Genomic DNA, 42,900 nt, shown 5'->3' on the forward strand with positions numbered 1-42,900 from the left:
AACGCTTCCTCACCATCGGCCTGAAATATCGCGTGATCGGTGGCCTGCGGTTTTATGAGCGCCGCGAAATCCGCGATGCCATCGCCTATATCCGCGTGCTGATGCAGCCAGACGACGACCTGGCCTTCGAGCGGATCGTGAACCTGCCCAAGCGCGGGCTGGGCGACACGACGATGCAGGTCATCCATCGCCTGGCGCGGCAGGCCGGCGGCTCGCTGGTGGCCACGCTGATCAACCTGCTGGATACGGATGAGATCAAGCCCAAGCCGCGCGCCACCTTGAAGGCGCTGTTGGCGGATTTCGCGCGCTGGCGCGGCTTGCTGGAAACTTTGCCACATACCGAAGTGGCGCAGATCATGCTGGAAGAATCCGGCTATACCGGCATGTGGCAAACCGACAAATCGCCTGAAGCCGCCGGGCGGCTGGAAAACCTGCGCGAATTGATCGGCGCGCTGGGCGAGTTCGAGAATTTTCAGGGCTTTCTGGATCACGTGGCCTTGGTGATGGATACCGAGGCAACCGACGGCCAGCCGATGGTGAGCATCATGACTCTGCATGCCGCCAAGGGCCTGGAATTCGACTATGTATTCCTGCCCGGCTGGGAGGAAGACCTGTTCCCCAGCCGCCGCTCGCTTGAAGGAAACGGAGTTTCCGGCCTGGAGGAAGAACGCCGCCTGGCCTATGTGGGCCTCACCCGCGCCCGCATCCGTGCCCTTATCAGCTTTGCCGCCAACCGCCGCATCTTCAATCAATGGGCCAGCGCGATGCCCTCGCGCTTCATCGATGAATTGCCAGCCGCGCATATCGAACAGCGCGCTCAGCCCGGGCTTTACGGCGGCGGTGCCAAGGCGCCGAGCTTCGGTGGTTTCGGCGGCCGGATGAGCGAACCGAAAACCGGTTATGGCGGCCATAGCTGGCAATTGGGCCGCGACGCAAGCCGGGGCGGCACGATCATCCAGGGCAAGGCGAAACGCATCGATGACGAGGCCGGGCCGTCGCGCGGACCGAGGCATTTCGAAATCGGCGAGCGGGTGTTCCACGAAAAATTCGGCTATGGCCGCATCCGCGCCGTGGATGGCGACAAATTGCTGGTGGCTTTCGAGAAAGCCGGTGAAAAAAAGGTGATCGACCGGTTCGTGCAATCGGCGTGACACCCAATCGGCGTGACAGGAGATTCTGTGTGATGGCGGAATTCTGGTTCGTGGAAATCGAGATGGGTTTCCCGCAACTTGCGCCCTTCGAAGAACTGCTTGGCGAAACCGAGGACAGCGTTGCAGTCTCTTCCTACGAAGTGGCACCGATGCCCAATCCGGATGACGCACATTGGCGCCTGCAGATCCTGTTCGATGCACCGCCCGACATGAAGGCCTGGAAACAGCGGCTGGCCGGCATCGCCAAGAGCATGGGGCTGAAGGATGCGCCGATCAGCGGCGGCCACCTGCCGGATCAGGATTGGGTGCGCCATACCAATATCGTGAATGCGCCGATCCATGCCGGCCGGTTCTATCTCTATGGTGCCCATGATGCCGGCTCCACGCCGCCGGGTGCCAAACCGCTGCTGCTGGATGCCGGCCTGGCTTTCGGTACCGGCCGGGCGCCTTCCACCTATGGCTGCCTGCAAGCCATCGATATGCTGGCAAAGCACAAGGCATTCCGTAGCACGCTGGATTTCGGCTGCGGCTCGGGCGTGTTGGCCATGGCGGCAGCGCGCTGCATGCCGGCCGATGCGCTGCTGCTGGCCGCCGATATCGATCCGGTAGCGGTGGAGGTGGCAAAAAACAATGCGCGGCTGAATGGCCTGGGCGCCCGCATCCAATGCCTGATCGCAAATCGGCCCGACGCTCCGCTTTTGCGGAAGGCCGGGCCGTTTGATCTTGTGCTGGCGAACATCCTGGCCGGTCCGTTACGCCGTATGGCCCGCGACCTTTCCCGCCGTGTCGCGCCCGGCGGGTATCTGGTTCTATCGGGCCTGCTGGCGCATGAAGACGCTGCCGTCTTCGCCGCCTATCGCAGCCAGGGTTTGCTGCTGCAGAAGCGCATCGCCCGCGAGGGCTGGCACACGCTGGTCCTGCAGCGCCGGCACTAAGCTGGCCGATCAGGCGACGACGCGCTCGCCGACAGTTTCCTTGACCTGCTTGGCAACCACGGCGCCGGCATTCTCGTTGGCGGCCGGATCGGCCTTGGCAACAGCCGTAACCGGATGCACCGGGCGATAAACCTGGCCATCAACAGCGGCCGGAATGTCGCCACGGCACAGGCCCATATCCTTCAGGTCGCGGTCGGGCATGCCGTAAAGCTCGGCCATCGCAGCCTGGCGCGGCGAACCATATTGCAGCCAGGCAAACAGCTTGCGCGCACCAGTGCCGATCAGATGGCTGATCTGGTAGATCACTTCCGCAATCGCTTCGGCGCGCTGGAAGCGCACATCGGCCTCGATCTCGGCAAAGCTGAGCGGGCGCTCCCAAGGCTGTTCCTCAACCGCCGGCTTGGCAGCCAAGGCCTGCTTCAGGGCGGCAAAACCGGCCCTGGCCAGATCGGCAATCGCCTGGGCACGCAGGCGGCGCGCATAGGCCTCAATCTCGATGGTGCTGGGGTGGCGATGATCTGCAAGCTGCTCAAGCAGCGAAGCGGTGGGGTTGGCGGGCTGGTTAGCCTGGGGGCGGGTCATCTGGTTCATGGCATACTCCTGGTCTGGCGCGACACGGATGCCTGATCTCGTAACGATTCCTACCCAACACTTGAGACATATATTGCAGTGCAACATGAGGTTTTTCAAGAGAGAAAATATGTGATTTTCGTGAAAAATTTTTTGTGCATGTGCGAAATGCACAATAGTTAAAATTTAATCGGCATCGCTTAAAATTATATCAAAAGTATTCGGAAAGAATTCGTTCCAATAAAAATAAAAGCCGGGCCGGTACAGTTTCGGGAAAACCCGATCCGTACCTGACCCGGCGTAGGGAGGAACTTAAACTTTACTGACGCTACTCTACTCGGTCACTGCAATCAAACTCACTGTACTGTTACCAACTCTACTCTACGCTACTGAGACTTAAACTTACGCACTTTGCGAGACGGTACTGGTACGGAAATCAGGCAGCCTGACGCGGCACGAGGCGGACAACCTCGGCGCTCTTGACGGTGGCATTTTCGTTGGAAGCATCGGCCTGCACCACCTTGGCGGCGCGCGGGCGATACACCTTGCCGGCTACGGCGGCATCAATTTCGGCGCGGTTCAGGCCGATATCGCGCAGCATGGCATCATCGAGACCACGCAGCTCGGCTACGGCACGCTGATGGTCGCGCCAAGCCTTGAGGCGGGCAAATACCGACTTAGCGAACTTGGCCACCGCCTCGGCACGCAAGCGGCGCGCCTGGGCTTCCACCTCAACGGCGCTCAGCGTAGCAGCCTGGGTAAAAGCATCGAACTGGGAACGGGCGGCAAACATTTTCATCTCCATCTTCGACCGGGGTTGTTGTCGGTCACGGGACTGATATTGCACTGCACCCATGAAACAACAATGGCTTAGTTTAGAGTGCTGCAATGCAAAAAATGCATAGGTCGCGTTTTCCGCGCATATAATCCGCATAAGGATTGTTGTGATATCAAATTGATTGGATTGGCTTTTCAGCCCGGAAGGCTCAGCCCTCGATCAGGGCCAGCCATTCATCCTCGGTCAAAACCTTAACGCCGTGTTTATGCGCCTCGGCCAGCTTGGAACCCGCGCCGGGCCCAGCCACCAGAAAATCGGTCTTCTTGGAGACCGAGCCGGCCACTTTGGCGCCCAGTGCCAGGGCCCGGGCCTTGGCCTCGTCGCGGGTGAATTTCTCCAGGCTTCCGGTGAACACCACGGTCTTGCCCGCCACAGCGGAATCCTGGCTGGGCTTTTCCACCGGCTCCACGGTGATTTCTGTCAGCAAGTTGTCGATCACCGCCCGGCTCTGCGCCCGGGTGCAGAAACCGACAATGGCTTTGGCAACAACCTCGCCCATGCGGTCGATGCTGTTCAGATCGCCCCAGGCTTCGTTCTGGGCTGCAGCTTCATTTGCCTTGGCGGCATCCATGGCTGCCAGCCATGCATCCGGCGCGCCGTAATGCATGGCCACCAGGCGCGCGCGCTCCTGCCCCACATGGCGGATGCCCAGGGCATAGATGAAACGGTCGAAACCGATGGAGCGACGCTGTTCGATGGCGCGCAGCAGATTGCCCACGGATAATTCGCCGTAACCTTCTTTTTTCATCAATGCATCGGCATGGCGTTGCAGCTTGAAGATATCGGCCGGCTGCTTCAGCCAGCCCCATTCATAGAAAGCGGCGATCTGTTTTTCGCCCAACCCTTCGATATCGAAGGCCTGGCGCGACACGAAATGCCGCAAGCCTTCCGTGGCCTGAGCCGCGCAGCTCACGCCGCCAGTGCAGCGCCGCCGTGCATCGGCCTCGCCGGCTTCGTCCACCTCGCGTTCGGCCGGCGCCCCGCAAACCGGGCAGCGGGTGGGGAATGCGAAGGGCAAGGCATGCTTGGGCCTATGCTCCAGCACCACGCCCACGATCTGCGGAATGACATCGCCGGCGCGTTGCACGATCACGGTATCGCCCACCCGCACATCCTTGCGGGCGATCTCGTCTTCGTTATGCAGCGTGGCATTGGATACCAACACACCGCCCACATTGATCGGCTTCAGTTTGGCCACCGGGGTAAGCGTGCCGGTACGGCCCACCTGGATGTCGATATCCTCCAGCAGGGTCTGGGCCTGTTCGGCGGGAAATTTATGGGCAATCGCCCAGCGCGGGCTGCGCGATACGAAACCCAGCCGCTCCTGCCAGTCCAGCCGGTTCACCTTGTAAACCACGCCATCGATATCGAAGGCCAGGCTGGCGCGGCGCGCGGCAATATCGGCGTAATAAGCCATCAGATCCGCCACCGAATGGCAAAGCAATGTATGCGGATTCAGTGTAAAGCCCCAGCTTTCCAGCTTGTGGCGTGCCCCGGTCATGGTATCGGCCAGCGGCGCCGACACATCGCCCCAGTAATAGCCGAAGAAGCGCAAGGGCCGTTGCGCGGTTATGTCGGGGTTCAACTGACGCAGCGAGCCGGCCGCGGCATTGCGCGGATTGACCGGAATGCGGATGCCGGCAGCCGAAAGCCCCTTGGCTTCGCGTTCACGCGCCAATTCCTCCTGGCGTTCCCGGAAAGCCAGAAAGTCGCCGCGCTCCATATACACTTCGCCGCGCACCTCCAGCACATCGGGCCAGCCGCTGCCCTTCAACTGATGCGGCACCCCATGCTTGAGCGTCTTGATATTGGCGGTGATATCCTCGCCTTCCTGGCCATCCCCACGGGTGGCTGCGCGCACCAGCACGCCCTGTTCGTAGCGTAACGAGGCAGACAGGCCATCGATTTTCGGCTCGGCCAGAAAAGCCAAGGCAGCATCTTCCGGCAAATTCAGGAAGCGCCGGATGCGCCCGACGAAATCCGCCACCTCGCCTTCGCTGAAAGCATTGTCGAGCGACAGCATGGGTTTGACATGGCGCACTTTGGAAAAGCCAACAGATGGCGCCGCCCCCACACGCGACGACACCCCCAGCGGATCGGAGAGTTCTGGAAACTTCGTCTCGATTTCCAGCAGGCGGCGCTTCAGCGCATCGTATTCGGCATCGGAAATGCTGGGCGCATCCTCGGCATGATAGCGCTTGTCATGCTCGGCGACTTCTTCCGACAGCCGCTTATGCTCAAGCTTGGCCAGCCGGGGCGTGAGTTCATCCACCGGCTTTGCGCGTTGCCGGCTCATCCCGCCTGGGCCAGCAGATCGTCGGCGGCCGCGCGGGCCGCATCGGTGATGGTGGCACCGGCCAACATACGGGCGATTTCCTCGCGGCGCTGGTCGGCATCCAGCGGCGACACATCGGTAAGCGTGGTGCGCGCCTTGGCCGGCCCGGTCTCGCGCTTGGCGATGCGCCAATGAAGGATGCCCTTGGCCGCCACTTGCGGCGAATGGGTAACCACCAGCACCTGTACGCCGCCCGCCAACTTGGCCAAACGTTCGCCCACGGCAGCGGCCGTAGCGCCGCCTACGCCGCGATCCACCTCGTCGAAGATCAACGTGCCGGCATCGCCGCGCCCGGCCAGCACCACGCGCAGCGCCAGCATGAAGCGGCTGAGTTCGCCGCCCGAAGCGATCTTGGCCAGCGAACCTGGTGCGCCGCCCTGGTTGGTGGCTGCCAGGAAGGTAACGCGATCGGCGCCATCGGGGCCCCATTGTGCCTCGGGCAGAGTATCCACTGCCGTGGTGAATTTCGCCGCACCCAGTTTCAGCGGTGCCAGTTCGGCAGCCACTGCCTTGTCTAGCTTCGCTGCGGCCTTGCGGCGTGCCGCGCTCAACGCCTCGGCGCGGGCATGATAGGCAGCGCGCGCCTGCTCGGTGGCCGCTTTCAAGCGCGAAAGATCGGCGGATTGGTTTTCCAGCGCGCGAATGCGGGCATGGAAATCCTCCGCCAGAGCAGGCAGCGCGGCCACGGCCACATTATGCTTGCGGGCGGCGGCGCGCAGGGCGAACAACCGCTCTTCCACACGTTCCAGCTTTTGCGGATCGAGTTCCAGGGCACGCGCGGTCTCTTCCAGGCGCGACGACAATTCAGCGGCCTGATCCAGCGCAGCGGAGGCTGCGGCTAGTGCTGCATCGAACTGCCCCGATGCCTTGTCGGCCACGCGCTCCAGGGCCCGCATGCAGGCACGCAGGCGCTGTTCCACACCGCCGGATCCCGAACCGCCATGCAGGGCTGCCTCGGCCTCCTGCATCGCCGCTGCCAGCTTCTCACCGGCCTGCAACAGGCCGCGCTTGGCCGCCAGTTCCTCTTCCTCGCCTTCCTGCGGCGCCAACTCGTCTAGCTCGGCAGCCACATGGCGCAGGTAATCTTCGTCGCGCCGCGCCTGCTCGGCCTGGGCCTCTGCCTCGCGCCAGGCGGACTCAGCCTCGCGGAAAGCCCGATGCAGGCCTTTCAGTGCCGCCGCATCCTTGGCCAGGCCGGCATAATCATCCAGCAATGCACGGTGGATGCTGCTGTCGGTCAGCCCCTGCTCGTCATTCTGGCCATGGATTTCCACCAGCGTATCGCCAAGCCGGCGCAACAGCGCCACGCTCACCGGCTGGTCATTGGCGAAGGCGCGGCTTTTGCCATCGGCGGTTACCACTCGCCGCAGCACGATACCGTCTTCGCCAGCCTCCAGGCCCTGTTCGTCCAGGATCGCATTGGCGGGGTGTTTGGCATCTACCTCGAAGCGGGCGCTCACGCTGCCCTGGGCTGCACCATTGCGCACCAGGCCGGCATCGGCGCGGCGGCCCAAAGCCAGGCCCAAGGCATCGAGCAGGATGGATTTGCCCGCGCCGGTTTCACCCGTCAGCACGCCAAGGCCGGGGCCGGATTGCAATTCCAGCCGCTCGATCAGAACGATATCGCGGATGCTCAGATTGGTCAGCATCGCCTGGGCTCTGCCTGCATAGGGCTCTGGATCAGAAAATGCGGCTGAGCCAGGAGCCTTCCTTGGCCTCGGGTTTCATGTTCTTGCCGGTCAGCATGGCATATGTGTCCACATACCATTCGCTGCCGGGAAAATTATAGCCCAGCACGGCAGCAGCATTCTGCGCCTCATCCACCACGCCTAGCGCCAGATAGCATTCGGTGATGCGATGCAGGGCTTCCGGCACATGGGTGGTGGTCTGGAATTTCTCGATCACGGTCTTGAAGCGGTTGATCGCCGCGATGTACTGGCCCTGGCGCAAATAATAGCGGCCGATATTCATTTCCTTGCCCGCAAGATGATCGCGGGTGAGATCGATCTTCAGCCGTGCATCGCGCGCATATTCAGAGGTGGGGAAACGCTGCACCACCTGATTCAGCGCTTCCAATGCGCGTTCGGTGGTCTGTTGGTCGCGCGCCACGTCGGCAATCTGCTCGTAATAACTGATTGCCTTCAGATAATAGGCATAGGGCGCATCCTTGTGGCCGGGATGCAGCTGGATGAAGCGGTCGGCGGCCGAAATCGCTTCGTCATAGGCATTGTTCTGATAGAAGGCATAAGCGGCCATCAACTGGGCCTTGGTGGCCCAGGTGGAATAGGGATGCTGGCGCTCAACTTCGTCGAAGGCCTCGGCAGCCTTGCTCCATTGCCCCGTGCCGGCCAGATCGGCAGCCCGATTGTAAAGCCGGTCCACCGGCTCCTCCACATAGGGCTTTTCATCGGCGGAACAGCCAGCCAAAACCAGCGCAAGCAGGCAGCCTGCGGCCAGGTGTCGCCAGTTCTCGGGAATCGAACGCAGTATCGGCTTCAGCATCGCGCAATCTGTGTCATGCCGCCCCCTTAAAATCAAGCTGGGCCCACAACTTGCGCCAAAAGACCGCCACGTGGAACGAGCAGATAGAACAACCGGTAAGTGAGACGATTATTTTCCGCCTGAGCCCGAAAAATCCTGATAGTACAGCTTACTAGATAATTATGACAAATTTTGACACAATTAGTAGCTGCACGTCATATACTTACGAACGATTTTCCAGGGTGTGGAATTGGCCTACAACTTGATTCGTCCAGTGGTTGGCTAAAAAAATGATCGGGGCCAAAGCTGGGTAGTCTGGGTTTCGCTGGCGATGCTCCGCGATACGGCCGGGCGGCAGACCGGGCAGGTGGCAAAAAATGCCAGATGCCCGAGGAGATTCATGAGGATACTTTAAATGGGCAAGATCGCCACACGGGTAGACGAATATGTTGGTGAACGCATCCGCGCTCGCCGCACCGAGTTGGGCCTGACCCAGGAAGAGCTGGCGAACGCACTCAAGATTTCCTACCAGCAGGTGCAAAAATACGAAACCGGGGCCAATCGCGTCAGCGCCGGCCGCCTGTTTGAAATCGCGCAGCGCTTGCAAGTCGAGATGGCCTATTTCTTCGAAGGCCTCGAGCAAAAGCTCGAAAGCCGCCCGATGGAACATGGCGGCAAGAACCGCTCCACCATCGAATTGGTGCGCAATTTCTCCGAGATCGAGGATAACAGCATCCGCTCTGCGGTGGCCGGCCTGATCAAGAGCATCGCGCAGCGCAATAAGGATGAGGAAGACATCATCCCCCTGATCAATCGCTGAATGCAGGCGCGTTGAGCGAAGGCTCACGTGCCAGGCATTAGGCTGCTGATCGCCTCCCCTCGCCTGCCAGAATAGCAGAGACGAAAAAAAGCCGCCGGATAACCGGCGGCTTTTTTGTTGGCATCACGATCCGGCTGCGCGCCGGGTGATTGGCCGTGGGAAGGATTACAGCGCAGCTTCCGCAGCAGCACGCGGACGGGCGCCGAATTCCATGGTGCGGAAACCAGCAGCGGCATCGCGCGGCTTGCCATGGGTGGTCCAGGCAAAAGCCGACTTGTCGGCGAACAAGGCCTTCAGCAGGCGGTTGTTCAGCGCGTGGCCGGAACGGCAGCCCTCATAACGGCCGATGATCGGGCCGCCGGCGAGATACAAATCGCCCAGCGCGTCCAGCGCCTTGTGGCGCACGAATTCGTCGTCATAACGCAGGCCATCGTCGTTCAGGATACGATCGGCACCCACCACCACGGCATTTTCCAGCGAGCCGCCACGGGCCAGGCCCATGGAACGCATCTGCTCCAGTTCCTGCAGCAGGCCGAAAGTGCGGGCGCGGGCCAGATCGCTCTTGAAACGACCGGCCTCGAGGCGGAACTCGGCCACCTGACGGCCGATCACCGCATTGGCGAATTCGATTTCGAAACCGAGCGAAAAACCTTCATCGGGCAGCAGGGCCGCACTAGCAGCGCCTTCGCGCACTTCCACCGGCTTCAGCACCTTCAAGTAACGGCGCGGCGCCACCTGGTCGATCAGATCGGCGCATTCGATCAGGAACACGAAGGGGGCGGACGAGCCATCCATCACCGGCACTTCCGGGCCGTCGATATCCACCAGCACGTTATCCACACCCAAGCCGGCGAAAGCCGCCATCAAATGCTCGATGGTGCCCACGCTCACGCCCTCGCCCGCACTCACAGAGGTGCAGAGGCGCAGGTCGGAAACCTGGTCGAAACGGGCCCGCACCAGCGGCTGGCCGGGCAGATCGATACGGCGGAACACGATACCGGTATCAGGCGCGGCCGGATTGAGCGTCATGCTCACGGCAGCGCCGGAATGCAAACCAATGCCAGAGCATTTGATGCGGTTCTTGAGTGTCTTCTGCGCGGTCTTTCCGGACGTGAGCACTCGGAAGCCTCCTGGCCTTGTACTTGGCGCCATCCCCCCAAACGAATCGGACCGGGCGCCAGACATGATTACGGGGATGGTTGTAGCAACCATCCCCGTCAGCAACAAATCACTCTGTGTTTCCAATTGTTACGCCAAACCCTCGCGTAAGGCTTTGGCGCAGCAGCGTTTTTTACGACACCTCAATTCGCCTGACGGCGCAGGAAGGCCGGAATGTCGAGCAGGTCTTCCTGCTGCGCCCGGGGCGCCGGCTGACCAAGACCACCAGCCGCCGGTTGAGCGCCCAGCTGGGCGGACGGCTGCATCGCGGCGGCTGGCTGAGCGGCTTCCACGGGGGCAACCACCGATTCCGGCTGAGCAGCCGTCATCGGCCGGGTCGGCGCGGTCATCTGCGGCAGGGTGAATTGCGGCTCACGCTGGGGCACCGGCTGCTGCGGCTGGGCCGGCGCTGCGGCCGGCGCCGCGCGGCCAAACATGCGGCCGATGATGCTGATCGCCTTGCGACCCTCGCTGGGCTTGATCACCTCGGCGTCATTGAACAGGCCATTCTGGGGCGCCAAGCCTTGCGGAGCCGGGGCTTGCGGAGCCTGAACCGTCTGGGCCTGGGCTACGACGGGAGCCTGGGCAGGAGGCGCGAACACCATGGCAGCCGGCGCGGCCTGAACCGGCGCTTCAGCCATCACCGGCTGAGCCAACGGCGCGACGGCTTCAACAGCCGGCGCAGCTTCGGTCAGCGTGGCGGGATCAAGCACCGGGGCGGCGGCAACCACATCACGGGCCTGAGCCAGTTCGGGCGACACGGCAACGGCCGGAGCAGGCTGCACAACCGGTGCCGCAACAGCCTGGGCAACCGGAGCCTGGGCAACAGCCACCGCAGGAGCAGCAGCCGGAGCAGCAGCCTTGGGCGCCAACGCGGCAGAAGCGATCAACGGCTGCACGGCCGGGCGCGGCTGGGCTGCGGTGGCCGGGGTGATCAGACGCAGCTTCGGCTCGGGATTGATCTGCTGGGCGGCATCGATGCCGGTAGCCACCACAGAAACCCGCATGCGGCCATCCATGTTCGGATCCAAGGTGGAACCGACAATGATATTGGCCTCGGGGTCCACTTCCTCGCGGATGCGGTTGGCGGCCTCGTCCACCTCGAACAGCGTAAGGTCGCTGCCGCCGGTGATGTTGATCAGCACGCCGCGCGCGCCCTTCATGGAGATGTCGTCGAGCAGCGGATTGGCGATGGCGCGCTCGGCGGCCTCGATGGCGCGATGATCGCCATCGGCCTCGCCAGTGCCCATCATGGCCTTGCCCATCTCGCTCATCACCGCGCGCACGTCGGCGAAATCGAGGTTGATCAGGCCGGGCATCACCATCAGATCGGTGATGCCGCGCACGCCCGATTGCAGCACGTTGTCGGCCATCTTGAAGGCATCGGCGAAGGTGGTCTTTTCATTCGCGATGCGGAACAGATTCTGGTTCGGGATGATGATCAGCGTATCCACATACTGCTGCAACTCGCGGATGCCGGCATCGGCCAGCTTCATGCGCTGGCTGCCCTCAAACGAAAACGGCTTGGTCACCACGCCTACGGTGAGGATGCCCAACTCCTTGGCGGCGCGGGCGATCACCGGGGCGGCGCCGGTGCCGGTGCCGCCACCCATGCCGGCAGCCACGAAAGCCATATGGCAACCCTGCAGATGCTCGGCGATCAGCTCCATCGACTCTTCAGCTGCGCCGCGGCCGATATCGGGCTTGGCGCCGCAACCCAGACCCTGGGTGAGCGCCACGCCGAGCTGGATGCGCCGCTCGGTGAGCGACATGTTCAGTGCCTGGGCATCGGTATTGGCGGCGACGAATTCCACGCCGCCCAGTTGCGAGGCGATCATGTTGTTGACGGCATTGCCGCCTGCGCCGCCCACCCCGAAGACCACGATACGGGGCTTCAGTTCCTTGGTGGCCGGCATGCTGAGATTGATACCCATCGTATTGTCCTCCAGGGTTACAAGTTGGATTGACCGAGAATGCAGCGTCGCGCAAGCGACTTGCATTCAGGCGCATGGATGTTGGTTTTTTCGATACCGCTCATTTCCATGCCCTCAAAAATTTGCCTTCAGCCAGCGGCCGATTCGCGCCATCGCACCGGCCGGCGCAGGGTCCGGCTCGCTCAGGTGATAGACGCGCTGGACCTGCTCCTGCAGGGCATAGGTGAGTAGACCGGCACAGGCCGAGAAGGCTGGCCCGCCGGTCGCCTCGGCCAGACCGCCGACTCGTATCGGACGCCCCAGCCGGACCTGTTTGTCGAGAATGCGGGCGGCCAGTTCGCGCACGCCCTGCAACTGGCTGGCGCCGCCGGTGAGCACCACACGGCGGCCGGCCAGCCTTTCGAAACCCGATTGCGCCAGGCGCTCGCGCACCTGCTCAAGCGTTTCCTCCACGCGCGGCTTCACAATGCCCGTAAGAATCGAGCGCGGCACCGGGTTCTGCGCGTGTTCGTCGATTTCGCCCACCTGCGGCACGTCGATCATCTCGTTTTCGTCGGCCTGGCTGGGCAGAACGGTGCCATACAGGGTCTTCAGCCGCTCGGCATGGGCCAGCGGCGTGGACAGCCCGCGCGCGATATCGTTGGTGACATGAGCACCGCCCAGCGGCACCACATCGGCATGCACCAGCTGGCCATCGTAGAACACCGCCAGGCTGGTGGTGCCGCCGCCCATGTCGATCAGGGTGCAGCCCAGATCCATCTCGTCTTCCACCAGGCAGGCCAGGCCGGCGGCAAACGGCGCCACCACCCGGCCCGAGATGCGCAGATGGCCGCGCGCCACGCAGGTGGCCAGGTTACGCAGCGGGCCGGTGGCCGCCGTGATCACATGCATGTTCACGCCCAACCGCGAGCAGGCCATGCCGCGCGGCTCCTTGATGCCGCGCGAACCGTCGATGGTGTAGCCCACCGGGATGGAATGCAGGATCTCGCGGTCGCCCGGCTGATCCATGCGGCGGCCTTGATCCAGCACATGCGCCACATCGGCGTCGGTGACCTCATGGCCGTCGATGGCCAGTTCCACGCCCATGGTGTGGCTTTGCGGGTTGCCGGCGCTGACCGAGACGAACACGTCGCGGATGGTTTCGCCGCACATCCGCTCGGCGGTTTCCACCGCGGCGCGGATCGAGGCCTCCGCCGCGTCCATGTCGATCACATTGCCCGAACGCAGGCCGCGCGAGAGCTGGTGCCCGATGCCGATCACCCGCAGCGTGCCGCCATCGGCGCGGGCTATGAAGCAGCAGACCTTGGACGAACCTACATCCAGGCCGGCGATCAATCCGTTACGCGATACCGCCATGTCCTACGTCCTTCCCCCATCAAGTGCGTTTGGCCGCGGGCTTTTTTGCCCCCGGGCCAGCCGCAGGCGGTTCCGCCTCCGGCGCCAGTTTCACGATCAGCCGGTCATCCAGCCGCAGGTCGATGCTTTCCAGATCGCGGCGCAGCAGCCCGAAGCGGCGCTCCAGATCGAGCAACCGGGCCCAGGCGGTTTCCGGATTATTCTCCGGCAGCTTCACGATCACGCCATTGTCGAATTCGATATCCCAGCGCCGCTCGCGCACGCGGATGGCATTCACCACGCGCTTGCCCAGCACCGGATCGGTTTCCAGCATGCTGATCAGCGCCGCCGCCTTGTCGGAAGCTCCGGGCCCCACCAGACGCAGCAGGCTTGCGAAATCGGCGCGGTCGTCGTCGTCCAGCACACGGCCGCTGCGATCGATCAGGCGCACTTGATGATCGATCTGCCAGCGCGCGAACGGCTCGCGTTCCTCGATCTCGATGAACAGTGTATCGGGCAATTGCCGCCACACCGTGGCGTATTTCACCCAGCCCAGCGCCTCCACACGCTTGCGCAGCGCATCCAGGTCGATGGACAGGATCGGGTCACCGCGTTCCACTTCGATGGCAGCCTGCAATGCTTCCACCGGCGTATGCTGGCGGCCGCTCAACGCGATCTCGCCCACCCGCATATCCACCAGAGCGCCGGCCATGCCAATCAGCGCCTGGGCCTCGGCGCGGGCGCGCTGCAGCCAATCGGTTTTCAGCCACAGATAGCCGACCGCACCGCCGGCACTCAGCAGCGCCACGAAAGCAACGCCCAACCGCATGCGCCGCCACAGCACGCTGCGCGGCTTGCGGCGTGCCGGCGGTAAGGGCCGGCAATAGCCCTTGGGTCGCGCGCCCATATGCATTCCAGGCGGCGGCACCGGATCGGCCGGCGCGCAGGGGCGATCACCAGGCAGGATCACTAGCGGCCGCATGAGGCATCCTCCACCATCCAGCGCACCAGTTGACCGAACGAGATACCATTATGCGCGGCGATCTCGGGCACCAACGAAAGCGGCGTCATGCCCGGCTGGGTGTTGATCTCCAGCAGATAGAAACGCCCAGGCTCGCCTTCGGTATCGTCGTAGCGCCAATCGGAGCGCGTCACGCCGCGGCAGCCAAGCGCCAGATGCGCTTCCAGCGCCAGAGCGCATACCTGTTCATAGGCATCCTTGTGGATCGGTGCCGGCATCAGATGCGTGGCCTTGCCATCGGTGTATTTCGCTTCGTAATCGTAGAAGCGGCCATGGGCACGGATCTCGATGGCACCCAGCACCTGCGCGCCCATTACCGCCACCTGGATTTCGCGGCCGGGAATATAGCGTTCTACCAGCACGGTTTCGCCGAAGCGCCAGGCCGCATCGTCCTGCGGCTGGTAATTGTCGCCCGCCATCACGATATGCACGCCCACCGACGAGCCCTCGTTCAGCGGCTTGATCACATAGGGATGGGCAATCACCGGCCCGGCGGCGAAAGCCGAACGATGCACCACCTTGCCTTCCGCCATCGGCAATCCATGGCCGGCCCAGACCGCCTTGGCCATCGGCTTGCTCATCGCCAGCGCCGAGGCTAGCACGCCGGAATGGGTATAGGGGATGCCAAGCATTTCCAGCAGGCCCTGCACGCAGCCATCCTCGCCGTAAGGACCATGCAGCGCATTGAAGGCCACATCGGGCTTCAGCGCCGACAATTGTTCGGCCAGATCGCGCCCCACATCGATAGGCGTGACCTTGTAGCCCTCTTCCGCCAGTGCCTTGGCACAGGCACGGCCCGATGTAAGCGACACCTCACGCTCGGAAGACCAGCCGCCCATCAGCACCGCAACATGCAGCTTGCTCATTGCGGCACCTCCAAATTCTCATTGCTAACAGCAGGCACGCCGATGCGGCGGATTTCCCAATGCAGGTCTATCCCGCTGGCCTCGAACACACGGCGGCGCACGGTCTCGCCCAGATTTTCCAGATCGGCGGCGCTGGCATTGCCGCGATTGATCAGGAAGTTGCAATGCTGCTCGCTCACCTGAGCATCGCCAATCACCAGACCGCGGCAGCCGGCGGCATCGATCAATTCCCAAGCCTTGCGGCCCGGCGGATTGGCGAAAGTGGAGCCGCCGGTTGCGCTCTTGATCGGCTGCGTGGTTTCGCGCGAGGCCTGAATCTCGGCCATGCGTGCGGCAATCGCGCCGGCATCGCCGGGCCGCGCCTTCAGCCGGGCGCCGGTGAAAATCCAATCGGCCGGGATGCTGCAATGGCGATAGCCGAAGCCCATATCCTCAAGGCTCAGTTGATGCAGCTGGCCTTCGCCATCCAGCGCCTCAGCCGCGATCAATACGTCGCGCATCTCGCTGCCATAAGCGCCGGCATTCATGCGCAGGCCGCCGCCGATGGTGCCGGGAATGCCACGCAGGAATTCCAGCCCCGCCAGGCCGGCGCGCTGCGCCGCCAGCGCCACCGCCACATCGGAGGCTCCGCCGCCGGCCTTGATGCTTTCGCCATCCACAGCGATGCTGCCAAAACCCTTGCCCAGCCGGATGGTGACGCCCGGAATGCCGCCATCGCGCACCAGCAGATTCGAGCCCACGCCGATCACGGTGAGCGGCAGATCGCGCGGGCGCTCGCGCAGGAAATGCGCCAGGTCTTCCACATCCACCGGCTTGAACAGAACTTCCGCCGGCCCACCGACGCGAAACCAGGTAAGATCGGCAAGCGACACGCCTGCGCTATAGCCGCCGCGCGTTGCTGGCAGTTGCGCGATCAGATCGTGGCTATGGCGCCGGGCCGTCATCATGCGGCCTCCATGCGCTTGCGCAGTTCGGCCGGCAGGGCATTGGCCCAGTTGGTGATGGTGCCGGCGCCCAGGCAAACCACGATATCGCCGGACACGGCTTCGTTCAGCACCAGCGCCGGCAGATCTTCAGGCGCTTCCATGCCCAACACGCGACGATGCCCGCGCGCGCGCAAGCCTTCCACCAAAGCTTCGCGGCTGACGCCGATGATCGGCGCTTCGCCTGCGGCATACACATCGGCCACGATTACCGTGTCGGCATCGTTGAAACAGGCGCAAAAATCCTCGAACAGATCACGCAGGCGGGTATAGCGATGCGGCTGCACCACGGCGATCACCTTGCCGCCGCCTTTACCGTCTCCCGGCCCAATCGCCTGGCGCGCGGCGGCCAGCACGGCGGAGATTTCCACCGGATGATGGCCGTAATCGTCGATCACCGCGATGCCGCCCGCTTCGCCCGTGCGGGTGAACCGGCGCTTCACGCCCTTGAACTCGCCCAGAGCGCGGCGCAGCACATCGGCCTCGAAACCCATTTCGCGCGCGATAGCGGCAGCCACCAGCGAATTCTGCACATTATGCCGGCCATACATCGGCAGATGCACATCGGTGATGACATTGGTATCGCCGGCCAATCGGTCGGCATAATGCACGTCGAAATGCGCGCCCTTGTTATCGAAGCGCAGGTTCACCGCGCGCACATCGGCCTGCGGCGAAAAGCCGTAAGAGATGATGCGGCGATCCGTCACCCGGCCGATCAGCGCCTGCACCTCGGGATGATCGATGCACAAAGCCGCGAAGCCGTAGAACGGAATCGATTCCACGAATTGCTTGAAGCCTTCGCGCACCTTGTCGAACGAGCCGTAATGATCCAGATGCTCGGGATCGATATTGGTGACGGCGGCTATGGTGGCCGGCAGCTTCAGGAAGGTGCCGTCGCTTTCATCGGCCTCCACCACCATCCATTCGCCCGAGCCGAGCCGGGCATTGGTGCCGTATGCATTGATAATGCCGCCATTGATCACCGTGGGGTCTAGGGCTGCGGCTTCCAGCAGGGCCGCCACCATCGAAGTGGTGGTGGTTTTGCCATGGGTGCCGGCAATGGCAATCGACCATTTCAGCCGCATCAACTCGCCCAGCATTTCGGCGCGGCGCACCACCGGGATCAAACGAGCGCGGGCCGCCTTCACTTCCGGATTGTCGGGCTTTACGGCGGATGAGATCACCAGCACTTCGGCGGCATCCACATTCTCCGTACGATGGCCCTCGAATACCCGAATGCCCAGATCGCGCAGGCGCTTTACATTGGCATTGGCGGCGATATCCGAGCCCTGCACGGTATAGCCGAGATTATGCATCACCTCGGCGATGCCCGACATGCCGATACCGCCGATGCCGACGAAATGGATGATGCCGATATCCAGCGGCAGCGCCCTCATGCCAAACCCCTCATCGCAACACTGTTCGCTTGCGGCGCGGCCTGGCGCACCCGCATGGTTTTTTCCACCAGATCGGCCAGCGCCTGCGCTGCATCGATCCGGCTCAATTCACGCGCGGCCTGCGCCATCGCCGCCAGCTTCGCCGGCGCCGCCAGCAAAGCCGCAATCTCGCTGGCCACGCGCTCGGCAGTAAATTCCGCCTGCGGCACCAGAACCGCCGCACCAGCCCGCACCAATGCTTGCGCATTGGCGGTCTGATGATCGTCTGTGGCATGGGCATAAGGCACCAGCAGCGAGGGCCTGCCGATCGCGGCGATTTCAGACGTGGTGGATGCACCGGCACGGCTGATGAGCAGATGCGCCCGCGTCATCCGCGCGGCCACGTCGGAAAAGAAGCTGGCGGTTTCGGCAGCTATACCGCCGGCCGCATAGGCCGCGCGCACGCGCTCCAGATCTTCCGGCCGGCATTGCTGTGTCACGCGCAGGCGGCCGCGCAGATCGGCGGGCAAGCCCACTAGAGCAGCCGGTACGGCATCGCTCAGCACCCGCGCGCCCTGGCTGCCGCCCAGGACAAGCAGATTGATTTCCTCCAGCGGCGCGGCATAGCTGGCCCCTGCGGCTGCCTGCAGAATGGCCGCCCGCACCGGATTGCCGGTCAACGTGGCATCGGCACCAGCAGGCAGAAAACGGGTTTCGGCAAAGCTGAGCGCAATCGCATTCACACGTTTGGCCAGCAGACGATTGACGCGGCCGAGCACGGCGTTCTGTTCATGGATCAGGCTGGGCAGACGCAGTTGCGTCGCAGCCAACATCAGTGGCAGCGCGGGATAGCCGCCAAAGCCGATGGCAGCCGCCGGCTTCAGGCGCTTGAGCAAACGCCAACCGGCCAGAATACCGCGCAGGATATCGGTGCCGGCCAGCAGCTTGCCGGCAAAATTGCGGCCTGTGGGCGTGCCGGCCGGAATGCGATACAGCGGCACATCCTGGATGCCGCCGCCAAAGCCCTTGCCGCGCGGATCGGTAACGAAAGCCACCGCATGGCCACGCGCTGCCAATTCCGCCGCCAATGCTTCGGCCGGGAAGACATGGCCGCCGGTGCCGCCGGCCGCAAGCAGGATCGGTCCGGTCTGGGGCTTCATCGCAGCACCCCATGTTCGGGCCGCCAGCGGGTGAGCGCCAGCAGCATGCCCATGGCAAAGGCCAGTGCCAGCAGCGACGAACCGCCATAGGAGATGAAGGGCAGCGTCATGCCCTTGGTGGGCAGCAGATGCAGGTTCACGCCGATATTGATCACGGCCTGCAAACCGAATTGCACGGTGAGGCCGGCGCCGGCCAGCAGCACGAACAGGTTATTCTCGGTGAGCAACCGGCCCATGCAACGCAGCACCACGAAGGCAAACAGCCCGAGAATGAACAAACAGGCGAACAGGCCGAATTCCTCGCCCGCCACCGCGAAGATGAAATCGGTATGGGCATCGGGCAGCACATTCTTCACACTGCCCTCGCCGGGGCCGCGACCGAGCAGGCCGCCCGCGGTGAAAGCCTCCATGGCGCGCTCGATCTGATAATTCTCCTTGCCCGAAGGATCGAGGAATTTGTCGATACGCGCGGTGACATGGGGCAGAAAGGTGTAAGCGCCGAAAATGCCGGCCAGGCCCAGGCCACCCAGCACCAGCACCAGCAGCATCGGCAGGCCGGCGATGAAGAATTGCGCGCTCCACACCGCAGCCACCACGATGGCCATGCCAAGATCGGGCTGCATGGCCAGCACGCCCAGCACCAGGGCGCAGAGCGCGGCACTGATCGCCCAGCCTGGAAAGCCATTGCCGCGCCGCCATTCGGCAAACAGCCAGGCCGCCACCACCGCGAAGCTGGGCTTTACGAATTCGGAAGGCTGCAACGAAATGCCGCCGAACTGGATCCAGCGATGCGCGCCCTTCACTTCCGGGCCAAGTACGAAGGTGAGCAACATGCCGGCAAAAGCGCCCATGAACACGATCACCGCCACGCGCCGCACCCAGACCGGAGAGAGCAACGAGGTGCCGAGCATCACCAGGATGGCCGGCGCCAGGAAGATCAACTGTCGGGTGACGAAATGGAAACTGCCATAGCCGATGCGGTTGGCCACCGCCGGGCTGGCTGCCAGGGTAAGCACCGCGCCGACCGCGATCAGCGTGCCGATGGCGATCAGCAGCCAGCGATCCACGGTCCACCACCAGCGGCCGACAATAGAGGTATCGGTGCGCGACAGCGTGATCATGCCGCAGCCTCCTCGATCAGCTTGATGAACACGTCGCCGCGATGCTCGAAACTCTTGAACTGGTCATAAGACGCGCAGGCGGGCGACAGCAGCACGACAGCGCCGGGCCGCTTTTCGCTTTTGGCCAGAGCCAGCGCATCATGCACCGCGCGATCCAGCGTGCCACTCACGCTATGCGGCACGCTCGCCCCCAAAGTGGCTGCGAATTCGTTGGCGGCATGGCCGATCAGGAAGGCATGGCGGATGCGCGGAAAATACGGCGCCAGCATCTTGATGCCGCCATCTTTCGCCTTGCCGCCGGCGATCCAGTAGATCGTGTCGAAACAGGCCAGGGCCTTTTCGGTGGCCTCGGCATTGGTGGCCTTGCTGTCGTTGATGCAGGGAATGCCGGCAATCTCGGCCACTTTCTGCAGGCGATGGCGCAGGCCGGGAAAAGTGGCAATCGCCGCCAGGATGTCGGCGCGCTCAAGGCCCGCGGCCTTGGCAGCGGCATAAACCATCGCAATATTCTGGCCGTTATGCTTGCCCGGCAGAGCCGGAAAGCGCGACAGGTTTTCCACCCGCACGCCGTTTTCATACAGCACGCCATCCACCGCCGAGATGCCATCGGGCAGGATGCGCTCCACCGATACCGGCACGATGGCGCGGCCAGTCTTTTCGGCTTGCAGTGCCGCATGAATGGCCCGGCAATATTCGTCGTCCACACCGATCACGGCGGTATCGCCGGCCTTCTGGCCATTGAAAATCCGCCGCTTGATGGCGGCATAATTCTCCATGCTGCCATGGCGATCGAGATGATCGGGAGTGATATTCAGCAGCACGGCGATGCGCGCCTGCCAACCCGGCGTGAGATCGATCTGGAAAGACGACATCTCCAGCACGAAGGTATCGGCCGCATCCTGCTCCAGCACCGGCAGGCCGATATTGCCGCCCAGGGTGATCGAGCGGTTGGCCGCACGCAGCACATGGGCCAGCAAGGCCGTGGTGGTGGATTTGCCGTTGGTGCCGGTGATGCCATACACCACCGGATGGCGCTCGCGCAGAGCCAGTTCGATATCGCCGATCACCGGCACGCCCACGCGCGCGGCAGCCGTCACGCTTTCATGGGGCACCGGATGGGTGAGCGGCACGCCCGGCGCCAGCAGCAAGGCCGCACAACCGGTCAGCGTGGCGTCGTTCAACGGCACCGGTTTGAAGCCGGCCTGCTCGGCGGCCTGGCGCGAGGCTTCCGAATCATCCCATAACCGCACCTCGGCACCGCCGGCCACCAGCGCGCGCGCGGCTGCCAGGCCGCTGCGGCCGAGGCCGAACACGGCATAGGTTTGTCCCTTGGCGTGGCCGAGTGCGATCATCGCGCGGCTACCTCAGCTTCAGAGTGGAAAGCCCGGCCAAGGCCAGGATCACGGCGATGATCCAGAAGCGAATCACCACAGTGGGTTCTTTCCACCCCTTCTTCTCGAAATGGTGATGCAGCGGCGCCATGCGGAACACACGCTTGCCGGTGAGCTTGAAGGAGGCCACCTGCACCATCACCGAAACGGTTTCCAGCACGAACAGGCCGCCGATGATCGCCAGCACCAGTTCATGCTTGGTGATCACGCTGACAGTGCCCAGCGCGCCGCCTAGGCTGAGCGAACCGGTATCGCCCATGAACACCATGGCCGGCGGGGCGTTGAACCACAGAAAGCCGATGCCCGCCCCCACCAGCGCGCCGCAAAACACCGCCAGTTCGCCGGAGCCGGCCACGTTGTGGATCTGCAGGTAATTGGCGAATACCGTGTTGCCTACCAGATAGGCGATCAGACCGAAGCTGGCCGCTGCGATCATCACCGGCACGATGGCCAGGCCATCCAGCCCATCGGTGAGGTTGACCGCATTGGAGGCGCCAACGATCACGAATACCGAGAACGGCACCACGAACCAGCCGAGATTGAGCAGCACATCCTTGAAGAACGGCACCGCCAGGCTGGTATTCAGCGGCGGCGCCATGATCGACACGATCCAGATCGAAACCCCCAGGCTGATGACAATGGTGGCCAGCAGTTTCAGCTTGCCGGGAACGCCCTTAGGATTCTGCTTGGTCACTTTCAGATAATCATCGGCAAAGCCGATCAGACCGAAACCGAAAGTGACGATCAGCACCGCCCACACATAGCGGTTGGTCAGATCGGCCCAGAGCAACGTGCCGACACCGATGCCGATCAGAATCAGGAAGCCGCCCATGGTGGGCGTGCCGCGCTTGGTGAGCAGATGGCTTTCCGGGCCGTCATCGCGGATCGGTTGGCCCTTGCCCTGCTTGGCACGCAACCAATCGATCAGCGGCTGGCCGATCACGAAGCTCAGCACCATGGCCGTGATGATGGCGCCCCCGGTGCGGAAGGTGATGTAGCGGAACAGGTTGAACACCGAAAAATCATCGGCCAGGGGATAAAGCAGGTGATAAAGCATCTGTGCGCGGGTCCTTTCTCACCAGCCACTGGCAGCACGCGGCGCGGGCGCCGGCGTATGCAGACCATCAACGATCACATTCATCTTGCTGCCGCGCGAACCCTTGATCAGCAGGGTGTCGCCGGGCTTCACCTGGCCGCGCAGGATTTCCAGCAACTCGGCGGAATTGGCCGCATGGCGGCCGCGTTTTTCCGGCGGCAAGACATCGAACAACGCACGCATCAACGGACCGGCGGCAAAAACCAGATCGATGCCATGCTCCAGCACCGAGGCTGCCAGTTCGGCATGCAGTTTTTCGCCATCTGGCCCAAGCTCCAGCATGTCGCCCAGCACAGCGATGCGCCGGCCGCGCTTATCTGCCTTGCCCATCATCAGCACGGCAAAGGCGGCGCGCATGCTGGGCGGGCTGGCATTGTAGCTGTCGTCGATGATGTCGATGCTGCCTTCGCGCCAGGGCCGCTGCTGGCGTTCCCCGCGCCCCTTCGGCGCCTTGATCCCGGCCAATGCCAGCCCGGCCTGGGCCAGATCGGCGCCCATGGCGTTGGCAGCCGCCAGCACGCCCAGCGAATTGATCACCCAATGAGCGCCCGGGGCGCCGATCTTATAGGTGATGGCTTGGCCATCCACCTCGGCCGCCACGCAGGAACAGCCGGCATTCGGCACCTGCTTGATCAGCCGCGTGCGGGCTTGCGGATGCTGGCCGAAATCAACCACCTGCAGGCCGCGCGCCAGGGCCGCATCGCGCAGCCGCTCGAACAGGGTATTGTCGCGGTTCAGCACCGCAATGCCGCCCTGCTCCATACCCTCGAAGATTTCCGCCTTGGCATCGGCAATGCCTTCGATATTGGCAAAACTTTCCAGATGCACCGGCTCGATATTGGTGATCAAGGCCACATGCGGCCGCGCCAGCTTCGAGAGCGGCCCGATCTCGCCGGCATGGTTCATGCCCATCTCGATCACTGCGTAATGGCTATCCACCGGCATACGCGACAAAGTGAGCGGTACGCCCCAATGATTGTTGAGATTGCCGCTGGAGGCATGGGTGGCGGCTTGATCGGCCAGGATCGCGCGCAGCATTTCCTTGCTGCCGGTCTTGCCCACGCTGCCGGTAACGCCCACCACGCGGGCGCCGCAGCGCTGGCGGGCCGCAGCACCCAGGGCATTCAGGCCGGCGAAGGTATCCTTCACCACCAACAGATTGGCATTGGGCGAAACGCCTTCGGGCAGATGATCCACCATCGCCGCCGATGCGCCGCGCGCGAAGGCATCGACCACGAATTTATGGCCATCGAAATTCGGGCCGCGCAGCGCGATGAACAGATCGCCGAACTGCACCGCCCGGCTGTCGATGCTCACGCCGGAAGCGGTCCAGGCAACTTTCGCCTCGCCCTGGCTGGCCCGGGCGGCTTCATCGGAAGTCCAAAGTGCGAAAGCTTCCATTAATGTTTACCCGCGTATGCTTGAGTGCCGGGATCAGTACCTGCGCCCAACAAAGAAACGGCTTCACGCGCTTCGACACGGTCGTCGAAGGGCAGCGTCTCGCGCCCAACGATCTGGCCCTGCTCGTGGCCCTTGCCGGCGATAAGCAGCAGGTCGCCTGCTTGCAGATCGGCAACCGCGGTGCGGATGGCGCGGCGGCGGTCGGCGATTTCGACGGCATTGGGCGCGGCCGCAAGAATTGCCGCGCGGATATCGGCGGGGATTTCGCTGCGGGGGTTATCGTCGGTAACATAAACACGATCGGCCAGTCGCGTAGCGATTTCGCCCATCAGCGGGCGCTTGCCGCGATCGCGGTCGCCGCCACAGCCAAACACCACCACCAGATTGCCAGTGCAATGCGGCCGCGCAGACCGCAAAGCGGCTTCCAGGGCATCGGGCTTATGGGCGTAATCCACGAACACGCTGGCGCCGCCGGCTGTGCGCGCGGCCAGTTCCATACGGCCAGGCACGCCTGCAACATTGCGCATCGCCGCAATCGCCTGATCGATCTGCGCACCACAGCCGATCACCAGGCCAAGCGCCGCCAAAAGATTACCGGCCTGGAAGCTGCCGATCAGCGGCAGATCAAGCTCGGCTTCGGTATCGAAAGCGCTGAATGCGATACGCAGACCGCCGGCATGGGGCTCGGCGCAGCGCAGGCGCAATTCGGTGCCGGCATGGCCGTAACGGATCATGCGCTGGCCGCGCCGGGCGGCAATGCCGGCCACATGGGCGGCACGTGCCCCATCCATGTCGATCACCGCCGCGCCATCGGATGGCAGCACATCCTGAAACAGCCGCATCTTGGCGGCGAAGTAGGCTTCCACATCCGCATGGTAATCCATGTGGTCGCGGCTGAGATTGGTGAAGGCGGCAGCGCGGATGCGCACGCCATCCAGGCGATACTGATCCAGGCCATGGCTGGAGGCTTCCAGCGCCAGATGCGCGCAACCGGCATCGCTGGCAGCCGCCAGCATGCGATGCAGATGCACAGGATCTGGCGTGGTATGCTCCACCTTCTCCTGCAAACCCGGCCCGATCAGGCCAAGCGTGCCGAGGCTGGCGGCCTTCAGGCCCATGGCATTCCATATCTGCTGAGTGAAATGCGCCACCGAGGTCTTGCCACTGGTGCCGGTAACGGCAGCGATCACATCGGGCTGGCGGCCGAAAAACGCCGCCGCCATCAATGCCAGCCGGCGGCGCGGATTGGCATCCTGAAGCAACGGCAAGGCGCTGCTCTGCGCCGGCTCCAGCCCCTCGGCAAGCACTGCCACCGCGCCCTTGGCTGCGGCATCGGCAATATACCGACGACCATCCTGTGCACCGCCGCGCAGAGCCGCGAACAGATAGCCCGGACGCACCGCCCGGCTATCCGCGGTCAAGCCAGCCACATCCAGCCGCGCCAGGCGCGGATCGAGCGGAAGGTCTGCGCAGAGATCACTGAGCAACAACTTTGCGCTCCTGTGCTTTGGCCATGCCCGGCGCCGGCATGCCGGGAATCGGCACATACATCGCCTGCTTGATCTCGGGGGCTTCTTCGTTCACCGGCGGCACACCCAGCAAGGGTGCAATGCGGGTGATGATGCGTCCGGCGGCAGGGGCTGCGGTCCAGCCCGCCGTGGCAAAGCCATAGGTGGATTTCTGCGGCTTCGGCTCGTCCACCATCACCTGCACCAGATAGCGCGGCTTGTTCATCGGAAAGCCGGCAACGAAGGTGTTGAACAAAGCCTTGCGGTTATAGCCGCCGCGTTCGTTCACCTTTTCCGAGGTGCCGGTCTTGCCGCCAACCAGATAGCCTTCCACATCGGCCTTCTTGCCGGTGCCTTCTTCCACCACCAGCAGCATCAGCTTGCGCATGATGTCTGACACTTCAGGCTTGATCACCTGGCGGCCCGGCGCCGGCAAACCGGGCGGACGCTTCACCAAGGTGGGCGGATGCAACACGCCGCCATTGATTATCGCGGCGGTGGCGGATGCCAGTTGCAGCGGCGTAACCGACAAGCCATGGCCGAAGGCGATGGTCATGGTTTCCACGGTTTTCCAGTTGCGCGGTACCAACGGCGCACCAACCTCGGGCACTTCGATACTGGGCTTATTCAGCAGGCCGACCTTGCCCATGAATTCGCGTTGCAAACCGGGGCCAACATCCACCGCCATCTTGGCCGAGCCGATATTGGAGGAATACATGAAGATTTCCGCCACGCTGAGCCAACGCCGCTTGGGATGGTCGTCGCGAATCTGGAAGCGGGAAATCTGAATCGGATTCGTGGCATCATAGCCGCCATTCAGCTTCACGGTGCCGTAATCCAGCGCCATGGCGGTGTTCAGCGTCTTCATGGTCGAGCCCATTTCATAGACGCCAAGCGTGATACGGTTGAAGCGCGCATCCTTGGAAGCCTCGCCCGGATTGAGCGGGTCGAAATCCGGCAGGCTGACTAGCGAAATGATCTCGCCGGTATGGATATCCAGCACGATGGCGCCGCCGCCGATGGCCTGGAAATACTGCACCGTCTTGGCCAGTTCCTCGCGCACGATATGCTGCACACGGATATCGATGCTGAGTTCCAGCGGATCGCCGGTGCGCGCGGGATCGCGCAGCGCTTCATCGAAATGCTGCTCGATGCCGCTGATGCCCTTGCCGTCGATATCGGTATAACCCAGCACATGCACGGCCAGATTGGCCTGCGGATAAACCCGCTTCTGCTCGGTATGGAAATATAGGCCCGGAATGCCCAGCGCATTCACCTCGAATTGCTGACGCGGCGTGAGATTGCGCTTGATCCAGGAAAAGCTCTTGCCCGGCGCCAGCTTCATCTGCAATTCCGCCACCGAGAATTCCGGCAATACCTGCGCCAGGCGCAGCGCGGCTTCGTCGGGCCGCGACACCTTGCGCGGATCGGCGAACAGCGATGCGGTGCGCAGATTGGCAGCCAGCATCTGGCCATTGCGATCCACGATCGGCTGACGCTCCATCAGCACGGTCTTGGCCAGCAGATCGGGATTGATGCCGCGCGCAACCGGCGGCTCGCCACCGCTGAAAGCGGTAAGCCAGACCAGGCGACCGGCCATCACCAGGAACAGCGCCGAGAACAACGCCATGCCGATCACCAGCCGGGTGCGGCCGGTTTCCAATGCCTGCTTGGTTTCGCCTTCCAGGCGCACCAGGGCCGGCTTGCCCGGAATATCCGATGGGCTGCAGGGCGGGCGCGGCTTGGGGCTGCGGCGGAAGAGAGCCATCACTGCGCCCTCTTCTTTTCGCCGCGCATGGCGCCAAGCACGGCGGCCACATCGGCATCCATATCATCCGAAACGCTCGCCGCCGCCGGCACGGCAACAGGAGCTGCAATAGGCGAAACGGCCTTGGATGTGGGCAACGCGGTCTGCGCGGCAACTTGAGCCGTCATCTGTTCGGAGGCCGGCCTGCCCGGCTGGTTCTGCGCCAGCGGTGCCTGCACAGGCAAAGCCTGACTGCCGGGCGCAACCGCCAGCGGACCCTGCGGACCAGACAGACGATCCTGCCGCCAGGGCAGATCCTCGATGCGGATGATGCTGCGCGCGGTGGCCGGCTTCATCTCCAGCAGGCGCTCGGCTTTGTCCTGCAGATATTCCGGCCGGCTGAGATAGCTCCATTCCGCCTGCAGCACGCCGATGGTTTCGCGCTCGCGCGCCAGAGCGCGATTGAGTTCGATCAGTTCGTCTTCCATGCGCTGCACTTCATAGGACAGGCGATAGAGGCCGAACGACACGACAGCAAGCAGCAGCAAGGCGATGAAGGACAGCGTGCGGCTCATGCTGCAGCTCCCCCGTTATCCATGGCAGCCAGTTCATCGCCTTCCAGCGGCCAGGCCGGCGCCGCCAGGCGGCGGGCGGCACGCAGCTTGGCCGAGCGGGCCCGCGGATTGCGCGCGGCTTCTGCTGCCGAAGCAGCCAGCGCGCCTTTGTGGATCGGCGCGAAAGAGGGCGCCGGCGGCGCAAGCTGGGCATCGGGCAAATGGCGCGAAGTGCCGCCATGCTTGCCCGAACGACGGTCGAGAAAACGCTTCACCACGCGGTCTTCCAGCGAATGGAACGATACCACGGCCAGCCGGCCTTCCGGCTTGAGCAGTTTTTCGGCAGCGGCCAAGCCCCGGCGCAATTCGCCGAGTTCATCGTTCACATGGATGCGCAAGGCCTGAAAGGTGCGGGTGGCGGGATGCATCTGCCCCGGCACGCCGCGCACCACGCGGGCAACAATGGCGGCAAGCTGTGCGGTGCGGGTAATCGGGGTTTCCGCACGGGCAGCCACGATGGCGCGCGCCACGGCACGGGCGCGGCGTTCTTCGCCATAGAAATAGATGATATCGGCCAATTCGCCTTCCGAGCGGTTGTTCACCGCATCGGCAGCACTTTCGCCTTCGCTGCCCATGCGCATATCGAGCGGGCCATCGGCCTGGAAGGAAAAGCCGCGCTCCGGGCGATCGAGCTGCATGGAGGAAACGCCCAAATCCAGCGCCACGCCATCCACCGCCTGCACACCACGTTCGGCCAGCAGGCCTTCCATATCGCCGAAACAGCCACGCAGCCAGACGAAACGGCCAGCGTGCTTTGCCGCCACGCGCTCGGCATGCGGCGCTACGGAAGCATCGCGGTCGATGCCGAACACCTTGCAATCCGCCGTATTGAGAATGGCATCGGTGTAACCACCCGCGCCGAACGTACCGTCCACAAAAACCTCACCCGCGCGCGGGGCCAAAGCCGCCACCACCTCGGCGCACATCACGGGAAGATGGTCGGGCTTTGCGGCGCCGGTATGGCCAAATTGCGTATTGGCTGCGGCGCCGCTCATTTCGGCACCTCGGTATTGGCGGCGGTATTGGCCGCGCGGATTTGCGCCTTGACGCGCGTGGTGGCGGCGGCCGAACGGGCCTCCCAGGCCTTGGGCTCCCAGATCTGGAAGGAACGGCCACGACCGACAAACACCGCCTCGCCGGGGGCTTTCAAACCGGCATGTTCAAGCAGGGCAGCAGGCAGGGTAACGCGGCCTTCGGGATCCAGGCCGGCCATGTTGAGCGACGCCAGCAGGGTATCTTCGAGATCGGCGCGCTCGGTGGAGAACTCAGGCAATTGGTCGATGCGGGCATGCAAGGCGGCGAGATGGGCATTCCCGCCAGCGACCAGGGCTTGGGCTTCGAAATTGGCATCGGCAACGATATCGGGGCCGAGATAAACCGAATTTTCCGGCCCCTGTTTGGCCAGCAGGGCGCGGAAAGGCGCAGGCACGGAGACCCGCCCCTTGGCATCGATCCGGTTACGGAAAGTGGAAAAGAACGCTTCCACAAAGCCCCCTGCAGCGCCCCATCACCGCATTTGCCCGATTGCTGCGGTAATGCCCCAAATCCGGTTTGCCCAGCCGGCGAGAAAGGGTTTGCAGCCATTTCTCATGGGTACTTATGGGATACCATGGTGATATATGGGTGTCAATGTACCTTTGATGGGTGGGAATGGCGATTCGGGCCAACAATTTCCGTAACTTGGCGGAGCTTATGTCCTATTAAATTCGATATATGTTCTTATTATATTCTCATCCATAAAACCCATCACCACCCAGCCGGGTACACCTGCCGGGCCGCTTGTGTGTCCCCCGTCATTGGGTTCTGGATTGTGGGATTGGGCGGGACCATGCGGGATTTTGTGGGATAAGCCACTGATCCGGCGGGATATCGCGGGCCGCGCGGGGTGGAATCCAAAATTGGGCGGCACGACCAAGTGCAGGCTCCAAAAATGGCCCGCGACAAACAGTTTTGGATTTCAGCGCGGCTCGATGAACTGCAAATCTGGTAATGGCCGGAAGCGCTGATCCCATTTGCAAAGCCGCGCGTGGTACTGATGCGAGGCAGCGATCCCGGGAAGCTGGCCGCCTCCGAGCAGGTATGTCGGGTTGCTTGAGGCCGCAACGATATCGGCCAAATCAGTGCCAGGAACGGGCGTCAAAGTCACCATGACCGCGCGCGTCCAGCCGATATCTCTAATTTCCTTCGAAGAATCAGGGACGCCGCGCGCCAAAACCCGGATGTGAGCGATCTGCTCCTTGGTCTCCCCTATCCAGACGCAGTGCTTCATTAAGTGCATCATAGCCATGGACAGGTGCCTTTTCTCCAGGCCCCCAACCTCAATCTGCCACTCCACCATAGGCTCTGCCCGGGCCGTCCCTGCCGTCAGCAGAGCCGCAAAAAACAAGGCTCTGACGCGCTTCATTGGCGCTTCCCCATAAAAAACTCGTAAAGCTCAGACGCTAGTTGGGCTTCTGCTTGCGGCGCCAGGGGCGGATTCTGCCCAGCTGCAACGTGGCGCGCAAGGACCGAGCATTTTTGCATGACCGCCTGGTCAAATGGGAGCGCACCCTTCTGCGCTTGCCGCATAGGCTCCCTGCCTGACAACAGAAAATCGCCAGAAACACCACATTCCGCGCTGATTTTCATCAGCAGCTCGGCGCCAGGCTCAGACACGCCGCGCTCGAAGAAGCCATATAACTCGCGGCGCAGTCCGAAACGCGCCGCGAAATCCGCCTGCCCAAGCCCCTCCGATTCGCGCACGGCCTTCAATCGCTCGCCGAGCCGTTCAAGTTCTGGGCTGGAACTTGAATGCATAGCCGGCCTGCCGCGCTTCCCATTCACCTTTGCCATCTCTTTGTTTTGCCTAATTGATTTTATTTTGGCTCATTATCGGCATTCAAAAGAGTTGAATGCCGCTCTATTGCATTGACATGACCTATGTAATGAGCGTATTAACGCTCAAACAACGTGGTGAATCGCTCAATGTCAGACATCCCTAAACACCCCGTACATCGTCGCCTCTGGATCATCGCCAGGCTGCATGGCCAGGGCATCACCCTGTCCGAGCTGGCAAAGGTACATAACACCACGGCTTCAGCCTTCAGTCATGCCGCGCGCGGCATGCCGAATAAGCGGCTGGAAGCGGTGCTGGCAAAGGCTTGCGGCGTGCGTCCGCAGGAGCTGTTTCCCGAGCATTATTCCGAAGCCGGCCGCCGGCTGATTCGGTCTCATCGGGAAGGTAGCCCATCGCGCTCCGGGGCGGGAGTCAAATCGGCCGAGGCGGCTTGACCATGGCCGGCCCCCGCAAGCCCGCTCACCCCGACCTGTTTGGCTGGTCCAGCGCCGCACAAGCCATTCAGGAATTCGAACCCGAACAGGTCCGCGCCGCCACGCTGGCCGGCGTGATTTGCAAGGCCATGAAGCTGGCCTTGGCCGAATGCGGCGAAGACCGCGAGACCATCGCCTACCGCATGAGCGGTTTCTTGGGCGAGCGGGTCAGCAAGAACATGCTGAACGCCTATGTCAGCGAGGGCGCCACCGAGAAGGCCATCCCGCTACCCCGCTTCATAGCCTTCGTTCAGGCGACCGGCGATATGCGCCTGCTCAACCTGATCGCGACGCCTTTCGACCGGCTTGTGGTTGACCGCCGCTGCGAGGGCTGGATACGCGCCGGTCAGCTGGCCGCGGCCGCGCGCGAAAAGCAGGCAGAGCTGCAGGCGACGGAGACTGAATTCAATTTCGCGCTGCGCATGGCCAAAGGAGCCGCGCGGCGATGATCGTTCCATACACCTATCTGCAGCGCCTTGCGACTGTGGGGCGCTCGTTAAAGGCCAGCGGAGGCCGGCCCGCTATTGCCCTTTCCCCCTGTGGCGGGCCGGTTCCCTTTCGTCAGCCGTCCGGCGGGGCTTGTTCGCCGGCATTTCTCCTGCGTGCAACTAGGCCGGCGATGTCTCCAGGGCCATCGTCGGCCGCTTTTTCGGCAAGCGCGCATGAGTGAGTGGTTCACAGCCGCTGAATTGCTGGCCCTGCGCCTCGATGCGCTACCGGGAACCGTTCAGAACATCAATGCCAGGGCCAAGCGCGAAGCCTGGCGGAGTTGCAAACTGCCGCGCCTCGGTGCGCCGCGCGGCTATCACATCGACAGCCTGCCGGCAGCCGTTCGCATTGCCATCGCCAAGGCCAGCGTCACAGCCACTGCCACAGCCACGGGCGCGCCTGCAGAGGCCATCACGGCGCCGGCACCGGCGAAAGACCCGCGCAATCTCGCAGCCATCACCGGCCGCGCCAAGCAACGCGCCGAAACCCGCCTGCTGCTGCTGGCCGCCTTCGACGATTTCCGCGCCCGCGCCGGCCTAGCGCTTAGCACGGCCGCTGTGGAGTTCTCTGCCGCCTGGAATGGCGGCGCCATTGCCGCCGATGACGAACTGCGCGCCGCCATGCCGCGCGTCAGCCGCAACAGTCTTTTGAACTGGTACAGCGCCCGCGCCCGCGAAGGCGCGGTGCGTCTGGCCGGTCGTTACAACGGCGGGAATCGAAAGGCCGAGATAGACGCCACGCCGGCGCTGCGCGATTGCCTGATCGCCACCTATGCCGACAAGCCCCACCTTAGCGCCGGCCAGCTGCGCGATGCGCTGCGAGACGCCGGTGTGCCACGCCTGCCCAGCCTGCGGCAAATCCAGCGCTGGATGAACAAGTGGCGCACTGCCAACCCGCGCCACGATTTGCAGCTTCGCAACCCAGACAAAGCGAAGGGTAAGTATCTATCGGCCATCGGCACGGCTTCGGCGGGCATCCATCGCATCAACCAGCTTTGGGAAATGGACGCATCGCCGGCTGACGTGTTGTGCATCGATGGGCGGTACAAAATCAGCGCGGTGATCGATGTCGCCACCCGCGATGCGCTTGTTCTGGTCACACCACAGCCGCGTGCCGGCGCGCATCTGGCCTTGTTCCGCGCCTTCGCCCTCACGCGCGGCCTGCCCGAGGTGGTCAAGACCGACAACGGCCAGGACTACAAGGCGCGTGATTTCATCACCACCATGGCTGCGCTCGAAGTCGAGCAGGTTTTCTGCCCGCCATTCAGCCCGGAAAAGAAGCCCCATATCGAGCGTTTCATCGGCACGCTGCAGCGTGACCTGTTCGCGCGGCTGCCGGGCTTTGTCGGCCATAATGTCGCGGATGCCCAAGCCATCCGAGCACGCAAGACCTTTGCCCAGCGCCTAGGCGTCAGCGACGCCGATGCCTTCGCCGTTCAGCTGACGGCCGCCGAGCTGCAACGCGAGGTGCTGGCCTGGTTGGAAGTGTATCGCATGCGTCGCCATGAATCCCTCGGCCGTTCGCCCCAGGCCGAAGCCGAGGCGCTGGCCTTGGGCAAGGGCGCAGCCATCAAGCCGCTGCCGCAACCGCGCGACATGGATATCTGCCTGCTCCCGCTGAAAGGCGAGCACACCGTGGGCAAGGAAGGCATCCGCGCCGAGGGTACGCGCTTCATCGCACCATGGGTCGGCGCCTTGGCCGGCACGCGCATACTGGTCCGCCTTGATCCGGCCGATATGGGCCTGGTTTATTGCTTCGACCCGGTGACGCACGATTTCATCGGCGAAGCCTGTGCGCCCGAGCGTGCGGGCCTGGACCGCCGCGCCATGGCCGTCGAGAGCAAGCGCCGGCAGCGCCTGGTCGATGGCCAGGTGCATGGCGCGCTCAAACGCCTGAAGCGCGAACTGAAGCCGCACAAGGTGGCGGCAGCCATCGCCAATGGCACAGCGCTCTTGCCGGACAGCGTCACCATCTCGCTCGCCGACCAATCAGCGGTACAGCCGAACGCCAATCTGCGCAGCAGCAAGGCGCCGGCGGCCGCCCACATGCGCGCCGTGGCTATCACCGATGCCAGCCTAACCAACCAAGAGCAGCAGCAGACAGAGCAGCAGTGCACAACACCCGACCCTGCCGTGCGGCCCATCAAAGAAGCCGATTACGTCGCCTGGGTCTTATCCGGCCGTGGCGATGAGCAGGATGCCTGCGACCTGCTGCGCCAGGCGCGCAGCGCCGGCTTCCGTGCAGTTTATGAGATCGATGATGACCAGATTGCAGGCCTGCTTAAGCGAGCAGGGCTGGAGCGTGAGGCCGATACGCGGGCGGCCTGATTAGCGTCCCGCGAAAGCACGAAAGCCGCCCCGGCAAGGGCGGCTTTCGGAAAGGAACTAAAAGCAATGTATGGCGATACTAAGCACGAATTTGTCAAAACGTCAAACGTCAAGCGTTTTGAGCAGGGTGTATTGCGGCTCGAACAACGCGGGGCGCCTGAATCCACTCTCATGGTGGTGGGGGGTAATGTCGGCCTGGGAAAGTCAGGCACCGGTCAATGGTTCGCGGCACAGCAGGGCTACCCCTATGTGCGCTTGAAGCCTGAAGCAAAGCCGGGCTGGCTGCTCGGCGATGTTTGCGCCGCCATGGCTATGCATGCCGCCGCTAAGCTGGAACAGCGCTTTAAGGATATCGCCCGCACCATGGTGAAGCGCCGGGTTGGCTTGGTCGTGGACGAGGTCGAACACGGCTTAGCGAACGCCGGCGCCACTCTGGAAATGGTACGCGCGCTCGGTGACGACACCGAACAGCCCATCATCCTGATCGGGCGCGGGCACGTGAAAAGCAGCATTCAGAGTATCGACGCTGTGTGGAGCCGCGTCAGTGCGGTGGTGGATTTCGAGCAGCTGACGCCTGAAGACCTGGCATTGCTGGCCAAGGCCCATGGTCTGGTCGCAGATCCACGCGTTGCGACTGCCATGTGCTCGAAGGTCGAGGGCAGCCTGCGGCTGACAATGAACCTGCTGAAGCGCCTGCGTGCCACCGCCGAGCGCGCCCGCAGCGCGGTCATCACCGCCGAGATGGTGGAGGCGACCGATGTCCACTAAGGCCGAGTCCTCTAAGCTGCAACGCAAAGGCCCCACCATGCGTCAGCTACGTTGTCAGCAATTGATGATGGGGATGGAGCAGCCAGCCCGGCTTCACGAGATTGCCGAGCGCAGCCATATCAGCTATCACGAGGCCAGGCTGCGCTTGCCCGAACTAAAGCGCGAAGGCCTTGTCGAAAGCGAACGCGCGCGCGTCTATTGGCTGACCCCCAAGGGCAAGCGGCTACTGGAAAAGCTGCGGACTGTCGCGGCAGAGAAGCCCGACCCCGACAGTCTCCAACAGCGGCTGTGGAACGCCCTGCGTCAGCCACCCCAACGCCATAGTATCTTTCACCTGCTGACGATGGCAGTCCGGGCTGATGATCCGGACGCAGCCAACCGCAGCCGTGCCTGGTTCAAGCAGCTCGAAAGCGCCGGCATTGTCGCGTTGCTGCCTGGCAATGCCAATTTCCCCGACAGGTGGCTGCTGCTCGATGATTTGGGCGTTCACGCCCCTTCCTGGCGCGACAGACTCGGCGTGCTGTTCGATTGGAATAGCGGCCGCGCCCTGCAGTTGGAGGGCCTGCCATGAGCCAGCCCGATTGGCGCAGCCAGGTCATGGCCATGGTGAAGGCCGATGCCAAGGGCATCGCCGGCGTTGCCAAGCGGCTCGGCCTCACGCGGCCACAGTTGAGCGGCCTGCTGCACGACACCTATCGCGCATCGCCTGCCGCCAAGCAGAGCCTGGTCGCGCGGATCGAGATCGCGTTGCGCGAAGGACACGTGCTTTGTCCCTTCCTGAACCGCGAGCTGGCCGAGCGTGAATGCCTGGCCTTTCAGGATCGCCCGCAGCCGAGCGGTATAGCCAGCGAACTGCGGCACTACATCGCCTGCGAAAGCTGCCTTACCGGCAAGCTGCTGCGGCCTGCCGCCCCGCGCACCACCCGAAAATCCAAACCCACCACCAACAGCATGGAGGCCAGTGATGCCCGCACTGCGTAACCGTGATTTCACCTTGCCGATCTACGATGTGCTCGATCTGCTCAATGCCGCGTTGGCGCAGCACATGATCGGCGGCACCACGCCCAACCAGCATCAGGTTTTGGCCATGGCCGAAACTACGCGGGGCGCGATCAACGATCTGAACGATTTGCGCGCCCGATTGGCCTCTTTGCCGGGCCGTCCGAGCGATGCCCTGCACGCGCCCTATACCGGGCGGTTGGAAGCCGATATCGGCATGATGGCCGTTGCGCTGCGTGGCGCTTGCAAGCATGGCGAAGCCGTGGATGGAGCCGTCCTGCTCGGCTTCGCTCTGACCTTGGAAAACCTCAAATGGCGGGCCGCCGCCATGGAGGCGCTGCTGGGGATCACGCCGCCGCCGCCGCCGCCGCCGCCGGAATTTACCGGCACCCGCGCGGCCCTGGCCGCCGCCAATGGCCGGAGGTTTGCGGCATGAGCAGCGCGATCATGTATGGCGGCTCGATGCCGCCGATCAATGGCCAAGTATTCCAACCGGCCTTCGTCTACCGGACCATTCAGGAAGCTGCGGCTAGCGTATGCGACTTGCCGCCCGAAACCCTGCTGACGCCACGACGCGACATCGATCAGCTCGTCAGCGCCCTCGCGCTCTACGTGGCGCTGGATGGCTACGGGATGCCATTAAGCACGATGGCCTTCGTATCTGATCGGGCCATCAGCTCGGTTTTCAAAAACCGAGAGCGGGCTCGCAAGCTCGTCAGGGCTGATGCGGCAGCGTTGCAATACGCCCTCGCGATCTCGAACGAAGCCGCAAAGCGGTTGGGTGTCCGTCCGGTTGAGTTGACCTTCCGACCAGCCGCTGATGCTCCCATCCCGATAGCCGACCGAAGGGCCGGCTATCGGGCTCCAGCCCACTTCAACACGCCCAAGCCGCAGGCACGCGCCTGCATGTGCTGCTCCCGGAGCTTCGTTTCTGAAGGCAAGCATAACCGGCTCTGTTTCCACTGCCGCACCAAGGACGTGTCGCCATGGGAATGAGGGCGCCGCTGCAATTTCCCGCGCCGCCGCACCGCTTGCGGCTGCGGCGCCGCCGCTTCGCCTGGCTGCGCCGCTTCGAGCCAGCCTTGCTGGCCTCGATTGCCATCCTGCTGCTCGCCGGCCTGGCCGGCGCGCTCGGCGGCTGGTTCCTGCTCGATTTCAAACCCTAAGGAGAAAGCCATGTCACACGATCAACCCGCGCAACCTGAAGCCGCCACCGGCTGGGACAGCAGCCAATTCAAGATGGACAGCAAGGGGCGCCTTGTCCCCATCAATGCCATCCGCGCCACCGACCTGCTGGAAGACCAGCTGGTAGGCAAGCTGTTCAGCTATGCCGGGCCGCTGCATGCGCGGATCGGGCGTTTCAAGGGCCATTGCTTCGACGATATCACAGCGTTCATGGATCTGTTGGCCGAGCAATACGGCGCCCGCAAGGGCGGTGCCAAGGGCAATATCACCCTGCTGTCGTTCGATGGCTGCTTGAAGGTACAGGTTGCTGTGGCCGATCACCTGGCCTTCGGGCCGGAGCTGCAGATCGCAAAGCAATTGGTGGATGAATGCATCAGCCGTTGGGCCGAGGGGGCCAACGATGCCATTCGGGCTTTGGTGAACCACGCCTTCGCTGTCGATAAGGAAGGCCGGATCAACAGCGCCGCTCTGTTCCAGCTGCGCCGCGTGAATATCGAAGACGACGCTTGGCAGCGCGCCATGCAGGCGCTGTCTGAATCCATCCGCTCAATCGGCAGCAAGCAATACATCCGCTTCTACAGCCGGCCAAATCATCAGGCCGAATGGCACGCGGTCACCCTCGATCTTGCCTCCGCCGAATTGCCGCCGCCCGAACCCCAGGCAGCCCAAACCCAGCCCGCAGCGTGATGGAGGCAGCAGTTGAAAACGCCCGCATATATCGACCTGAATGCACTTGAAGCCGCGATGCGCACCTCTCACGAAAAGGTAGTGCAAGAACTCAAAAGCCGGGACCATCACGCGGCCTATGTGGAGCTCCAGACACGATTTTTTGAGTTACAAATTCTGAACCAGAAAATACTGGCCACTTGCACCAACGAAGAGACGGACGTGGCGCTGGTCGCAAGAGCGTTGGGTAACACCCTGGCTTGCTGCGCCCTTTCCTTAGCCATGGCATGCCCTGACGTCTGGCCCCTCTTCACAGCGGCCTATCAGCAAGCATTTGAGTCCACAACATCGGGGAAGGTGGCTGCCGGTAGCATCGTGACGCGCGCACAGTTTACGGCCACCACGGGCGGGAATGCCTGACCATGCGGCGCGTCGTTGAAGACATGCTCTTCGCCCTGCACACGGTTCCGCGCAAGCAGCGCGCGGAGCCGTTGCTGGCCGCCATGCGGCGCGCCCATGCCGCGCTGGCCGGCACGCTGCCGCCAGAGCCAAACATCGCACCGGAAAGCGCCCTGCAGCTTTTGCGCAGCGCCCTGGATTATTGCCACCAAGCCGGCGTGGCCAATTCCGACATCGTGATAGCCGTGAACGCCAACAACCGCCGCGCCGCCGGCGAAGCCAGAGAGGCGATGCAATGAGTTTTTTGGTTCTATGCGGTTTTTTTATTGTTCTGGGCTTTTGCACAAGCCTCGGCTGGAACTTGGCCATGCGCTTCCTTGCGTGGTCTTTTGGGCGGAGCAATAGCAATGAACGATAAAGCCCGCCACGGCGCAGACCGCGCCAAGCTGATCAAGGCCGTTCATGCTTGCAAGACGAAGAAGGGCATCGACGACGAAACATACCGCGCCATGCTGCGCGGAGGCTTCAAGGTCTCTTCCAGCACGGAGTTGACCAATCAGCAGCTCGGCGCGCTGCTCACCAAACTGAATGGCGGCAAGTGGCACCGGCCGAAAAGCAGTAAGCCCTATGTCCGGATGATCTTCGGCCTTTGGGCCGAGATGTGCCGGCTTGGCATACCCGAGCATCCCACCCGTGCTGGCCTGCTCGCCTTCGTGAAGCGTCAGGCCGATGTGGCGGACCCCGAATGGCTGACGCCCGACAGCGCTTCCTCCGTGATTGAGGCGTTGAAAAGCTGGAAGGGCCGCGAACAGGCCAAGCGCGAGGCTGCGATTAAGGAGAGCGCTGATGGTGGCCTATAGTTTTCAGCAGCGCTTCGCCGCGCCTATCCTTGCCGGCACAAAGCGCCAAACCGTGCGGGCCAACCGCAAGCGCCATGCGCGCGGGGGGGAAACCCTGCAGTTATATAGCGGGATGCGCACCCATGGGTAAGCACAGCAAGATCGAATGGACGCATCATAGCTGGAACCCCTGGTGGGGCTGCACCAAGGTGGGGCCGGGCTGCGACAATTGTTATGCGGAAAGCTTCACGCGGCGCCTCGGCCTGGATGTCTTCGGCCCCGGCAAGCCGCGCCGCACTTTTACCACCAAACACTGGCAGCAGCCGCTGCATTGGCATGCCGAGGCCGAAGCCGAAGGCCGGTTTGCTTTAGTGTTCGGCAACAGCATGTGCGATGTGTTCGACAAAGAGGCACCGGCAGGATTGCGCGCGGATCTGTGGCAGCTGGTCAAAGCCACGCCGTCGCTGATCTGGATATTCGCCACAAAGCGCATCGGCAATGCCAGCCGTTATCTGCCCGCCGATTGGGGCGTCGGCTACCCCAATGTGGTGCTGCTGGTCTCTGTGACCGATGACAAAGAATACCTCCGGGATGTACCTGACTTGATTGCCACGCCAGCGCGGTGGCGTGGTGTCTCTGCCGAGCCATTGCTCGGTCCGATATACCTTTGGGCCGACGACATCGCCACCCATCTCTTGTCGAAGCTCGATTGGTTCATCATCGGCGGTGAGAGCGGCCAGGATGGCATCCACCGGCCAGTATCCCCCATGCACCCGAAATGGGCGCGCATGATTGTGAGCGCCTGCCTAAACGCCCGCGTGCCGGTGCTATTCAAACAATGGGGCCGCTACCTGCCCGGCAGCCAGGTGCGCGATCTCTTCACCGATGCACAGCTTTGCGATTTCAAAATCACGACAGTCACGCAAAACGGCATCGAGGCCGCATGCTTCGACGTTGGCAAAGGCCGCGCCGGCCGCATACTCGATGGCATCATGTGGGACCAGTTTCCCAAATTCCAGGTGGCGGCATGAAGCACCTCCACAAATGCGACGCGCCTGGCTGTGATCAGATCATCCCCCGCGGCAAGCTTATGTGCCGCGAACATTGGTTCGCTTTGCCGGCGCCGCTGCGGCGCGCGATCAATGAAAACTGGCGGGAGCGTCGCATGGGCGCCTGGTCGGAATGCGTGCTCGAAGCACGCGGCTGGCTCGCACAAAGCAGGGCGCCGAAATGAGCCAGAACAGGTCCACAGCGGTCATGCAGCGGCGCATAGAGCCGCATGACAGTCTCGACGATTTCCCCACGCCGCCTTGGGCGACGCGGGCCTTGGTGCAGCATGTGTTGATCGGCGGCGGCTTCCGGGCCGACACCCTGGCCGCCATGTCGAGCCGCGAGCCTTGCTGCAATCGCGGCTATATGGCCAAGCCGATGGCTGAAACATTCAAGTCGGTCGAGGCCACCGATATCTTCCCGTATGGGTATGGCGAGACCGCCGATTACCTGTCCATGGCGCGGCAGAGCCTGGTTGATTTCACCATCTTCAACCCGCCTTTCAGACTCGCCGAGCAATTCATCCAACGCGGGCTGGAAACATCGCGCGTTGGGGTAGCCGTCTTCGCGCGTGCCAGCTTCTATGAAGGCATTCAGCGTTATCGCCGCTTGTTCCAGCCGCGTCGACCGACATTCTACGCGCCATTCAGCGAACGCGTGATTTTGGTGAAAGGCCGGCTGCTCGATCCGGATCGTCAATATCCGAAGATCGATGCCAAAACCGGCGAAGTGAAGCGCGATCCCAAAACCGGCGAGATCATTCTGGCGCGGCCATCGACGGCCACGTCATACGCCTGGTTCGTCTGGCTGAAAGACACCCACATCATAGGCAGGACGGAGTCTGTACTGATACCGCCTTGCCGCAGGCTTCTGACCAGGCCCGGCGATTACCCGGAGGCGGAATGATGATCCGGGCTTCTACAAACAGATCAGTCGGGCAATGCCCCAGGCGTCCTGCCATCGGCATAAGGATTGCTGGCCGGGTGATCTCGGTAAAATCCATCAATGATTTGTCGGGCTCGCCTGTTCAGAGCGCCAGAAACCACCTTGGTATGTTTTTCCATTACTTCAAGCTCGAATGTCAGTTCATCCGAAAAAAAGGCGGAGGTAAGCAATTCGACGGCTTTGTCTCCAGACAGTTCTGCGCGACGAATTTTTTCTCGGAACCGCTTGATCTTGTTCCAGGCAATCTGCCAACGAGGGCGTTGAAATTTGATGCTGCTGGACGCCGCTTGCCCGAGCGCAGCCGCTATTTCTGGATCGATATCTGTCTTCAAAAGGATATCTGGCCAGTCCATAAACTCATACTTCACAAGTTTGGTCGCGCGTATAACTTGAATGCTTTTTTCTATGTCCCTCGTTGCATCTTCGAATTGCCTAACGATAGACAGCATGCGCCGTGCCTCGGCCAAATCGGCCTTCGCACTCTCCCTTTCTTTTCGCCGTTCCTCAACGCTCCAGCGTTTAACGGTTTCCTGAAAATGCTGATCGGCCATTTTGATCTGCCGCAGCAACAAGTACACGCTACCACCAGCGATCAATGCGCCGAATATGGACGCAATCAATGTCTGCCAGTCATAGAGCCATTTGGTGAAGTCAATCCGGCTTTGCCAAAGACCGCGCTCTGCTTTTCGCGCGACAGATTCGGCGTCCAGATAGCGATCCGCTACAGGCAAACCGGGGAGAAAGCTCCGGTATGTTCGCACCAGCCCACTGATGAGCAAGGCTTCACCGATATCACCATTGCCGATGCTACACGTGGCGACAATCCGATCTCTACTTCGGGCACCTGTATCGGAGCATTTTACGCCATTGCCCAACAGCAAATCATCCAGCTTGCTGCGGGCCTCGAAACCGCCGGGCTGATTGAGTTCCGGTGCATCCAAGCCAGCCAGCCTGATGCAATAGCCCGTCTCCAGCCGCAGCGTGTCGCCGTCCAGCGCCATGGCCCGCGGGGCCGACAGATCCTCCACCAGCTCTTTCGGCGGTTTCAGACAGGTGGATTGCGCCGCTGCCGGATCGGCAGCAAACAGAGCAAGTGCGGCGAGTATCAGTATCAGGGCGGGCATCCCCCGATGGCAGCCGGAATCACGGCTGGAGTCAATGGGGCTTATGCATGAACACGCCGGCTCGCATCGCCATGCCGGCCGATCTGCCGCTGCCGCACGGCCTGCGGCAGCTGATCGACTGCGCCGGCAGCGAGGCGGCCGAAGCGATCTTGCTGGCACACGGCGGCACCTGGCTGAATGTGCCGCGCAAGGCCGCCGTCAGCGCCCTGGAGCGGCTTGTGGGCGCTGACGCTGCCGCAGCCCTATGCCGGCGCTATGGCGGCGAGCGGCTGCTGGTGCCCCAGGCGAAGCAATGGCTGGCCTGGCGTGGCTTCGAACGCGGCGAGCCGATCCAGGAGATCGCCCGGCGCTTGCGCGTCGACAGGCGGACCGTGCAAAGATGGCACGGCGGGCAGACCGAATCACTCGGCGCGAAGCTGAACCAGCTGCAACTGCTCTGATCCAGCCAGGCTGCCCCGGCAGCCAGGCGGGCCGCAGCTTTCTCTTGCCGACTATCCATCCCCAGGCAGGGCCGGTGCGGCGCGCGCCGCACTGATAAGGCAAGACGCCGATCCGGCATGGTTCGGGCCATGAAGCCCGCAACCACTGCCTGTACCTACTCCGCCACCGACCTCGACGTGCTGGCCCGAACCTTGTTCGGCGAGGCGCGCGGCGAGCCGCGTGAAGGCCGGATCGCCGTAGCCTGGGTCGTTCGCACCCGCGCCAGGCTGGCCATGGCTTACTCCCAGCGTAACAAAGGCCGGCCGCACCCTTTGTTCGGCGATGGCCGTATCGCCTCGGCCTGCCAGGCCCGCTGGCAATTCAGCTGCTGGAATGTCAACGATCCGAACCGCAGCAAGCTGCTGACAGCGGGGCCACATATCCCAGCCTTCCGAGACTGCCAGGCCGCCGCTTTGGCCGTACTGGATGGCATGGAGGCCGATCCCACCTCCAACGCCACGCATTACCACACCACCACG

45 protein-coding genes are annotated in these 42,900 nt (G+C 63.1%); 20 read left to right on the forward strand and 25 right to left on the reverse strand.

Going from position 1 to position 42,900, the window contains the following annotated elements; translation table 11 throughout:
* A partial coding sequence (locus KF827_RS14620) for a 3'-5' exonuclease (RefSeq protein ID WP_291006972.1) occupies positions 1-1,151 on the forward strand: 1,151 nt, incomplete at its 5' end.
* A 32-nt stretch (positions 1,152-1,183) separates the two neighbouring features.
* Complete coding sequence (locus KF827_RS14625) at positions 1,184-2,086, forward strand: 50S ribosomal protein L11 methyltransferase (protein ID WP_291006974.1); 903 nt, start codon at positions 1,184-1,186, stop codon at positions 2,084-2,086.
* Positions 2,087-2,095: 9 nt separating this feature from the next.
* Here the strand turns inward: KF827_RS14625 and KF827_RS14630 are convergent, their stop codons facing one another.
* The 5 genes from KF827_RS14630 to KF827_RS14650 form a co-directional block, all read right to left on the reverse strand.
* Complete coding sequence (locus tag KF827_RS14630) at positions 2,096-2,677, reverse strand: RSP_7527 family protein (protein ID WP_291006976.1); 582 nt, start codon at positions 2,675-2,677, stop codon at positions 2,096-2,098.
* A gap of 415 nt (positions 2,678-3,092) precedes the next feature.
* Complete coding sequence (locus KF827_RS14635) at positions 3,093-3,449, reverse strand: RSP_7527 family protein (RefSeq protein WP_291006978.1); 357 nt, start codon at positions 3,447-3,449, stop codon at positions 3,093-3,095.
* Between the two features lie 193 nt (positions 3,450-3,642).
* Positions 3,643-5,790, reverse strand: coding sequence for an NAD-dependent DNA ligase LigA (gene ligA, locus KF827_RS14640; RefSeq protein WP_291006980.1), 2,148 nt, complete (start codon positions 5,788-5,790; stop codon positions 3,643-3,645).
* The gene (gene recN, locus KF827_RS14645) at positions 5,787-7,478 is read right to left on the reverse strand and encodes a DNA repair protein RecN (protein WP_291006982.1); all 1,692 of its coding nucleotides are present in this window, start codon (positions 7,476-7,478) and stop codon (positions 5,787-5,789) included. The genes ligA and recN overlap by 4 nt, the downstream gene beginning before the upstream one ends.
* Positions 7,479-7,509: 31 nt before the next feature.
* Complete coding sequence (locus tag KF827_RS14650; protein WP_291006984.1) at positions 7,510-8,331, reverse strand: outer membrane protein assembly factor BamD; 822 nt, start codon at positions 8,329-8,331, stop codon at positions 7,510-7,512.
* A 394-nt stretch (positions 8,332-8,725) separates the two neighbouring features.
* Here KF827_RS14650 and KF827_RS14655 point away from each other — a divergent pair, with 394 nt between their 5' ends.
* A complete protein-coding gene (locus KF827_RS14655) occupies positions 8,726-9,130 on the forward strand; it encodes a helix-turn-helix transcriptional regulator (protein WP_291006986.1) in 405 nt (134 codons plus the stop codon).
* Between the two features lie 165 nt (positions 9,131-9,295).
* Here KF827_RS14655 and lpxC read toward each other — a convergent pair whose 3' ends face one another.
* From lpxC to KF827_RS14750, 19 genes are all read right to left on the reverse strand, one after another.
* Positions 9,296-10,249: a UDP-3-O-acyl-N-acetylglucosamine deacetylase gene (gene lpxC / locus KF827_RS14660; RefSeq protein WP_291006988.1), complete on the reverse strand. Its 954-nt coding sequence runs from the start codon at positions 10,247-10,249 to the stop codon at positions 9,296-9,298.
* Between the two features lie 182 nt (positions 10,250-10,431).
* Positions 10,432-12,222 (reverse strand): cell division protein FtsZ, encoded by a 1,791-nt coding sequence (gene ftsZ / locus KF827_RS14665; protein ID WP_291006990.1) that lies wholly within the window; start codon positions 12,220-12,222, stop codon positions 10,432-10,434.
* Between the two features lie 114 nt (positions 12,223-12,336).
* Positions 12,337-13,578 (reverse strand): cell division protein FtsA, encoded by a 1,242-nt coding sequence (gene ftsA / locus KF827_RS14670; protein ID WP_291006992.1) that lies wholly within the window; start codon positions 13,576-13,578, stop codon positions 12,337-12,339.
* Between the two features lie 19 nt (positions 13,579-13,597).
* Complete coding sequence (locus KF827_RS14675) at positions 13,598-14,539, reverse strand: cell division protein FtsQ/DivIB (RefSeq protein WP_291006993.1); 942 nt, start codon at positions 14,537-14,539, stop codon at positions 13,598-13,600.
* Positions 14,527-15,444, reverse strand: a complete 918-nt coding sequence (locus tag KF827_RS14680) for a D-alanine--D-alanine ligase (RefSeq protein WP_291006995.1) — start codon at positions 15,442-15,444, stop codon at positions 14,527-14,529. Before KF827_RS14680 ends, KF827_RS14675 begins: the two co-directional genes overlap by 13 nt.
* The gene (gene murB / locus KF827_RS14685; RefSeq protein ID WP_291007057.1) at positions 15,441-16,388 is read right to left on the reverse strand and encodes a UDP-N-acetylmuramate dehydrogenase; all 948 of its coding nucleotides are present in this window, start codon (positions 16,386-16,388) and stop codon (positions 15,441-15,443) included. The genes KF827_RS14680 and murB overlap by 4 nt, the downstream gene beginning before the upstream one ends.
* Positions 16,388-17,824 carry a UDP-N-acetylmuramate--L-alanine ligase gene (gene murC / locus KF827_RS14690; RefSeq protein WP_291006998.1) on the reverse strand — a complete coding sequence of 479 codons (1,437 nt, stop codon included), beginning with the start codon at positions 17,822-17,824 and terminating at the stop codon, positions 16,388-16,390. Before murC ends, murB begins: the two co-directional genes overlap by 1 nt.
* Positions 17,821-18,963, reverse strand: a complete 1,143-nt coding sequence (gene murG, locus KF827_RS14695) for an undecaprenyldiphospho-muramoylpentapeptide beta-N-acetylglucosaminyltransferase (protein WP_291007000.1) — start codon at positions 18,961-18,963, stop codon at positions 17,821-17,823. Before murG ends, murC begins: the two co-directional genes overlap by 4 nt.
* Positions 18,960-20,084: a putative lipid II flippase FtsW gene (ftsW, locus tag KF827_RS14700; protein ID WP_291007002.1), complete on the reverse strand. Its 1,125-nt coding sequence runs from the start codon at positions 20,082-20,084 to the stop codon at positions 18,960-18,962. The genes murG and ftsW overlap by 4 nt, the downstream gene beginning before the upstream one ends.
* Complete coding sequence (gene murD / locus KF827_RS14705) at positions 20,081-21,436, reverse strand: UDP-N-acetylmuramoyl-L-alanine--D-glutamate ligase (RefSeq protein ID WP_291007004.1); 1,356 nt, start codon at positions 21,434-21,436, stop codon at positions 20,081-20,083. The genes ftsW and murD overlap by 4 nt, the downstream gene beginning before the upstream one ends.
* A 7-nt stretch (positions 21,437-21,443) precedes the next feature.
* The gene (gene mraY / locus KF827_RS14710; protein ID WP_291007006.1) at positions 21,444-22,532 is read right to left on the reverse strand and encodes a phospho-N-acetylmuramoyl-pentapeptide-transferase; all 1,089 of its coding nucleotides are present in this window, start codon (positions 22,530-22,532) and stop codon (positions 21,444-21,446) included.
* Between the two features lie 18 nt (positions 22,533-22,550).
* Positions 22,551-23,972: a UDP-N-acetylmuramoylalanyl-D-glutamyl-2,6-diaminopimelate--D-alanyl-D-alanine ligase gene (locus tag KF827_RS14715; protein ID WP_291007008.1), complete on the reverse strand. Its 1,422-nt coding sequence runs from the start codon at positions 23,970-23,972 to the stop codon at positions 22,551-22,553.
* Positions 23,972-25,462 carry a UDP-N-acetylmuramoyl-L-alanyl-D-glutamate--2,6-diaminopimelate ligase gene (locus KF827_RS14720; protein WP_291007010.1) on the reverse strand — a complete coding sequence of 497 codons (1,491 nt, stop codon included), beginning with the start codon at positions 25,460-25,462 and terminating at the stop codon, positions 23,972-23,974. Before KF827_RS14720 ends, KF827_RS14715 begins: the two co-directional genes overlap by 1 nt.
* Positions 25,449-27,248 (reverse strand): penicillin-binding protein 2, encoded by a 1,800-nt coding sequence (locus KF827_RS14725; protein WP_291007012.1) that lies wholly within the window; start codon positions 27,246-27,248, stop codon positions 25,449-25,451. Before KF827_RS14725 ends, KF827_RS14720 begins: the two co-directional genes overlap by 14 nt.
* Entirely contained in the window at positions 27,248-27,802 is a 555-nt protein-coding gene (locus tag KF827_RS14730; protein ID WP_291007014.1) for a hypothetical protein, read from the reverse strand. Before KF827_RS14730 ends, KF827_RS14725 begins: the two co-directional genes overlap by 1 nt.
* Entirely contained in the window at positions 27,799-28,836 is a 1,038-nt protein-coding gene (gene rsmH, locus KF827_RS14735; protein WP_291007015.1) for a 16S rRNA (cytosine(1402)-N(4))-methyltransferase RsmH, read from the reverse strand. The genes KF827_RS14730 and rsmH overlap by 4 nt, the downstream gene beginning before the upstream one ends.
* Positions 28,833-29,327, reverse strand: coding sequence for a division/cell wall cluster transcriptional repressor MraZ (locus KF827_RS14740; RefSeq protein WP_291007017.1), 495 nt, complete (start codon positions 29,325-29,327; stop codon positions 28,833-28,835). Before KF827_RS14740 ends, rsmH begins: the two co-directional genes overlap by 4 nt.
* A gap of 471 nt (positions 29,328-29,798) precedes the next feature.
* On the reverse strand, positions 29,799-30,245 hold the full coding sequence (locus tag KF827_RS14745; RefSeq protein WP_291007019.1) for a hypothetical protein: 447 nt from the start codon (positions 30,243-30,245) through the stop codon (positions 29,799-29,801).
* Entirely contained in the window at positions 30,242-30,673 is a 432-nt protein-coding gene (locus tag KF827_RS14750) for a helix-turn-helix transcriptional regulator (RefSeq protein WP_291007020.1), read from the reverse strand. Before KF827_RS14750 ends, KF827_RS14745 begins: the two co-directional genes overlap by 4 nt.
* 132 nt (positions 30,674-30,805) lie before the next feature.
* Here KF827_RS14750 and KF827_RS14755 point away from each other — a divergent pair, with 132 nt between their 5' ends.
* The 15 genes from KF827_RS14755 to KF827_RS14825 all read left to right on the forward strand — a co-directional run bounded on the left by KF827_RS14755 (position 30,806) and on the right by KF827_RS14825 (position 40,778).
* Positions 30,806-31,111: a helix-turn-helix domain-containing protein gene (locus KF827_RS14755; RefSeq protein ID WP_291007022.1), complete on the forward strand. Its 306-nt coding sequence runs from the start codon at positions 30,806-30,808 to the stop codon at positions 31,109-31,111.
* A gap of 2 nt (positions 31,112-31,113) precedes the next feature.
* On the forward strand, positions 31,114-31,599 hold the full coding sequence (locus tag KF827_RS14760) for a DNA transposition protein (protein WP_291007024.1): 486 nt from the start codon (positions 31,114-31,116) through the stop codon (positions 31,597-31,599).
* A 213-nt stretch (positions 31,600-31,812) separates the two neighbouring features.
* Positions 31,813-33,966, forward strand: a complete 2,154-nt coding sequence (locus KF827_RS14765) for a DDE-type integrase/transposase/recombinase (protein ID WP_291007026.1) — start codon at positions 31,813-31,815, stop codon at positions 33,964-33,966.
* Between the two features lie 66 nt (positions 33,967-34,032).
* Complete coding sequence (locus tag KF827_RS14770) at positions 34,033-34,734, forward strand: AAA family ATPase (protein WP_291007028.1); 702 nt, start codon at positions 34,033-34,035, stop codon at positions 34,732-34,734.
* Positions 34,724-35,305 (forward strand): hypothetical protein, encoded by a 582-nt coding sequence (locus KF827_RS14775; protein ID WP_291007031.1) that lies wholly within the window; start codon positions 34,724-34,726, stop codon positions 35,303-35,305. Before KF827_RS14770 ends, KF827_RS14775 begins: the two co-directional genes overlap by 11 nt.
* On the forward strand, positions 35,302-35,715 hold the full coding sequence (locus KF827_RS14780; protein ID WP_291007033.1) for a hypothetical protein: 414 nt from the start codon (positions 35,302-35,304) through the stop codon (positions 35,713-35,715). Before KF827_RS14775 ends, KF827_RS14780 begins: the two co-directional genes overlap by 4 nt.
* Entirely contained in the window at positions 35,699-36,169 is a 471-nt protein-coding gene (locus KF827_RS14785) for a hypothetical protein (RefSeq protein WP_291007035.1), read from the forward strand. The genes KF827_RS14780 and KF827_RS14785 overlap by 17 nt, the downstream gene beginning before the upstream one ends.
* Positions 36,166-36,729 carry a hypothetical protein gene (locus KF827_RS14790; RefSeq protein ID WP_291007037.1) on the forward strand — a complete coding sequence of 188 codons (564 nt, stop codon included), beginning with the start codon at positions 36,166-36,168 and terminating at the stop codon, positions 36,727-36,729. Before KF827_RS14785 ends, KF827_RS14790 begins: the two co-directional genes overlap by 4 nt.
* The gene (locus tag KF827_RS14795; protein WP_291007039.1) at positions 36,726-36,899 is read left to right on the forward strand and encodes a hypothetical protein; all 174 of its coding nucleotides are present in this window, start codon (positions 36,726-36,728) and stop codon (positions 36,897-36,899) included. The genes KF827_RS14790 and KF827_RS14795 overlap by 4 nt, the downstream gene beginning before the upstream one ends.
* A 10-nt stretch (positions 36,900-36,909) precedes the next feature.
* Complete coding sequence (locus tag KF827_RS14800) at positions 36,910-37,605, forward strand: DUF3164 family protein (protein WP_291007041.1); 696 nt, start codon at positions 36,910-36,912, stop codon at positions 37,603-37,605.
* A gap of 12 nt (positions 37,606-37,617) precedes the next feature.
* Entirely contained in the window at positions 37,618-38,004 is a 387-nt protein-coding gene (locus KF827_RS14805; RefSeq protein ID WP_291007043.1) for a hypothetical protein, read from the forward strand.
* A 2-nt stretch (positions 38,005-38,006) separates the two neighbouring features.
* Positions 38,007-38,282, forward strand: coding sequence for a hypothetical protein (locus KF827_RS14810; protein ID WP_291007045.1), 276 nt, complete (start codon positions 38,007-38,009; stop codon positions 38,280-38,282).
* 108 nt (positions 38,283-38,390) lie between these two features.
* Positions 38,391-38,843 (forward strand): regulatory protein GemA, encoded by a 453-nt coding sequence (locus tag KF827_RS14815; protein WP_291007047.1) that lies wholly within the window; start codon positions 38,391-38,393, stop codon positions 38,841-38,843.
* Between the two features lie 74 nt (positions 38,844-38,917).
* Positions 38,918-39,853, forward strand: coding sequence for a DUF5131 family protein (locus tag KF827_RS14820; RefSeq protein ID WP_291007049.1), 936 nt, complete (start codon positions 38,918-38,920; stop codon positions 39,851-39,853).
* Positions 39,854-40,052: 199 nt separating this feature from the next.
* A complete protein-coding gene (locus KF827_RS14825) occupies positions 40,053-40,778 on the forward strand; it encodes a hypothetical protein (protein WP_291007051.1) in 726 nt (241 codons plus the stop codon).
* A gap of 23 nt (positions 40,779-40,801) precedes the next feature.
* Here the strand turns inward: KF827_RS14825 and KF827_RS14830 are convergent, their stop codons facing one another.
* Positions 40,802-41,941 (reverse strand): thermonuclease family protein, encoded by a 1,140-nt coding sequence (locus KF827_RS14830; protein ID WP_291007053.1) that lies wholly within the window; start codon positions 41,939-41,941, stop codon positions 40,802-40,804.
* A gap of 47 nt (positions 41,942-41,988) precedes the next feature.
* Here KF827_RS14830 and KF827_RS14835 point away from each other — a divergent pair, with 47 nt between their 5' ends.
* Both KF827_RS14835 and KF827_RS14840 read left to right on the forward strand, forming a co-directional pair.
* Positions 41,989-42,381, forward strand: coding sequence for a helix-turn-helix domain-containing protein (locus tag KF827_RS14835; RefSeq protein WP_291007055.1), 393 nt, complete (start codon positions 41,989-41,991; stop codon positions 42,379-42,381).
* Positions 42,382-42,510: 129 nt separating this feature from the next.
* Positions 42,511-42,900: cell wall hydrolase (locus tag KF827_RS14840; RefSeq protein ID WP_291007056.1), on the forward strand; the 390-nt coding region annotated here is incomplete at its 3' end.

The organism is Ferrovibrio sp., from assembly GCF_019636075.1.
Classification (GTDB): Bacteria; Pseudomonadota; Alphaproteobacteria; order Ferrovibrionales; family Ferrovibrionaceae; genus Ferrovibrio.

Excerpts from the sequence above, each read along its gene's own strand:
- KF827_RS14780 (WP_291007033.1), top strand. The coding sequence starts at position 35,302 with ATGAGCCAGCCCGATTGGCGCAGCCAGGTCATGGCCATGGTGAAGGCC.
- KF827_RS14810 (WP_291007045.1), top strand. The coding sequence starts at position 38,007 with ATGCGGCGCGTCGTTGAAGACATGCTCTTCGCCCTGCACACGGTTCCG.
- KF827_RS14825 (WP_291007051.1), top strand. The coding sequence starts at position 40,053 with ATGAGCCAGAACAGGTCCACAGCGGTCATGCAGCGGCGCATAGAGCCG.
- KF827_RS14680 (WP_291006995.1), bottom strand. The coding sequence starts at position 15,444 with ATGAGCAAGCTGCATGTTGCGGTGCTGATGGGCGGCTGGTCTTCCGAG.
- KF827_RS14730 (WP_291007014.1), bottom strand. The coding sequence starts at position 27,802 with ATGAGCCGCACGCTGTCCTTCATCGCCTTGCTGCTGCTTGCTGTCGTG.
- KF827_RS14625 (WP_291006974.1), top strand. The coding sequence starts at position 1,184 with ATGGCGGAATTCTGGTTCGTGGAAATCGAGATGGGTTTCCCGCAACTT.
- KF827_RS14675 (WP_291006993.1), bottom strand. The coding sequence starts at position 14,539 with ATGCGGCCGCTAGTGATCCTGCCTGGTGATCGCCCCTGCGCGCCGGCC.
- ligA (WP_291006980.1), bottom strand. The coding sequence starts at position 5,790 with ATGAGCCGGCAACGCGCAAAGCCGGTGGATGAACTCACGCCCCGGCTG.
- murD (WP_291007004.1), bottom strand. The coding sequence starts at position 21,436 with ATGATCGCACTCGGCCACGCCAAGGGACAAACCTATGCCGTGTTCGGC.
- KF827_RS14820 (WP_291007049.1), top strand. The coding sequence starts at position 38,918 with ATGCGCGCGGGGGGGAAACCCTGCAGTTATATAGCGGGATGCGCACCC.
- KF827_RS14630 (WP_291006976.1), bottom strand. The coding sequence starts at position 2,677 with ATGAACCAGATGACCCGCCCCCAGGCTAACCAGCCCGCCAACCCCACC.
- murB (WP_291007057.1), bottom strand. The coding sequence starts at position 16,388 with ATGACGGCCCGGCGCCATAGCCACGATCTGATCGCGCAACTGCCAGCA.
- KF827_RS14795 (WP_291007039.1), top strand. The coding sequence starts at position 36,726 with ATGAGGGCGCCGCTGCAATTTCCCGCGCCGCCGCACCGCTTGCGGCTG.
- KF827_RS14745 (WP_291007019.1), bottom strand. The coding sequence starts at position 30,245 with ATGAAGCGCGTCAGAGCCTTGTTTTTTGCGGCTCTGCTGACGGCAGGG.
- KF827_RS14755 (WP_291007022.1), top strand. The coding sequence starts at position 30,806 with ATGTCAGACATCCCTAAACACCCCGTACATCGTCGCCTCTGGATCATC.
- KF827_RS14770 (WP_291007028.1), top strand. The coding sequence starts at position 34,033 with ATGTATGGCGATACTAAGCACGAATTTGTCAAAACGTCAAACGTCAAG.
- KF827_RS14765 (WP_291007026.1), top strand. The coding sequence starts at position 31,813 with ATGAGTGAGTGGTTCACAGCCGCTGAATTGCTGGCCCTGCGCCTCGAT.
- KF827_RS14635 (WP_291006978.1), bottom strand. The coding sequence starts at position 3,449 with ATGTTTGCCGCCCGTTCCCAGTTCGATGCTTTTACCCAGGCTGCTACG.
- KF827_RS14760 (WP_291007024.1), top strand. The coding sequence starts at position 31,114 with ATGGCCGGCCCCCGCAAGCCCGCTCACCCCGACCTGTTTGGCTGGTCC.
- KF827_RS14800 (WP_291007041.1), top strand. The coding sequence starts at position 36,910 with ATGTCACACGATCAACCCGCGCAACCTGAAGCCGCCACCGGCTGGGAC.
- murC (WP_291006998.1), bottom strand. The coding sequence starts at position 17,824 with ATGAGGGCGCTGCCGCTGGATATCGGCATCATCCATTTCGTCGGCATC.
- KF827_RS14785 (WP_291007035.1), top strand. The coding sequence starts at position 35,699 with ATGCCCGCACTGCGTAACCGTGATTTCACCTTGCCGATCTACGATGTG.
- KF827_RS14830 (WP_291007053.1), bottom strand. The coding sequence starts at position 41,941 with ATGCCCGCCCTGATACTGATACTCGCCGCACTTGCTCTGTTTGCTGCC.
- KF827_RS14790 (WP_291007037.1), top strand. The coding sequence starts at position 36,166 with ATGAGCAGCGCGATCATGTATGGCGGCTCGATGCCGCCGATCAATGGC.
- KF827_RS14775 (WP_291007031.1), top strand. The coding sequence starts at position 34,724 with ATGTCCACTAAGGCCGAGTCCTCTAAGCTGCAACGCAAAGGCCCCACC.
- KF827_RS14650 (WP_291006984.1), bottom strand. The coding sequence starts at position 8,331 with ATGCTGAAGCCGATACTGCGTTCGATTCCCGAGAACTGGCGACACCTG.
- KF827_RS14715 (WP_291007008.1), bottom strand. The coding sequence starts at position 23,972 with ATGGAAGCTTTCGCACTTTGGACTTCCGATGAAGCCGCCCGGGCCAGC.
- ftsZ (WP_291006990.1), bottom strand. The coding sequence starts at position 12,222 with ATGGGTATCAATCTCAGCATGCCGGCCACCAAGGAACTGAAGCCCCGT.
- KF827_RS14750 (WP_291007020.1), bottom strand. The coding sequence starts at position 30,673 with ATGGCAAAGGTGAATGGGAAGCGCGGCAGGCCGGCTATGCATTCAAGT.
- KF827_RS14815 (WP_291007047.1), top strand. The coding sequence starts at position 38,391 with ATGAACGATAAAGCCCGCCACGGCGCAGACCGCGCCAAGCTGATCAAG.
- murG (WP_291007000.1), bottom strand. The coding sequence starts at position 18,963 with ATGAAGCCCCAGACCGGACCGATCCTGCTTGCGGCCGGCGGCACCGGC.
- mraY (WP_291007006.1), bottom strand. The coding sequence starts at position 22,532 with ATGCTTTATCACCTGCTTTATCCCCTGGCCGATGATTTTTCGGTGTTC.
- KF827_RS14725 (WP_291007012.1), bottom strand. The coding sequence starts at position 27,248 with ATGGCTCTCTTCCGCCGCAGCCCCAAGCCGCGCCCGCCCTGCAGCCCA.
- KF827_RS14835 (WP_291007055.1), top strand. The coding sequence starts at position 41,989 with ATGAACACGCCGGCTCGCATCGCCATGCCGGCCGATCTGCCGCTGCCG.
- rsmH (WP_291007015.1), bottom strand. The coding sequence starts at position 28,836 with ATGAGCGGCGCCGCAGCCAATACGCAATTTGGCCATACCGGCGCCGCA.
- KF827_RS14655 (WP_291006986.1), top strand. The coding sequence starts at position 8,726 with ATGGGCAAGATCGCCACACGGGTAGACGAATATGTTGGTGAACGCATC.
- recN (WP_291006982.1), bottom strand. The coding sequence starts at position 7,478 with ATGCTGACCAATCTGAGCATCCGCGATATCGTTCTGATCGAGCGGCTG.
- ftsW (WP_291007002.1), bottom strand. The coding sequence starts at position 20,084 with ATGATCACGCTGTCGCGCACCGATACCTCTATTGTCGGCCGCTGGTGG.
- ftsA (WP_291006992.1), bottom strand. The coding sequence starts at position 13,578 with ATGGCGGTATCGCGTAACGGATTGATCGCCGGCCTGGATGTAGGTTCG.